The sequence below is a fragment of the Thermogemmatispora tikiterensis genome (genome assembly GCF_003268475.1).
Lineage (GTDB): Bacteria > Chloroflexota > Ktedonobacteria > Ktedonobacterales > Ktedonobacteraceae > Thermogemmatispora > Thermogemmatispora tikiterensis.
Genome location: NZ_MCIF01000002.1, coordinates 4600885 through 4658555, shown reverse-complemented (window position 1 = coordinate 4658555; position 57671 = coordinate 4600885). Strand labels below are relative to the sequence as shown.

42 protein-coding genes (1 of these 42 running past the window's edge) are annotated in these 57671 nt (G+C 63.1%); 8 read left to right on the top strand and 34 right to left on the bottom strand.

The genetic code is table 11. The features are described 5' to 3' along the window. From A4R35_RS18690 to A4R35_RS18680, 3 genes are all read right to left on the bottom strand, one after another. Positions 1–652, bottom strand: the 5' portion of a protein-coding gene (locus A4R35_RS18690) for a phytoene/squalene synthase family protein (protein ID WP_189362028.1). It extends 311 nt beyond the left edge of the window; the window shows 652 of its 963 coding nt (coding positions 1–652); its start codon is at positions 650–652; its stop codon lies beyond the left edge, outside the window. Positions 653–1122: 470 nt separating this feature from the next. Then, complete coding sequence (locus A4R35_RS18685) at positions 1123–2484, bottom strand: PD40 domain-containing protein (RefSeq protein ID WP_112432013.1); 1362 nt, start codon at positions 2482–2484, stop codon at positions 1123–1125. Next, entirely contained in the window at positions 2477–3226 is a 750-nt protein-coding gene (locus tag A4R35_RS18680) for an RNA polymerase sigma factor (RefSeq protein WP_189362026.1), read from the bottom strand. The genes A4R35_RS18685 and A4R35_RS18680 overlap by 8 nt, the downstream gene beginning before the upstream one ends. Positions 3227–3636: 410 nt before the next feature. Here A4R35_RS18680 and A4R35_RS18675 point away from each other — a divergent pair, with 410 nt between their 5' ends. Further along, complete coding sequence (locus A4R35_RS18675) at positions 3637–4485, top strand: DUF4397 domain-containing protein (RefSeq protein WP_112432008.1); 849 nt, start codon at positions 3637–3639, stop codon at positions 4483–4485. Between the two features lie 169 nt (positions 4486–4654). Next, positions 4655–5344: a class F sortase gene (locus tag A4R35_RS18670; protein ID WP_189362024.1), complete on the top strand. Its 690-nt coding sequence runs from the start codon at positions 4655–4657 to the stop codon at positions 5342–5344. Here A4R35_RS18670 and A4R35_RS18665 read toward each other — a convergent pair. The 6 genes from A4R35_RS18665 to A4R35_RS18640 all read right to left on the bottom strand — a co-directional run bounded on the left by A4R35_RS18665 (position 5341) and on the right by A4R35_RS18640 (position 18259). Beyond that, on the bottom strand, positions 5341–7035 hold the full coding sequence (locus tag A4R35_RS18665) for a DHA2 family efflux MFS transporter permease subunit (RefSeq protein ID WP_112432004.1): 1695 nt from the start codon (positions 7033–7035) through the stop codon (positions 5341–5343). The two genes, A4R35_RS18670 and A4R35_RS18665, sit on opposite strands and share 4 nt — an antisense overlap. Before the next feature lie 59 nt (positions 7036–7094). Then, positions 7095–7766, bottom strand: a complete 672-nt coding sequence (locus tag A4R35_RS18660) for a TetR/AcrR family transcriptional regulator (RefSeq protein WP_112432002.1) — start codon at positions 7764–7766, stop codon at positions 7095–7097. Between the two features lie 304 nt (positions 7767–8070). Continuing rightward, positions 8071–8358 carry a hypothetical protein gene (locus tag A4R35_RS18655; RefSeq protein WP_112432000.1) on the bottom strand — a complete coding sequence of 96 codons (288 nt, stop codon included), beginning with the start codon at positions 8356–8358 and terminating at the stop codon, positions 8071–8073. 156 nt (positions 8359–8514) lie between these two features. Next, positions 8515–11223 carry a hypothetical protein gene (locus A4R35_RS18650; RefSeq protein WP_112431998.1) on the bottom strand — a complete coding sequence of 903 codons (2709 nt, stop codon included), beginning with the start codon at positions 11221–11223 and terminating at the stop codon, positions 8515–8517. 137 nt (positions 11224–11360) lie between these two features. Next, positions 11361–12104 carry a hypothetical protein gene (locus A4R35_RS18645; RefSeq protein WP_112431996.1) on the bottom strand — a complete coding sequence of 248 codons (744 nt, stop codon included), beginning with the start codon at positions 12102–12104 and terminating at the stop codon, positions 11361–11363. A 122-nt stretch (positions 12105–12226) separates the two neighbouring features. Further along, entirely contained in the window at positions 12227–18259 is a 6033-nt protein-coding gene (locus A4R35_RS18640; protein WP_146747264.1) for an RHS repeat-associated core domain-containing protein, read from the bottom strand. 804 nt (positions 18260–19063) lie between these two features. Between A4R35_RS18640 and A4R35_RS18630 the strand changes: the two genes are divergently transcribed. Then, the gene (locus A4R35_RS18630; RefSeq protein WP_112431990.1) at positions 19064–20647 is read left to right on the top strand and encodes an acyl--CoA ligase family protein; all 1584 of its coding nucleotides are present in this window, start codon (positions 19064–19066) and stop codon (positions 20645–20647) included. A gap of 234 nt (positions 20648–20881) precedes the next feature. Beyond that, on the top strand, positions 20882–22588 hold the full coding sequence (locus A4R35_RS18625) for a toll/interleukin-1 receptor domain-containing protein (RefSeq protein WP_112431988.1): 1707 nt from the start codon (positions 20882–20884) through the stop codon (positions 22586–22588). Positions 22589–22833: 245 nt separating this feature from the next. Here the strand turns inward: A4R35_RS18625 and A4R35_RS18620 are convergent, their stop codons facing one another. The 5 genes from A4R35_RS18620 to A4R35_RS18595 all read right to left on the bottom strand — a co-directional run bounded on the left by A4R35_RS18620 (position 22834) and on the right by A4R35_RS18595 (position 27293). Continuing rightward, positions 22834–23031 (bottom strand): hypothetical protein, encoded by a 198-nt coding sequence (locus A4R35_RS18620; RefSeq protein WP_112431986.1) that lies wholly within the window; start codon positions 23029–23031, stop codon positions 22834–22836. Positions 23032–23273: 242 nt separating this feature from the next. Continuing rightward, the gene (locus A4R35_RS18615) at positions 23274–24215 is read right to left on the bottom strand and encodes an ROK family protein (protein ID WP_189362022.1); all 942 of its coding nucleotides are present in this window, start codon (positions 24213–24215) and stop codon (positions 23274–23276) included. 58 nt (positions 24216–24273) lie between these two features. Continuing rightward, positions 24274–24582, bottom strand: coding sequence for an RRXRR domain-containing protein (locus tag A4R35_RS25380; RefSeq protein WP_112431983.1), 309 nt, complete (start codon positions 24580–24582; stop codon positions 24274–24276). A 609-nt stretch (positions 24583–25191) separates the two neighbouring features. Next, complete coding sequence (locus A4R35_RS18600) at positions 25192–25626, bottom strand: OsmC family protein (RefSeq protein WP_112431978.1); 435 nt, start codon at positions 25624–25626, stop codon at positions 25192–25194. Positions 25627–25844: 218 nt separating this feature from the next. Beyond that, on the bottom strand, positions 25845–27293 hold the full coding sequence (locus tag A4R35_RS18595; protein WP_112431976.1) for an NADP-dependent isocitrate dehydrogenase: 1449 nt from the start codon (positions 27291–27293) through the stop codon (positions 25845–25847). A 163-nt stretch (positions 27294–27456) separates the two neighbouring features. Here A4R35_RS18595 and lhgO point away from each other — a divergent pair, with 163 nt between their 5' ends. Together lhgO and A4R35_RS18585 are read left to right on the top strand one after the other, a co-directional pair. Beyond that, positions 27457–28725: an L-2-hydroxyglutarate oxidase gene (lhgO, locus tag A4R35_RS18590; protein WP_223258397.1), complete on the top strand. Its 1269-nt coding sequence runs from the start codon at positions 27457–27459 to the stop codon at positions 28723–28725. A gap of 136 nt (positions 28726–28861) precedes the next feature. Next, positions 28862–30076: an AfsR/SARP family transcriptional regulator gene (locus tag A4R35_RS18585; RefSeq protein ID WP_112431974.1), complete on the top strand. Its 1215-nt coding sequence runs from the start codon at positions 28862–28864 to the stop codon at positions 30074–30076. 54 nt (positions 30077–30130) lie between these two features. Here the strand turns inward: A4R35_RS18585 and A4R35_RS18580 are convergent, their stop codons facing one another. The 18 genes from A4R35_RS18580 to A4R35_RS18495 all read right to left on the bottom strand — a co-directional run bounded on the left by A4R35_RS18580 (position 30131) and on the right by A4R35_RS18495 (position 52321). Beyond that, positions 30131–33385, bottom strand: coding sequence for an FHA domain-containing serine/threonine-protein kinase (locus A4R35_RS18580; protein WP_112431972.1), 3255 nt, complete (start codon positions 33383–33385; stop codon positions 30131–30133). Next, positions 33385–34422: a phage tail protein I gene (locus A4R35_RS18575; RefSeq protein WP_112431970.1), complete on the bottom strand. Its 1038-nt coding sequence runs from the start codon at positions 34420–34422 to the stop codon at positions 33385–33387. The genes A4R35_RS18580 and A4R35_RS18575 overlap by 1 nt, the downstream gene beginning before the upstream one ends. Before the next feature lie 5 nt (positions 34423–34427). Beyond that, complete coding sequence (locus tag A4R35_RS18570) at positions 34428–36428, bottom strand: putative baseplate assembly protein (protein ID WP_112431968.1); 2001 nt, start codon at positions 36426–36428, stop codon at positions 34428–34430. A gap of 2 nt (positions 36429–36430) precedes the next feature. Further along, on the bottom strand, positions 36431–36865 hold the full coding sequence (locus A4R35_RS18565; protein ID WP_112431966.1) for a GPW/gp25 family protein: 435 nt from the start codon (positions 36863–36865) through the stop codon (positions 36431–36433). Positions 36866–36986: 121 nt separating this feature from the next. Continuing rightward, the gene (locus tag A4R35_RS18560; RefSeq protein WP_112431964.1) at positions 36987–37379 is read right to left on the bottom strand and encodes a PAAR domain-containing protein; all 393 of its coding nucleotides are present in this window, start codon (positions 37377–37379) and stop codon (positions 36987–36989) included. Between the two features lie 151 nt (positions 37380–37530). Beyond that, entirely contained in the window at positions 37531–39219 is a 1689-nt protein-coding gene (locus tag A4R35_RS18555; protein WP_112431962.1) for a VgrG-related protein, read from the bottom strand. Further along, positions 39206–39916, bottom strand: a complete 711-nt coding sequence (locus tag A4R35_RS18550; protein ID WP_112431960.1) for a CIS tube protein — start codon at positions 39914–39916, stop codon at positions 39206–39208. Before A4R35_RS18550 ends, A4R35_RS18555 begins: the two co-directional genes overlap by 14 nt. Before the next feature lie 34 nt (positions 39917–39950). Continuing rightward, on the bottom strand, positions 39951–41795 hold the full coding sequence (locus A4R35_RS18545; RefSeq protein WP_112431958.1) for an eCIS core domain-containing protein: 1845 nt from the start codon (positions 41793–41795) through the stop codon (positions 39951–39953). 34 nt (positions 41796–41829) lie between these two features. Further along, entirely contained in the window at positions 41830–42252 is a 423-nt protein-coding gene (locus tag A4R35_RS18540) for a phage tail protein (protein ID WP_112431956.1), read from the bottom strand. A gap of 7 nt (positions 42253–42259) precedes the next feature. Next, positions 42260–42457 (bottom strand): hypothetical protein, encoded by a 198-nt coding sequence (locus tag A4R35_RS18535; protein ID WP_146747262.1) that lies wholly within the window; start codon positions 42455–42457, stop codon positions 42260–42262. Continuing rightward, positions 42435–42821 (bottom strand): phage tail assembly protein, encoded by a 387-nt coding sequence (locus A4R35_RS18530; protein ID WP_112431952.1) that lies wholly within the window; start codon positions 42819–42821, stop codon positions 42435–42437. Before A4R35_RS18530 ends, A4R35_RS18535 begins: the two co-directional genes overlap by 23 nt. Positions 42822–42855: 34 nt before the next feature. After that, positions 42856–43296 (bottom strand): phage tail protein, encoded by a 441-nt coding sequence (locus tag A4R35_RS18525; RefSeq protein ID WP_112431950.1) that lies wholly within the window; start codon positions 43294–43296, stop codon positions 42856–42858. 72 nt (positions 43297–43368) lie between these two features. After that, positions 43369–44997, bottom strand: a complete 1629-nt coding sequence (locus tag A4R35_RS18520; protein ID WP_112431948.1) for a phage tail sheath family protein — start codon at positions 44995–44997, stop codon at positions 43369–43371. Between the two features lie 78 nt (positions 44998–45075). Continuing rightward, positions 45076–45951, bottom strand: a complete 876-nt coding sequence (locus A4R35_RS18515) for a Pvc16 family protein (RefSeq protein WP_112431946.1) — start codon at positions 45949–45951, stop codon at positions 45076–45078. Positions 45952–45963: 12 nt separating this feature from the next. Beyond that, a complete protein-coding gene (locus A4R35_RS24780) occupies positions 45964–47274 on the bottom strand; it encodes an eCIS core domain-containing protein (RefSeq protein ID WP_223258396.1) in 1311 nt (436 codons plus the stop codon). 84 nt (positions 47275–47358) lie between these two features. After that, positions 47359–49551 (bottom strand): eCIS core domain-containing protein, encoded by a 2193-nt coding sequence (locus tag A4R35_RS18505; protein WP_112431944.1) that lies wholly within the window; start codon positions 49549–49551, stop codon positions 47359–47361. Further along, positions 49548–51641, bottom strand: a complete 2094-nt coding sequence (locus tag A4R35_RS18500; RefSeq protein ID WP_223258395.1) for an AAA family ATPase — start codon at positions 51639–51641, stop codon at positions 49548–49550. Before A4R35_RS18500 ends, A4R35_RS18505 begins: the two co-directional genes overlap by 4 nt. Next, entirely contained in the window at positions 51638–52321 is a 684-nt protein-coding gene (locus A4R35_RS18495) for a DUF4255 domain-containing protein (protein ID WP_112431940.1), read from the bottom strand. The genes A4R35_RS18500 and A4R35_RS18495 overlap by 4 nt, the downstream gene beginning before the upstream one ends. A gap of 373 nt (positions 52322–52694) precedes the next feature. Here A4R35_RS18495 and A4R35_RS18490 point away from each other — a divergent pair, with 373 nt between their 5' ends. After that, positions 52695–53951 (top strand): mannosyltransferase family protein, encoded by a 1257-nt coding sequence (locus A4R35_RS18490; protein ID WP_112431938.1) that lies wholly within the window; start codon positions 52695–52697, stop codon positions 53949–53951. A 90-nt stretch (positions 53952–54041) separates the two neighbouring features. Then, entirely contained in the window at positions 54042–55739 is a 1698-nt protein-coding gene (gene ilvD / locus A4R35_RS18485; RefSeq protein WP_112431936.1) for a dihydroxy-acid dehydratase, read from the top strand. Positions 55740–55876: 137 nt separating this feature from the next. On the opposite strand, the gene A4R35_RS18480 is transcribed toward ilvD, so the two are convergent. Beyond that, positions 55877–56473, bottom strand: coding sequence for a nucleotidyltransferase family protein (locus A4R35_RS18480; RefSeq protein ID WP_112431934.1), 597 nt, complete (start codon positions 56471–56473; stop codon positions 55877–55879). Between the two features lie 19 nt (positions 56474–56492). Further along, on the bottom strand, positions 56493–57335 hold the full coding sequence (locus A4R35_RS18475; RefSeq protein WP_112431932.1) for a hypothetical protein: 843 nt from the start codon (positions 57333–57335) through the stop codon (positions 56493–56495). Positions 57336–57671: the final 336 nt, after the last annotated feature.

Genomic DNA, 57671 nt, shown 5'->3' with positions numbered 1-57671 from the left:
CTGGCCCCTGACCAGTATCGAGCAGTTGCAGCAAATGAGAGCGAGAGAGACCGAAACGGGCCAGGTCCTCCAGAGGCAGATAGAGGCGTCCTTTGCGCAGGTCCCCCCCGACATCGCGCAGGATATTAGTCAGCTGCATGGCGATCCCGAGGCCCTCCGCCGCCGCCAGCGCCCCCCCGGAAGTCGCGCCGAGCACGTGGGCCAGGGCCAGCCCAACGGTGCCGGCCACGCGATAGCAATAGGCCCGCAAACGGGAGAAGCTGGCGAATTCGCGCGGCCACAGATCCCAGTGCAGCCCCTCCAGAAAATCCAGGAAGAGCGTGCCTGGTACTCCATAGCGCTCTACCACCTGCGTCAGGCGGCTCCCGAGCGGCTCGCGCGGAGCCGTTCCCTGGCGGTCGGCCAGGAACCAGGCCCGCCAGGCACGCAACTCTTCGGCGATGGCGCGCGGCTCCTCCTCTGGCCTACGCTCGTCGACCAGATCGTCGAGCGTGCGGAAAAAGGCATACAGAGTCACAAACGAGGGACGTAACTCCCCAGGCAGGAAGCGAGCCGCGAAATGGAAGGTTCTCCCGTGGTGTGCAAGCAGGGCCTCCTCTTGGGCTTCACTCGCTGCAGCGGCGGGGACAGAACAGAGTGAGGAAGCGCTCACAAGCTCCTCTGGAGGTCCAGCTGAAGCTGAAGATGCCCCCTCTCTCTGAAAGCTCGGTTTAACCACGCGCATAGCGGCTATCTGCTCCTCTCCAGCAGGCCCGCCCTGGCTCAGCCGACAGATGGCAGAGCAGCCGAGGGGCTTCTTTCCAGACCTGTCAGGCAGGGTAGAGATTGGCAGCAGAGAGAGCACAACTCACGCCTGCCCCTGCTCTGTTGGCTACAGCGAGGGAAAAGGCACGATAGCCTGGGGAAGTCCACAACGGCGTCAGGCCAGGCAAGCATCATGGGCATAGCGAGCGACATACGCTCCAGGTCCTTTCCATATGACGCTCCGTCCGGCCTCTTCTAGTAACGGCTCTTTGGCGCAGTGAGCCGGGGTGTACGCCGGAGCCGGCCAGCAGACTGGGCGAGAACGCTCCCCAGAAGAGTGGGAGCAGAGAGCCAGCAGATTTTCCCGGTTCAGCCTCATCAGGCGCTGGGAGAGCGGGGAGCAGCTGGCACCGGCGCTAACAGCTGCAGCGTACGCTGGCCGCTGGCCGCTACGTGGACAATCAGCAGACGCCCATCGCGCAACCAGAACGGGAAGAGCTGGCGAGCACCGGCCTCGGGTTGCGGCAGCACGATAGGCGAACCAGCGAAGATGTGGACGTGGAGACGCCCGTCGTCGCTGTAGACCAGGGCGCGCCCATCGGGCGACCAGCTCCAGCCATCAAGCTCTCCCTGCAGAGGGAGACTGAGCAGCGGGCGCCCGTCGGGGATCGCCAGCGTTGTCAGCAGGGTGTGACCTGCCGCGTCGCGCCGCGCATAGGTGAGCCGCTGGCCATCGGGCGACCAGCCAAAGCTGGTGATGGTGAAGTCGCCGAAGGGTACCAGGACTGTCACCTGGCCACTCACGTGATCCATGAGATAGATGGCGCGGCCTGGGCCATTCAAGCCCTCGTTGCTGACGAGCAAGGCCAGATAGCGCCCATCGGGAGACCAGGCCAGGTGCTGGACAGTCAGGCGCAGGTTCATGGTGGCCAGAAGCTGCGTCGGATGCCCGCCGCGCGTCGTCTGCCAGAGCTGAGTTTGCCCGTTCGCCCCTGTGACATAAGTGATGGTCGTACTGCCCGCACCAGGGGTCCAGGTGGCGGCCAGAGCAGCCTCGCCCAGTGGATACATGTACTGCCCATAGGGCACGAGCGCCAGCAGCGGCTGCGCGGCCCCGGGCGGCGTCACCACGGTGACCAGGGCTGTGCCATCAGGCGACCAGGCGGCGTCGTGGGCCTCGCGCATCGCCAGAAGCTGGCTGCCAACGGGATCGCTCAGGCTGGCAGTATACATCACCCCTGGATCGCGCCCATCCTGGATCACCAGATGGCGCCCCGTGGGATCAACGGCTACCAGGCGCCCGCCCTGGGCTAGCGCTGGTGGCACTGCCAGCACCTGCGCCACCTGGTAACGTACCCCATTGGCCAGCGGCGGCCCCGAAGGCGCCTGCGGCAAGAACAGCAGGAGCAGGAGCACAAGACAGAGGAGCAGCGTCAAGGTCGCTGCCAGGGCCAGAGCCAGGCGCGAGCGGCGGCTGAGCTGGCTGCGGCGCTCAGAAGTACGAGGGGGCAGCCCGCTGAGGATGCGCGCACGGAGCTCGGGAGAGAAGTGAATACGGGCCGCCTGCTCCTGCAGGGCGCGCCGAATGACCTCCTCCAACAAAACATCGTCCACAGGGGCGCGATGGTTGACTTGCTCCCGCTCCTCGGCCCCCTGCCACCCACGGCGCTCTGCCGACCGTGCGGGCTGACCCGTCGGCAGCTCCTCGCTTGGCTGCGGCTCGTGAGGCGCATCACTCATGCTGTTCCTCCCTCCCTGAAGCGATCTGAGACGGGGGCTGATCGGCGCCGGCTGCCTCTTCCTGTGCCGCTGGCCGTTCCTGGGGTCTAATCTGCAGGAGGCGGCGCATCTTCTTGAGCGCCAGCTGCAGGCGCTTGCGCAGGGTGTTCTCGGCTACCCCGAGCATGGCGGCGATCTCCGGCATGGTCAGCCGATGATAGTAGAAGAGGACCAGCACCACCCGCTGTTTGACGGGAAGACGCTGCAAAGCCGCCACCACATCGAGCCAGTCCTCTACCCGCCCCTCGCGCAGCGACGTCTTCGGTAACAATTGCTCTTGTTCTTCGCCTGCGAGCCGCTCGCGCAAGAGGGTAGCCTGCCGGGCAAGCTGGCGCTTGAGGCTGATCGCCTGGTTCACCAGGATCTTGAGCAGCCAGGAGCGCAAAAGCGCCGGGTCGCGCAAGGTTGTCATGTTTTTCCAGGCGAGAAAGAAGGTCTCCTGGACCAGATCCTTTGCCCCTTCCTCATCCTTGATTAACAAATACGCTGTACGCAAAAGCAGTCCCCCATAGGTATCAACGATACGCGCAAAGGCCTCTTCGTCACCAGTCAGGCAGCGCGCAACCAGCTCTTTTTCCCAGGAGGAGTCTCGAGCATTTTCTGTGCTATCTGCCCGATTCGCTCGCTCCGCTTGCGACGGCGCTTCTACTCCTTCCGACCCCGTCTCTCCAGCAGGAGACCTCCATCGGCTGTCTCTTTCCACTCCAGATGGTTCCTGTGACACAATGCGTACCTCTCGTTCCTCACATGGCGGCTCCCCGGCCCCATGCTTGTCTTCCTCTTCGGTGGCTTCTCTGATCCAGGTGTTCCATTCTCAGGACGTGCAGAAGATGGCGAATGGGTAATCAGGCAGAGATGTTAGATACTGGTACCATTTTGATAGAGACCTGACGTCTCCTGGGTTGGATCTTGCAATTCCGGGTACCTCTCTGTTCACGGCCTTCCTGGATCAGGGACGATCGCACATTTGTCCTGTTGTCTCGTCATCCTGCCTTCTCACCAGGATGAGGTGGCCACAGGAGCGGTGGCTCTCGTGACTGGTGCGCGCCGGGCCGCCTTGGCCTTGGCACGTGCCAGTCGCCGCCGGCCTATCTTTAACAAGGAGGATACTTGATGCGTAGCAAAACTCTCTTGGCATTCGTGAAAGCGGTCTCCATCTTTTCAGCCGCGCTGGCGTTGATCCTCTGGCTGCTACCTGTGGGGCAAGCTGCCGCTCAGGGCAACGCTCTCGTACGCGTCGTTCATGCCTCACCGGCAGCCGGCAACGTCGATGTCTTTGTTGACGGTGGCAAGCTCTTGAGCAACTTCGCCTTTGGTACGGTCACTGATTATGTCTCGGTGGCAGCAGGGCCGCACCGTATCCAGGTGGCTCCGGCAGGCAAGGGCATCGATGCAGCGGTCATCAACGAGACCGTCTCGGTTGATGCCGATATGGCCTACACGGTGGCCGCCATCGGCGATAGCGCTGCGAATCTGGGCCTGCAGGCGTTTGTCGATAACAACCAGCTCAGCAGCGGCATGGCCAAGGTACGGGTCTATCATCTCTCGCCCAACGCCGGCCCGGTCGATATCGCTACTGGCGGCAAGACGGTCATTAGTGGGCTGACGTATAAGAACGCCAGCGACTATTTGAGTGTGCCGCCCGGCTCCTATACCTTCAATGTGACGGCCACGCAGGCCAATGCCACCGTGCCGGTCTCAGCAACCTTGCAGAGCGGCATGGTCTATAGCGTTTTCGCCGTTGGTCTCTACAAAGGGACGCCGGAGCTGAAGTTTGTGGTGGCCGCGGTGAGCGGTGTGCCAGGCATGCCCAATACGGGCAGCGATCCCAATGCCATGCCTCAGTCGATGGCCACCCCGACGGCCCAGCTCTGGCTCTTCGGTCTGATTTCCTTGCTGGCCCTGGCTGGTCTGGGCATCGGAGCACGGGAGATCGTTGGTCGCAGGCGTCGCTCAGCGTAGCGGGGCCCCAGGACGTTGGTTTTGGGCAGGGCCAGAACCGGAGAACCACCTGCCCTTAATCAGGCACAAGATACTTCGGCACTCTCTCCCCTCCTCCGACAGCGGGTGCAGCTCAGCGATCCTTCCTCCTGAGCTGCGCCCGCCTCTTCTCTACGAAGGAGCCTGGTCTGTGCAAGGAAAGGCAAAGCCTACACATCACGACCCCGGCCAGCCAGGTTTTGGTAGTGGCGGTGTGCGCCACTGGCTGCTCTTGCTGCTGCCAATCCTGCTGGTCAGCAGTGGGCTGCTAGTGACAGGTTGTGGCGCGGTCAGTCCGCCAGTAGTGGATGGGGGCCAAGGCGTGGAGCGCCAGCCTCCGGCTCCGGTGACGGCGACAGCGACAGCTCCTGCCACGGTGCTCAGCCCGGCACCGCCGACCCAGCTCCTCATTCCAGCGATTGGCGTAGCGGCTCCTGTCGAGCGCGTCGGCCTGGGTGCCGACGGGACGCTGGTCACGCCCCAACGGCATCCCTGGGATGATGTCGGCTGGTATCGCTTCGGGCCTTTGCCAGGGCAGCAAGGAAGCGCAGTGATAGCGGGACATCTCGACCGGCCCGGCGGCTACCCAGCGGTCTTCTGGAACCTGCACCTGCTACGGCCAGGAACGACCCTTACCGTCATTGACGAGCGCGGGCAGCGCTGGCACTTTCGCGTCACTGCCGTCGCCTCTTATCCACCCCAGCGGGCGCCGCTGCTGCAGATTTTCGCTGATCGCTCGGGGCACTATCTGAATCTGATCACCTGCGCCGGCTCCTGGGTTCCCAGCGAGCACCAGACAACGGAGCGCCTGGTTGTCTACAGTGTGCTCCAGGGAAGCTAGCTTCCCTGGGCACCGCTGGCCGGTGCTGCGGCAGGGGCCGAGGCCGAGGCTGGACCGGCCCCTTCCTCAGCAGCAGCCCGGGCCGTGGCCAGACGCGTCCGTCCAGGCAGGGTCAAGGCCAGGACAGCAACCGCCAGCGCCAGCCAGAAGGTCACAATATAGGCGTCGTTGATGCTCTGCATGAACTGCTGTGGCACCAGTGAGCCGAGCAGCTGCCCGGCGGCGGCCTTCTGGGCTGCTGCTGCCGGCAGGCCACGCATTTGCAGCACCTGTACGAGCTGCAGGAAGCGCTGACCCAGGGAAGTGGCCGCGTTATACAAGTCATTGCGGGCTGCATCCTGATAAGCCGTGAGCTGATGGGTAACGATGGTACCCAGCATAGCGATGCCAAAGGACTGAAAGACGTTGCGCGTGGCATTGAGGAGCGAGCTGGCTCGCGGTAGCTGGGCCGGCTTGAGACCAGTCAGGGCCACGGTCAGTGTCGTCTGCAGTGTTAAACCGAGGGCCACGCCGCGAATAGCCACCAGCACCATGATCTCGTTATAGGAGGCAACCAGCGTCAGATGAGCGAAGCCCCAGGTGTTGACCGCCAGAAGCAGGCTGCCGGCCAGGATCAGCCAGCGCGGACCGATGCGGTTGTAGAGCGCGCCGGCCAGGGGGGTGACGATTCCCGAGCTGATGGCCAGCGGCAGGACCAGCAGGCCGGCCTGCAGGGGTGTGCGTCCGCGCAGGCTCTGGAGGTAGATCGGCAGCAGGAACTCGGCGCCGAAGAGGGCGATGGTGCTCACCCAGCCGATGACGCTGGCCACCGTAAAGGTGCGGCGCGTGAAGAGGCGCAGATCGAGCAGGGGATCGCGCCGGAATAGCTCTACGACCACAAAGACGGCGAAGGTCAGCAGACCGACGGAGAGCAGGGTCAGGATACGGGCCGAGGTCCAGCCTTCGCTTGAGCCGCGCTGGATCGCGTAGAGCAGGGTGCCAAAGCTGATCACCGAGAGCAGAATGCCAGGCAGGTCGAGACGGGCGGCGGTGCCGCGCCGGCTTTCGCGCAGCCAGAAGAAGCCGAGCAGCAGGCCGGCCAAGCCGACCGGGATATTGATGAAGAAGATGTAGCGCCAGTCGAGGTACTCCACAAAGTAGCCACCGAGCACGGGACCGCTGGCCGGAGCGACAACCAGCGGGATGCCGTAGAGGCCAAAGGCCAGGCCGCGCTGCTTTTCCGGGAAAGCCCCAAAGAGGAGCGAGATGCCCAGAGGGCCAAGCATGCCACCACCCAGTCCTTGCAGGGCGCGGAAGGCTACCAGCCACGGCAGCGAGGGGGCGAAGGCACAGAGTACCGAGCCGAGCACGAAGAGAAAGAGCGAGATCAGGTACATGCGCTTGATGCCGAAGCGCTCGGCCAGGTAGCCGGCCAAAGGTGTGATGATGCCCAGGGCCAGGACATAGGCCGTAAGGACGCCGTCAACCTGGTCAACGGGCGCCTTAAAGACATGCTGGAGGGTGGGCAGAGCTACATTGACGGCAGTGGCATCCAGAATCACCATGAAGGTGCCGAAGACGACCGAGAAAAGGACTTTCCAGCGATAGTTTGGGTCAGCCGGAGCCACTTCAGCGGGCGCGGCGGGTGCTGTCGATGCCTGCCGCTGCTCTTCTGGCTGTGACTGACCCCCCAGGGTCATATCGGACTCCATTGTGGAGACCTCCTTCTACTTATCAAGTGATAAATTCTTGCGACAAAAAAAGAGGACGCTCAGCGTGCCAGGCCGTAGAGGAGGACGTGCACGAGCAGGGCGGCCTGCTCGCTGGCGAGGGTCTCGCGACGGCTCTCGGCCACGGCGGGCAGGGTTTCGCGTCCCCAGACGACGAAGCGCGACATCAGGCTCATAAAGAGATAGGCGGCCATCTTGGGATCGACGCCGCCTTCGCTGGGCGAGCGCAGCAGGCCCTGCTCCAGACCGTCGCTGAAGACTGTGGCGATGGGTGCGATCAGGCTCTCTTCGAAAAGGGTGTGGAGCTGCGCGCGCACCTCGGCTGAGAGCTCGTAGCGGATATCGTGTAGCATCAGCGCCAGGTCGTGGCGGGTCGTCGTGAGCAGATAGCTGGCGAGGCGGCGCAGGCGCTCGGCTAGAGGCTCGCTGCGGCGAGCGATGCGCTCCAGGACCGCTTTGAGGCGGGCCAGCTCTTCACGAGCCATCGCCAGATAGAGGGCCTCTTTGTCGGCAAAGTAGTGATAGAGAGCTGGCTGCGTCAGGCCGCAGGCATCGGCGATCTGCCGCGTGGTGACGGCCCGATAGCCGTATTCCATAAAGAGCTGTTGGGCGACCTGCAGGATGAGGCGCCGGGTCTCTTCGCTCTCTTCTTCTCTGGCTCTGGCACTGTGCGGCTGCTCTCTGTGGGCGCCGCGCCGCGCTGGCTTTTTCATGCTGGCCCGTTACCTGGCTGTGCCTTTCTCGATGATGTTATTTCCTTATCAACTGATAAGGATTATATCCCGCAAGAGGGAGAAAGTCAAGGGCAGGTCAAGGCAGACAAGGAAAGAGGTCATAGTTCGCTATTGTCCACGCTGATCATCGCGCTATCATGAGGATGGGAAAGCAGCTCCTTCTGTGGCTACGGGGTCAGCGGATGGCTCGATGAGGGATGAGACACCAGTTGCAAGCAAGAGAGGGCGCTGTTTTGCTCGTGCCGCTTTCACCGTCTTCTCTGCCTGCTCTGCTCCACCTTCGTCAGTAGACGGTAAAACTCTCACCTCCAGGGAGTGTGCTCCGCTCAACTGGCGTCTCTGCCTGCCTGTAGCTGCGGCACCTCTCGCCGGTCAGTCTCGCTTCCAGCTCCTCCAGCTCCTCCTCGCTGGCTGGCTCTCCAAAGCGAAAGCCCGCTTCCCAGCGGTAACCCCCTGCCCCTGCTAGGAGTCGCAGCCGCCCTCGCTCGTCCAGGCTCTCCCGCAGCGCTCGCATCAGCTGCCTCGGATCATACCGCTCGCGATACTCCTCAATCCGCTTGCTCGGCTCCATCACTCTCCTCCTGCTGCTTCGCTTCTGATCCGCTCTTCTGCCCCGTAGCTCCCCGGACTCTCCTGACGCAGGCCACCCCTCGGCACTCTCGAAATTCTTTCTTGCCGCCCTCTCCCAAAACGGTTCTGCCTCCCTGATCACCGCTCCTCTACCCCTTCAGCTCCCCAGCTCCCCCAGCTCACTCTGCTCCAGGATCAGTCGATAGCGCCTCAGCTCCTCCTTCGGCAGCCTTCCTAGCAACCGCCGCGCCACTTCTCCCTCTTCCCTCTGCGGGTACCTCCTCACAACCTCCACCAAGCCCGGCGCCATCCACGACTCGACCCCTGCCCGCTCCAGCACCCTCAGCCACAGCACACTCTCTCGCTCCAGTACTGTTCTCGACCACCTCTCCCTTCCCTGCTGCTCCTCCTCCTGCGCCAGCGGGTCCAGCTCCCTCCTCCTCCGCTCTTCCAGCTCCCACGCCAGCAGATAGTACACCACCGCCCTGCATCCCTCCACCACACTGTCCTCCAGCTCCCCTCGCTCCAGCAGCCTCCCTATCTGCTCCCTCCTTCTCTCCTCGCCAGCCCCCTCTGGCTCCAGCAACGCCTCCACCACGTAGGGCACCTGCTCCTCCCCGGCGATCCCCCGCAGCTCCTCCCTCACCTCCTCGCCCTCCTCCTCCACCCCGCTCTCCAGCTTCCACAGCCGCTCAGCCTCCTGCCCTCCTGGCTCCTGCTCCTGCCTCCCGACCAGCTCCCCCAGTCCCGCCCGCCGCAAGAGCAACCCATACGGCCTCAGCTCCTCCTTCGGCAGCCTCCCCAGCAACTGCCGCGCTACCTCCCCCTTCCACGCCTTCGGCCACTGCCTCGCCACCTCCACCAACGCTGGCGCCATCCACGGCTGCACCCCCGCTCTCTCCAGCACCCTCAGCCACCCTTCCACCCCCGCAGACCCGTCCTCCGCCACCCTTTGGTCCTCTCTCTCCACCCGCCTCCTGCGCCACTGCTCCACTTCATAGCTCAACAAGTAGAAGGCCACTGGCCCACATCGCTCCACCAGCTCCCGCTCCGTCTCCGGCTCCCTCAGCCATCCCGCCAGCCCCCCATACACATCCAGCACCCAGTAGTCATAGCTCGACAGCCCACAGCCTGCCGCCTCTCCCACCTCCCGCTCATCTCCCTCCCAATGATACGGGCGCCCCGGCACCAGCAGCGCCGCCAGCAGCTGCGGGAGTAGCTCCTCCACCGGGACCCCCCACAAGAGGGTAAACACGCTACGCTCATGCTCGGGATCTCCCACCAGACGCAGCACCCCCGCCAGCGCCTTCGCATTCCACGGATACCCCAGTTCCTGCAACAGCACCAAGATCGGGGTCATCCTCTCCGTCTGGGTCCGGTCCCCCAGCAATGCCGCCAGCACCTCCACCGCCCGCTCCCCCTCCTCCCGAAGGCGCTCCTTCAGCTCCTGCAACCTCCCCTTCTCCCGCTCACCGCCATGCCACCACCACTCACCATAGGCCTCCACATAGTCTTCCACCAGCGCTCCCAGCTCTCCCCACTCCTCCCCTTTCCTCCTCCTGGCCCTCTCCTCTTCCTGCCTCCGCTCTGCCACCCCTTCCCACCGCCCCCCCGCTGACCAAGGAGCCTCCTCCTCGTCCGCCAGCTCCCCCAGCCCCATCAACCGCAGCACCTCCCGATAGCGCCTCAGCTCCTCCTTCGGCAGCCCTCCCAGCAACCCCCGCGCCAGCTCTCCCTCCTCCCTCTGCCGATACCTCCTCACGACCTCCACCAACGCTGGCGCCATCCACGGCTCCACTCCCACTCGCTCCAGCACCCTCAACCACCCCCCCAGCTCCCGACCCCCTCGCCCCTCCTGCTCCGCCACTGGCTCCCCCTCTCTCATCCTCTCCTCCTCCAACTCCCACACCACCCCGACATACACCAGTCCCGCCCCTCTCTCCCTCCCCACAGCCCCCAGCTCTCTCGCTATCTCCTCCACCTCCCTCTCCTCCCCAGACCCTCTCGGTCCTCGTACCACCTCCTGCAATCTCACCAGCAACTCCTCCTGCCAGTCCCCCCCTTCCGCTCCCTCATTCCCCCCTCGCTCTTCAGAGCTCACCCCGACAAGCTCACCCTCCCCCACCCCTTCGAGCAGCCCTCGATACCCCCTCCGCTCCTCCTTCGGCAGCTCCCTCAACAGCCGTCTCGCTCGCTCCAACTCCTCCGCCCCCGGGTAATGCTTCATCACCCCGATGAGTCCCGGCACCATCCATCCCTGTACCCCCGCCCGCTCCAGCAACCGCAGCTGCGTCTCCAGCCAATACAGCCGCTCCCCCTCCCTCCAGCTCTGCGACCGGCACGTCCGTAGATCATGGCACAGCAGCTGGTAGTAGATCACCTCCACACATCCCCGGACCACCCCCCGATCCGTCCCGGGCAGCCACAGCAGATTGTGTATCCCATAGACATCCCCCTTCCAGGTCGTCTCCCCCGTCGTATATCGCCCGTGATACGGCTCCCACGGCCACAGCAGGGCTGCAATCACGTGCGGCACCACCTCCTCCACTGGCACGCGCTGCAGAAAGGTCGCCGCATCAATCCAGGCCCAACCATTGCGATCGCCCACGTAGTTGAGCGCCACTGGCAGCGCCTCCACCTGCGCCGGCAAGCCCATCTCCTGCAGTAGCTCAAAGGCCACACTCGCTGAGCCCTGCCGTGGTGGCGCGGCCAGCGTCTCCAGCAGCACCGGCAGCAGCTCCTCCTCCTGAGCCAGCAGGCACGCCCGCAGCCTCCTCGCGCGGGCTGCCAGCCGCTCCCTGCCCACCACCAGCTCCTGATGCGACACCAGGTCGTAGCGATCAAAACGCGCTCGTATCGCGCTCATCTCTGCACCTCTCTCAGATTCTAAGCACTTCTCTTGCCTCGCACACCGCACACACCGCCACCACCCCGTCCCCTCTGCCCCGACAGGGTCCCTACTCACGAAGGAGAGCACTGTTCCCTCCAGTCCCCAGCACACACCTAGACCCTGATATAGAGGTCAATTAATCCCTGCAGCGCTTGATAGTACTCTTCCTCCGTCATTGTCTTATTCGCAGGAGCGATCGAAATGTGGTAGGCCCCCCATGAACGCCACGAGTACTTGAAAACCAGGCCAGCTGGCGCTTCAGTGCCCTTCGGAAGCTTATAGTAAGGCCCTTCAAGAAATGAGACTGGGCGATCAAAGTGGGAAAGACCTTCAATTCTTCCCTTGTCGAAATCTCGCGGTTTCAAGGTGAGGCTAAGCTGCTTTGTCTCCTGGTCTACAGCACGGTAAGCGTCTGTTACCAACGTCGTCGTCGTGAACTTTTTTTGCCCCAGGTACGGCTGAGGGGTGGTAGAGCCTTCCTCCCCCCCACCAGCCGGCCCTGCCCGAACCGGCTGATCAGGAGGCAACCCCGGGTCTACTCCTCCACCATCCGCGAAGAAAATGACTCTACCATTATCCCGCTCCTCTGCACTCCCTCCTTCCTTGCCACTCTCACCGCTCTCTCCATCCACGCAGACCATCATCGACGTCGTCATACAGTGCTGGCCAACGATATCCACCGTGCCCGTGATCCCTATGGACCCGCAGCTTATCCCCACATGTATAGAGACGCCAGTCAGCACATCCCCCATAGCCAGCGAGCAACTCAGCGGAAGCTGGCCCCCCACTGCCCCCCTCAGCGAGACCTGACTGATCAGCTTAGTGCAGCCTACCACATCGTTGTAATAGGTCTCCATACATGGGGCTGGCGCTTCCCCCTGGCCACCGCCACCCCCCGTCCGCGGAACCCTGACCGGGACACACCAGAGACAACCGCCTCCACCAGCAGCGACCCCAACCATCCCACCATCCGCATGCCCTACCCCCCCCCCTCCTTCGCTGCACTCGATCCACCTCCACCACACCCCCCTAACCCAGGGCAGACATACATCAGCCCCGAGGGATCGTTGAACGTCTCTGGGTTCCCCGCAACATAGGCGTAGGGGTTCAGCCCCTGCGCATTCCCCTGCACCGGGTCCGCCGACACAAACAGCCCAACCTGCGGGTCATAATAACGCGCCCCATAGTAGTCCAGCCCGCTGACATCATCCCCATACTGGCCCGTGAACCCACGCGCCGTTCCCATATCGCCCGCCCGGTAGCGCTGGTTCCCATACGGCCCATAGCCCTGATTCCCGACCAGGGCCGCCGCCCCATCCGCATTGCTGAAGGTCGCAACCACACTACCCACCTGGTCCGTCAAGAAGAGCTGTGTATTGCCCGGCTGGCTCCCCACACCGCTCAGCTCGCCCAGCAACTGGCCCCCCAGGTCATAGTAGTGCGTCGTGCTCAGCAGGCGCCCATCACCGGTGTAGCAATGCTCCTCCAGGCCGAAGGCATAGACCGTCAGCGTCGTCGACCCCGGCGTCACCGAGCGACGTAGCACCCGCTCGCCAGCAGCATCGTAGACATACCACTCCTCCACCGCAGCCGTCGGATTCTGCCAGTGCACCAGCTCATCCAGGGGATCATAGTCCAGCGTCTGCGATGTCCCGTTGAGACTGCGCGTGGTCATGTTCCCCCAGAGGTCGTAGCTCGCCGCGTAGGACGCCACCACGCCGCCAACGCCTGAACAGGTCGTCCCGGCAGGGTACAGACCCGTCAACTGGTGCGGGTGCGAGCTGTCGCAGTAGAGGTACTGTAAGGCTGGCCCATTGCCATTGAGCGGCCCCTGCCACAGCTGACCAAGATTGGTGTAGCTAAAACTGCTGCTATAGCCCGCCCCGCTGATGGTATTGGAAGGCGTGGCAGTCCCACAGAGACCATTGCCCGCCGCCGGCGGCGTCCCCAGGTTGCCCGCCCAGACAAGGCGCTCCTGCGCGTCATAGCAGAAGACCTGCGTCTCGCTCCCGCCGGAGTTCGCCACACCCGGCACACTGCTCTGCTGCGTGGTCAGGGTGAGCACGTTGCCAGCAGCATCGTAGCTGCGCGTCTGGCTGAAGATGCTACCACTCTGCCCGCTGCCACTGCCCCAGAGCGCCTGCACCGCCACCGGACGCAGGTCAGCATCGTAGCTAAATTGCTCCGTGGCCGCTGGAGCACTGCCACTGGCCGTCTGGATCGTCACCGTGTCTGGCAGAGCGCGCGCGTTGTAAGTCACGCTCGCCAGCAACGGACTGCTCCCCGTCGTGGGACTGAGACCGACCAGCGTACCAGCGGTGGGATCATAGACCTGCGTGAAACTGTAGCCCGGGTCACCAGATACACTGGTGCTGGTCGTGGTGGTCGTGACCTGATCAGCATCGTTGTAGCTGATCTGCTGCTGATAGGTCGGTAGCGGCGTCGTCACGTTCCAGGAGGCCGGCAACCCCAGCGCCAGCGTACTGGTCGTCAGGCGCCCACGCTGATCATACTGGAAGCGCCTAGTGACCGTCGCCGAGCTGCCATCGGGATACCAGGTCGTGGCAACGCTCTGCGTGAGGCGACCAACGGGGAAGTCGCTGTTTCCCTGGCTGCCCAGGGTGCTCGTGTCGTAGGTGTTCTGGACAAAGGGATGGGCCCCACTGCTACAGGCCCCCGCCACGCTCTGAGCTGGGGCCGCGTCTTGCATACAGACCAGCCGCCCCAGCAGGTCATAGATGTAGCCCAGCGTGCGCGAACCGGAGACATCGGTCACCAGGTGCCCATCGGGATCATAGCTGTAGTCGTGGGGACCACGATCGGGATCGAAGAGGTGCACGAGCCGGCCCAGATCATCGTAGCTCATACTCGTGCTGACGCTGGTGATGGTCTGCCCAGCCTGCGGCGCCAGATCGGTCACGGTCACGACGGTCGGCTCATCGAGAGCGTTGTACTGCACCGCCCGCTGAGCGGCTACGTTGCTGCTGATCGCTGAGGCCGATGGGCTGGCCACGCCATTGTAAGTCTGACTGTAACGAGTGCGCCCCAGGGCATCGCTGAAGCCGACCGTCATGTGATTGTCAGCATCGATGCTCTGAACGTAGCTGTAGAGCGTGCTGTCTCCGACCGGGCTCCCCAGGCCGTAGTTGACACAAGCGGTGTAGGTCCCGCTGAGGACTGCCGAGCAGGCAATCCCCGGCTCCTGGCTGGAGCCGTAGTTTGGATCACGCTCAGCAATGACTCGCCCGAGCGCGTCGTAGAAGGTGACAGTACCGCCAGGCGCCTGACCGTTGATGTCAACGGCGCCGTTGGGATCAACCCAGCCGCTGCCGCTCGCAACCTGGAACGGCACGCTCTGGAAAACACTGTTGGTGCTGTCGTCGTAGACCGTGAAGACGATTGTGTCCTGACCCGGCGTGGGACCCGGCGTGCGCGTCTCGACAGCCCGTCCCAGGGCATCGTAGAAGGTGCGACTGACAGCGTTGGGGTAGAGGCTGCTGACCGTGTCAACTTCGTAGCAGGGCAGACTGCTGCTGGCGGTACAAGCCGAGGGATTGACGGTCTCTTGATCCGTGTAGCTGGCCGTCTCCAGCGGCAGCGTGACACTGGTGGTCGTATTGGCGCCATTGTAGCTCACGCTCTGACCGGTAGTCTGGCCATTGGCATCGGTCGTACTACGCAGGAGGCCGCCTTGAGTATAGTCATAGGCCAGGGTCACCGTCTGCCCCAGGGCATTCGTTTCCCTGACGGGACGAGCTTGAAAGCTGTCGTAGGTGGTGCAAGCGGTATAGTGACCAGCGGTCCAGGCAGAGGACATGAAGGAGGGGGCGCTGCTCAGGCTACAGCCCGCATTCGCGTAGAGGCTGGGGGTGGCAGCGCCAACGGCATCCACACTTGCCAGCAGATTACCATCGGCATCGTAACCGTAATAGGTGGTCAGAGCCGTCTGGCTGGGGTTGGTGCAGTCGCTGTAGGTCGTGACAGTGGTGGGCCAGCCGGCAGCCGGGCGCGGCACCCCCGAGGCCGCCCCTTCATCGTAGGTCGTGTCCTGGCAGAGCCAGACATGACCGCTACTGTCGGTGAGCTGGCTATGCACAACCGAGCGCAGATTGTGATAGACCCAGCCGTTGATGGTGGTGTCGGTGGGCCGATAGGTCCAGCTGCGCGTGATGGTGGGAGCGTTTGAGGCCGTGATCTGCTGCGAAAGCAGGTTCTGATACTGGCTCTGATCGATGCCATTGGTGGAACTGTAGCCCGCGTAGGTATTGCTGACCTGGACCCAGGGGGCATTACTGTTGCCCGTCCCCTCGTAGAAGGTGGTCTTGCTGGTCAGCAAGAGCACAGCACAAGGGACGTAGGTGAGATCGTAGCGCCCATCGCAGGCGTTGTGCATGCCGTTGCCGGCGTAGACATTCCTGGTCTGCTTGAGCAGCGGGCTGCTGGTGCTGTTGCCTTGATAGATGTCCTCCTCATAGAGGCTGCCCGCCGTGTAGTTGCCACTGTCGCCAGCCTGCGAACCCCAGCCGTTGGTTGTGGCATAGGCTCGCGCAATCAGGTTGCCAGCAGGGGTCGTAATGTAGACCCATTGGAAGCCGCGAAACTCCTGATGGTAGAAATCCATCCAGTCGCCTTCACTGGGGGGAGCCCAGCTATCAGCCATACAGTCGCTGTCGCCCTGGGAGTCTTGAGGGCAGCCGGTGCCTACAACCTTAAGCCGATAGTGGAAAACGTAGGTGGCTTCGGGAATGGCCGAGGCACTGCTATCTGTGCCCAGAGCGGTGATACGGGTGACGACCTGGACACCCCACTGCTTATCATCGGGATGAGCAAAGGTCCCCGTGCAGTCGCTGTGTGTACTGCAATAGAGCGGATCGTGGCGATCATCACCGGTGGAGCTGTCATAGGGCGTGCCGTGAGCGTTCGCCGTGGCTGTGGCATAACTGATGCTGGCCCCCTCACCGGTCTGCTCATCAACTACCCGGGTCAGGTAGCGCCAGTAGGTGATCTGGGTGTAGTGCTGCTGGCCATTCTGAATGGAATGACTCAGATCAATATAGCCATCAGCCAGCCCATCCGAGGTATAGGTTAAGATCAGCGGCTTTAGATCATGCGGAGCACCATTCTGGTAGACCGTCGGCGTAACCTGGGTGAGCAGGTGATTGCCCGTGTGATAGATCTGGATCTGGGTATAGTCGTCCCAGGCCTGGACAAAAGGATCATCATGGTAGGTGAATTGATAGCTGTAGGCTTTATGGGAGGCGCTGCTGTCGTCACCAATGTAGCTGACAATCTGCTGCAGGCTGAAGGTGCTCATCACGAGCGGGGCTGGCAGACCATTGGGGTGATCCAGGGGATCATCGCAGCGCAGCGTGGTATTGACGGGCGGTGCCTGGCTGCAGTTGTAGTTTGTTCCGTAGCTGGTGACATAGGGCGCGCTGCTGAAGGGAGCACGGTAGTAGAAGTCAATCGTGCCGGCAACACCAGAGGCATCGCCATAGACAATCTGGCGCGGTGCGGTACTACGCACCCCCTGCGAGGTCTTGTCTTGAAAGTAGGTGATGTTGATGTAACGCCCCGAGGTCCCCGGCCCTTCGTTGGCCAGGGTGACTCGATTCAGGTCCCACTCATAGTTCTTGCGCGTCCCATCGCTCTCAATGACATATTGCAATGAGTCGCTGGTACAGCCGAAGGTGTAGTCATTTCCAACATCGTCCCACACCTGGAAACAGGGCGTGCTGGTATTGGCATTCATCATCTGAATGCGGTAGCCATTAAGGTGCTGTGGAACGAAGCTCGTGGTGCTTCCGGGATCAGGAACAAGGCGATCGCTGGCACCGGCGCCATCGAGGAAGTACCAGGTACCCGCTTTGGCGCTGCCACTGGGATAGTCATCAGCAGTGATCGCTCCCAGACCGGAGAGGGACCAGCCTTCTCCCAACATGCCACTGGGAGCCGAGGCATTGTGATGCTCGTTAGTGCTCTCGCTGGAGTAGACCAGGGCCAGGGCCGGCGTCGTGCCCGGCGGGCCAGCAACGACCGAGAGCGGGTAGCTATAGGAGAACTGCCCTGAGTTGCCTTGCACAGCATCTAGCAGAGGAGTAGGTGGTACACCACTCTGGGAGGGGCCACTCACCGCCATGGTGCCGCTAGCCAGGGCAGTCAGTTGAGCAGAGAGGGTGTGCGTCTGGGGGTCGTTCTGGAGAGGAGCCTGATACTGGGAGAAGGGTTGTCCGGCAGCACGCGCTGCGGCGATGGCATCCGGCCAGGTGAGCCACAGCGTACCTGGGTCGAGATCCAGGCGGGCTAAATCATCCGGTTGGTAGTGATAGAGCACCGTGACGGGCTGTTGCAGGCGAATGCCGCTCACTGCCCGCCCCTGGCTGTCAGTCACCTGAACCTGGTACATCCCCAGCACACTGACCGCACCAGGGAAGAGGCCGTGGAGCTGGGTCACATTCAATGAGAATGGAGGCGTCGGTGTGCCCGTCGGTGGTGGCGTGGGTGAGGGAGTGGGTATCGGCGACGCCGCAGGTGAGGGAGTAGGCGTCGGAGAGGTTACAGGAATGGGAGTAAGCTGCGGGGAGGGAGAGCTAACGCTTGCGCTGGAAGCGCTAGTGTTGACAACCTGCGCCTGCGAAAAGTCAAGTGATCCTGCAGGAATCTGGATCTCCAGACGTCCATCGCTTCCCTGGAGGTCAAGGGCGCTGCCACCTGCCGAGCCGCTCAACAAGGCCGGACTCAGGCTCTGTGCAAGAGGCTTCATGGTCGCCGGCTGAGCGCTGGGGAGCGTGGCCAGCTGGGTCGGCTCGCTATCGACAGGCAGAGCAGGCACCTTCGCCGGGAAGCTGAACGAGTCCAGGTTATTGGCCGGCTGACGCTGCTGCAGAAACTGGGCAAAGGTCAGCTGCGCTGGCGCCAAGGCCGGCGGCAATGATTGAGCATGCGCTACCGGCGCGATAAGTGTCCACTCCTGCCCCAGCAGATACCATATGAGCAGACATATGCCAGCCAAAAATAAAAACGGGTTTTTCCCGTTCCTACGATAAGAAATATTTTTAACTGTATGATGAAAAAGATGGTCCGAGTCATTATGAGGAGCATCCGAAGGCATAAAAATACCCTCCTGATAATGTGGACCACTATAAGAGTAGGCTGCAGCTAGACAGTACGTGTATATGAGAAGGGATCGGGACAGATCAGAGTTTGATCCGAAGAATGCTTCTCCTATATATACTGTCTTGTATATGATATAACCTAATCAATGATGATTGTCAATATATGGACGCTTCACTTGATTGAATTTACGAACATGGCTCTTGAGTGAGAAACGGGCCAGACCATCTGCTTTCCGATCTCTGAGGCTTCTCCGGCCTGAGAAGCCGATGGTAAGGTGACAGAGCCTCACCTATACGTAGTAGGGGCAGCAGCGGAGTCCAGGACAGCCTGCGATGATGTATACTAAACCAACAATAGATAGACCAGCATAACTGGCCTGCCGCCTGCCCACTGCATTCGCTGCCGCAGCGGTAGCGCTCAGCCTGGGCCCAGCAAGAGCGAGGAAGGCGCCTGGCTCTCTTTTAAGCCTGGGCTGGGACAGCCCAGTTGTCAGGCGTCCGACTAATACAACAGGCAGCGTCACACATGGAGCGGGATCGCCAGCCAGGGCGCCCACTCCTACCAAGCAGGCAGTGATGCTGGTTCTCGCCGGTTGCCTATTTGGATCAGCTAAATCACTGGAGAAGGCTCTGTCTGCAAAGCAGGAGTTCTGTTTCCCTCCCAGCACGCGAGAGGGGGAGCAGAAAGGAGGAGAGCTTGTATGGCCGCCCATGCCAGGGTCTATCGTACTGAGCTGACGCCGGTCAGCTTTTTGGAGCGCAGCGCCCTCGTCTTCCCCAATAAGGTGGCTGTTGTCCACGGCGAACGCCGCTATACCTACCGCCAGTTTGCCGAGCGCGTCTGGCGCCTGGCCAACCAGCTGCGTAGCACCGGCCTGCGCAAACACGATCGCGTCGCCTTCCTCAGTCCCAACACACCGGCTCTGCTGGAGGCCCACTTTGGTGTACCCGCCGCCGGCGGCATCCTGGTGGCCATTAATACGCGCCTGACCAGCAAGGAGATCGACTATATTTTGAAGCATTCCGGCTCGCGCTTCCTCTTCGTCGATGCCGAGCTGCTGCCACTGGTGGCGTCCTTAGAGCTGCCCGGCGTCGAGATAGTGCGCATCGACGATACGGGGCAGCCAGACGATCCCTACGAGCAGTTTCTGGCCGCCGGTTCGCCCGAGCCACCCGAGAGCTGGCTTGAGGACGAAGAGGAGACGATTTCGATCAATTATACGTCGGGAACGACGGGCAACCCGAAAGGTGTGATGTACACCTACCGCGGCGCTTACCTGAATGCCCTGGGCGAGGTCATCGAGACGGGCATGAGCAGTAGCAGCGTCTATCTATGGACGCTGCCGATGTTCCACTGCAACGGCTGGTGTTTCCCCTGGGCAGTGACCGCCGTGGGAGCGCGCCATGTCTGCCTGCGCAAGGTCGATCCTGGCCTGGTCTGGGAGCTGCTGGAGCAGGAAGGGGTGACGCACTACAACGGAGCGCCGACGGTGCACATCTTTATTGTGAACCATCCGCAGGCTCACCGCATCGAGCGCGGGGTAACGGTGACGGTGGCCGGGGCCCCGCCTTCGCCAACGCTGCTGGCCCAGATGCGCCGCTTGAATATGCGCCCGATCCACGTCTACGGGTTGACCGAGACCTACGGACCATATACGGTCTGCGAGTGGCACGAGGAATGGAGCGCGCTGCCCGAAGAGGAGCAGGCCCGCTTGCTGGCACGCCAGGGCCAGGGCTACGTTGTCGCCGAGCGGGCGCGTGTGGTTGACAGCGAGATGCATGATGTGCCTTGGGATGGGCAGACGATGGGCGAGGTGCTGATGCGGGGCAATAATGTGGCTAAGGGCTATTATGAGAACCCCGAGGCGACGGACAGGGCTTTTGCCGGTGGCTGGTTCCATTCGGGCGATATCGCGGTCTGGCACCCCGATGGCTATATCGAGCTGCGCGATCGCGCCAAGGATATCATTATCTCAGGCGGCGAGAATATCTCGACAATCGAGGTGGAGCAGGTGGTGGCACGCCATCCTGCGGTGCTGGAGTGCGCAGTGATCGGCATCCCCGACCCAACCTGGGGCGAGCGCCCAAAGGCCTTTGTGACGCTCAAGCCGGGCCACAGTGCGTCAGCGCAGGAGATCATCGAGTTCTGCCGCCAGCACCTGGCCCATTTCAAGTGCCCGGTGGCGGTCACATTCGGCAACCTGCCGAAGACGTCAACAGGCAAGATTCAGAAGTTTGTGCTCCGTGAACGCGAGTGGGCTGGCCGCGAGAAGCGCATTAACTAGGGTGATGGCTGGCAACCACGCTTTGCACGGGCGCCCCAGGCTCTTCCGCCAGGGGCGCTCTTCTTTGCCCGGCTGATGCCAACGGCACAACTCGAGCAGTAGACGCTATCTTATGCCTTCGCTGTTCCTCTTGCTTTTTTCTGCACTTTCCCATATACTGGTTGGCAGCTGGAGGCTTTGTGAGATTGCCCAGTGCTGCGCTCTGAGGTCGCAGCACCAGCAGGAGGGCCAACGATGGAGATAGGCCACCCGGTCAGTATTTTCTGCTCCTGGTCCGGGACTGGGACCGATGCACCCTGGCGCGAGCGCGTGCTGACGGCGCTGAGACCACTGGCCGCCCAGGGATTGATCGCGCTTCGGGATGATGGCCCCCTCTCTATAGAGGGTGCCGTCGAGCAAGAGCCAGTACGTGGTCCCTCCGGTGCCGCTCTTTTCCTGGCCCTGCTCAGTCCCGATTATCTGCTCTCGTCAGCGTGCCTCGCCGAGCTAGAGCGGGGCCGACGGCGCCATGATGCCGGTGAGGTGCTGCTCATTCCGCTTGTGCTGCGAGCCTGCGCCTGGCAACAGAGCGCGGTCGGCGATCTGCAGCCCTGGCCTTCCGATGGGCTGGCGCTTGCCAGTCGCGACGATCCCGAGGAGGGGCTGCGCCAGGTTGAGCAGGGCCTACAGCAGGTTCTGGGCCGCTTGCTCTTTGAGGGGGTTCGCCAGCGCGACGCCTCCGCTGCTGAGCTGCTGTGCTTCTGCGCTTGCCTGGCGCCCGCCCCCATTCCAGAAGCGCTGGTGACGCAGGGACTGGCCCGGCTACCGCATTCGCTGGCTGTGACTGCTGCTGATCCGTCCACTTTGACCGCTGTCCAGGCAACGCTGGAGGCTGAGGCTCTCTTGATCCGTGATCCGAAGAGCGGCGGTCTGCAGGTTCATGAGCTGCTGCGGGCGGCGCTGCCTGAGCAATTGCCCGCAGAGGAGCAGGCGCTCTGGAAGCGGCTGGCGCTGGAGGCCCTGGCGACACTGGCAATCGCTTACCCTGCCGGGGAGCCGGAACACTGGCCCCTCTATGAGGGTCTGCTGCCGCACACGCTGCACTGCGCCGCCTGGATCAGGATGGAGCCAGCTCTGCAGACGGCGCCCACCGCCAGGCTGCTGGAGCAAGTCAGCCTTTATCGCCGACTACATGGGAGCTATCAGGAGGCCGCTTCCTTAAGCGAGTGGGCACTGGCTATCCGCGAGCAGGTGCTTGGTCCCGATCACCTTGAGACGGCTGCCTCTCTTCACGATCTGGCTTTCCTGTATCACTTTCTGGGCCGCTCTGTTGAGGCGCTGCCTTTGCTTGAGCGTGCGCTAGCCATCCGTGAGCAGGCGCTCGGCCCCGCTCACTCTCTTACTGTTTCTACACTTGAGTACCTGGCTTTCCTCTCTCTGAGCATGAGCCGTTTCAATGAAGCTTTTCCTCTCTTCGAGCGTCTGGCTCCGCTTGCGGAGGAGATTTTCGGTCCCCATTCCCCTAAGACGATTTCTGCTTTGAACATGCTGGCGCTCTGCTACCAGCGCCAGGGCCGTGTTGCAGAGGCGTGCACACTCTTCGAGCGCGCTCTGCTGTTCAGCGAGCAGGCTCCTCATTCGGTCCCGAACCTTACTGGCGCTATTCTGCAGAATCTGGCACTCCTCTATCGCTCTCTGGGGCGCCGCGCTGAGGCCCTTGCGCTGCTCGAGCGCTCTCTTGCGATCGGCGAGCAGACCTTTGGTCCGACTCACCGTCGTGTTGCCATCACGCTCTATCATCTGGCCCTTCTCTATAGGGATCTGGGTCGCCCACAGGAGGCCCTGCCACTGCTTGAGCGCGCGCTGGCGATTTGCCAGCGCGCAGTCGGCCCCGACCATCCTCTCACTCGCCGGCTACGCGAGACCCACCGCCACTTCCAGCAGGCTCACGCTGAACAGTGATAGCCCCTTTCCTGTCGCTCGATCCTTCCGACCACTCAAACCATCCGCGACCACCACGAGCAGCGACTACGCCTACTCCCGCCTGAAGCAGACCGACTGACCATCCCTCACTCTCACTCACTTAGCAGCCTTCCCTTGCCACAAGCAAGCGGACCGGCACCGCAGTGCTCACGCTGCAACACCGGTCCACCTCTCGCCTGCTTTCTTCCCGCCTCCCCACCTTCCCATCTCCCTCCTCCACTAAGCTATAAGAAAGCCCCACGCGCCTCCTCATTTCCCAGATGAAAGTAGATACAAGCAATCGCCAGGAAAAAGAGGCTTGTAATCAGCAGTGCATTGCGAATAGCCACCTCGAACTGCCAGCCCAGCCAGACCACCAACAGCGTCACCACCAGGCACAGCACCCCCAATGCGCGATAGAGTCCCACACTGCGGTAGACCATCAGATCAGACTCCCCCCTTTCTGAGGACGCTTCTCTCAATTCTGGCTTACAGTCTGCCATGCCCGTCTGCCTGCCACAACAGAGAGAGGGATCAAGCCCGGACGCGGACGGCCAGCAAGGCGGACAGGCAGCCAGCAATCGCATTCCTCTCTATAGCACGAGCGCCGCCGAAAGGCAAGAGGTCCTACCCGCTCGCCAACAGACCCCACCCACCCACCTACCCACATCTCGCCCCAGTCGCATCAGACCCACATCGACTGTAAAAGCATCGCCGCCCGCAAGGCCCCATAGACCGGCGCATCGCTTCCAAGCTGCGAGGCCACCAACGGCGTCTGCCGTACGCTTGGCGACCCGTAGCGCTGCAATCCCTCGCGCAAGACCGGCGCAAACAGATCGAACGCTCCCGTCAACGCCCCCCCAAAGATCAGCACCTCGGGATCAAAAACGCTGGCCAGGCCCGCCAGAGCAATACTCAGCATCGCCGCACAATCGTTCACCAGCTTCACACAGGCCGCCTGCCCCTCGCGCGCCCTGGCAATGATCTCCTCCGGCGACAGCGGTGGATCAAGCAAGCGCCCTTGCGAGGCCAGCATCGAGAGCGAGGCATAACGATCAAGATAGCCATGCTCAGAATCAAGCGCCGGCTGCCGATCCAACACCAGCCAGCCCAGGGCGCCAGCACTCCCATGCGCCCCATGCACAATGCGCCCCCCAAGCATCAGCGCCCCACTGACACCCACTCCCACACTCATCAGCGCCGCACTCTGCCGATCGCGCGCCGCCCCGCGCCAGACCTCCCCCAGCAAGGCTAACTGTGCATCGCTCGCCAACATCACCGAGACGCCAAGCCGTGCCCGCAGGTCATCCGCCAGATCACGCCCATTCAGATAAGGCAACGACGGCACCCAGATCACCCGCCGCTCAGTACAGTTGCCTGGAATGCCCACCCCCACGCGCCGAATGGCCTCACCAAGGCGCGAAACCTCCTGCACCTGCTGCACCAGCGCCTCCAGCAACTCCTCATAGCTGGCCGGCACCGCCACCGACGGCGTCAGCACAACCTCCTTCTGCTGAAAGTAGGCTCCACGAAGGGTCTCTTCTCCAATATCGATGCCGAGATACATAGCTTCATTCACCCCCTGTCGTCGCCTGGCTGCCGCTCGCCGGCGCAGAGCAAACGCCACGCGGGGCGACGCTCCTTTCATTTCCGCTCAACCACCCTCCCACCGCCCTCGTCACTGTTCACCAAATCATGCGACGCCGGAAGCCCCGGCGTTTACGCCTGGGAAGGAGGCGTCGCGCCCCCCTTTCGTATACCCGTATCCATCTGCCCGCTGAAGCATGATCCAAAGGACCATCCGCCCTCTCTTCCCGGCGCCCAACCGCCACCCCAGTGACCTTGCTCCCTGGATCGAACTTCAGCCCGTCGGGCTGCAGCACCCTCCCCTCAAGGAGCCGGTCTTTGAGCCTCATCGTGAACGGATGGAGCCGGTGGACGACAGCGCGTCCGCGTTCCAGTAACAATCGTGCTCGCTTCTCCGAGCAAGGCATGAGCGGCTTCCTCGCCTTGTCCTTCGGCTCAACCGCCTGGGCTGGTCATAGACGGGCTGGTCGGGTCATCCCCGCAAGCCCCCACCTAAAGGCGGGGGGCTATGACTGTAATCTTACCGCATCAACCCACCAGCGGCACAGACACCAACAGCGAAGCCCCCCTACCACTTCTATAACGCAGCAACCCCAGCCGATCGCTCCAGCCAACAGCAAACCCAGCCTGCATCTCACGCCCCACTCACCACCCAACCAGTCACAGCAGCCGGCGACAGCCACAGCCGCCAGCCAGCAGAGAGAACGCCAACAGTACAGCATAAACACGGGGGGAGAAGCCAGAGAAGTAGGTAGGTAGGTAGGTAGGTAGGTAGGTAGGTAGGTAGGTAGGTAGGTAGGTAGGTAGGTAGGTAGGTAGGTAGGTAGGTAGGTAGGCAGGCAGGCAGGCAGGCAGGCAGGCAGGCAGGCAGGCAGGCAGGCAGCGGCTGCCAACGGGCAGGCGGCTCGCACCGCACGGCCCACGACAGCCCGCTACCCTCACTGCGCCGGGAATAGATACAATCAGACAAGCAAGAAAGAAAGAAGGAGGGAAGTAGTCAGGCGCCAGGCCAAGCCCTACTGCTTGACCAGCTTCGCCTGCAGACGAATCTCCGTGGCAGCCAGCGCCTTCGAGACCGGACAATTCTGCTTGGCGTCGTTCGCCAGCTCCTGGAACCTGGCTTCATCGATCCCAGGCACCACCGCCGTGGTCTCCAGCTCGATCGGGCCAATGGCATACCCCTGACCCGTGGCATTGAAGTGCACACGCGCATTCGTCTTGACGCTCGTCGGCGTAAAGCCGGCGCGCGCCAGCCCCGCCGAGAGAGCCATCGAGAAGCAGGCCGCATGCGCTGCCGCAATCAGCTCCTCGGGATTGGTCCCCGACGTATCATCACCCATGCGCGTCTTAAACGAATACTGACCCTCAAAGGCGCCCGTGCCCAGCTTCAGCTGACCCTGGCCGCTCTGCAGATCACCTTTCCATTCCGCCTCAGCGGTGCGAACTGGCATATCGCTATCCTCCTCAAGTCAAGTACAACAGCTGCTTGCTGTCACTCCTGAGACTCAGCCATAAACAGGCAACAGAGCCTCTCTCAAGATAATAGCACACAGGGAGCAACGCGCCGGAAGAGACTCAGGTCACACTTCCCCCGTCTCCGCGGCGCCTGCCCCCACAGGTCTGCTCTGCATACCAGCCCGCAGCCCCCTCGGACTGCGCCACTCAGTCCCTACTCGCCCGAAGCGGTCGAGAAGGCCGGACGCCCATCAAAGGTATAGAGATGCTCCGTCTGAATGAAGTCGAAACCAGCCTCGGCCAGGCGATGCAACAGGGCAATAACCTGCTGCGGACGCAAAGCCTGCCCATTGCTGGCCAGGAAACGACAGCGCCAGTGATCGGTACAGAAGGTTTCCGGCAGGCCATTAGGCCAGACCTTGGCCCCCCGATTGGTAATCATCGTCAGCTGCAGTCCATCGCCTTCCAGACGCTTGATGGCCTCCCCCAGCTGATCAGGGCCGCCATCGCGCCACTCCAGAAAGACATCCACCCCCACCAGTTCCTTCGTCTCCAACGGCTCCTGAAGGGCACGCTGAACGCTGGCCAGCTTCGGCGCCGATGTATAGTTCACCGGCTTGAGCGTCTGCGGCATCTGACCGAGGCGCTCAATGATCGCCTGCGCAAACTCCTTCGTCCCAACCTTCTGCTTGCTGACCTTCTCGCTGTAGATGTCATAGGTATGGATGCCGTCCTCCAGGGTGCGCAGCCAGGCATTGTGTACGCGCGTCGCTACCTCCGGCTGCCCAATATGGACAAGCATCAGCACAGCTCCCAGCAACAGCCCCGAGGGATTGGCCACGTTCTGACCAGCACGCCGCGGCGCCGAGCCATGAATGGCCTCAAACATGGCACACTGGTCACCGATGTTGGCCGAGCCGGCCATGCCGACCGAACCTGCAATCTGGGCCGCCACATCCGAGAGAATGTCGCCGTAGAGGTTGGGCAGCACCACGACATCAAAAGCCTCGGGCGTGTCCGCCAGCTTGGCCGAGCCAATGTCGACAATCCAGGTCTCGTTCTGAATGTCGGGATACTCGGCAGCCACCCGCTCAAAGATCTTGTGGAAGAGGCCGTCCGTCTGCTTCATGATGTTGTCTTTGACGAAGCAGGTGACTTTCTTGCGGTTATAAGCCCGCGCATACTCGAAGGCGTAGCGAATGATCTTCTCGCTACCCGGACGGCTGATGAGCTTGAGGCTCTGCACCATGTCGTGCGTCTGCCGGTACTCGATGCCGGTGTAGAGGTCCTCCTCGTTCTCGCGGATGATGACGACATCCATCCCCGGATACTTGGTATCCACGAAAGGATAGTAGGCAACACAGGGGCGGACATTGGCGTAGAGGCCGAACATCGTGCGAATGGTGACGTTCAGGCTCTTGTAGCCCCCTCCTTGTGGCGTGGTAATGGGCGCTTTGAGAAAGACCTTGGTACGCCGCAGCGACTCCCAGGCGCTCGGCTCAATGCCCGAGGGCACACCGCGCAAGTAGACTTTCTCCCCGACCTCGATCTCTTCAACGTCGATCCGCGCCCCAGCGGCCTTGATCACTTCCAGGGTGGCCGCCATAATCTCCGGGCCAATGCCATCCCCATACGCAACGGTAATGGGCGTATTCTGTGACATGGATCTTTGTACCTCTGTTGCGTCACTAGTGGTGACTTGCGTTCTCTGGCTAACGAACCAGTGGGTTCTCAGTGGAGATTGCCACTTAAGTATAGCACACGACTAGCTCAACAGGAGCAGCCTCTCCCCCAAGCCGGTCCTGCCGCTGGGAATAAAGCAGTGGATGTTGCTGGTTGTCATTAAACAAATGCAGCACTATGACCTGGTCATTGTTGGCGCTGGCCTGGTGGGACTGGCAACGGCGCGCGAGTATCTGCGGCGTCGACCGGGCCTGCGCCTGCTCGTGGTGGAGAAAGAGCCGCGCATCGCCGCCCATCAATCGGGACACAACAGCGGCGTGCTGCACACGGGCATCTACTATACCCCCGGCTCGCTGAAGGCTCGCGCCTGCGTGACTGGCCACCGGGCCATGCTGGCCTTCTGTCGCGAGCACGGCATTCCCTTCCAGCTCTGCGGCAAGGTGATCGTGGCCCTGACTGAGGAGGAGCTTCCGCGCCTGCAGGCCCTCTACGAGCGCGGTCAGCGCAACGGCGTCCAGGGGCTGGAGTTGATCGGTCCCGAGCGCCTGCGCGAGATCGAGCCGGCGGCAGCGGGACGACGGGCCATTTACTCGCCCAATACAGGGATCGTCGATTTTACGCGCGTGGCCGCCGCCCTGGCCGAAGAGATCACCGCCCACGGCGCGGATCTGCGCCTGAGCTGCCAGGTGGTAGGTCTCTTGCCACGCGCCGCTGAGATAGTGGTCCAGATGCGCTCTCACCCTCCCACGGCAGCAAGCCAGAGCGGCAGTTGCGAGGAAGAGCTGACGGCGCGAGCGGTCATCACCTGCGCTGGCCTCTATTCCGATCGCCTGGCGCGTCTGACCGGCGACGACGGCGGGCTGCGCATCGTGCCGTTCCGCGGCGACTACTACGTGCTGCGCCCCGAAAAGCGTCAGCTGGTGCGCGGCCTGATCTATCCTGTCCCCGATCCGCGCTTTCCTTTCCTGGGGGTTCATCTGACGCTGCGACCCAACGGCGAGGTCTGGGTCGGACCAAATGCTGTGCTGGCTCTGGCGCGCGAGGGCTATGGCCGCTGGCAGCTTCACCCGCGAGAGCTATGGGAAACCCTCAGCTACGGCGGCTTTTGGCGCCTGGCGCGGCGCTACTGGCGCATGGGCCTGGCCGAACTCTATCGTGACTACGTGAAGCGCGCCTATGTGCGTCAGGTGCAGCGCTACGTACCAGCTCTGGAAGCTGAGGATCTGCTCCCGGGTCCCAGCGGCGTCCGCGCCCAGGCACTGGCCCCCGATGGTAGCCTGGTTGATGACTTTGTGATTCGCCGCGGGCAGCGTGTACTGCATGTGCAGAACGCGCCGTCGCCAGCGGCCACCTCCTCGCTGGTCATTGCCCAGATGATCGTCGACGAGGCCCAGGCGCAGTTTGCACTCTAGCGCTCTCCCACGTCATCCGCAGTCTACCTCAACAGCAAGGGCTGCCAATTGAGGTGGCATTGATGCTTGAAAAGATCCCCTGGTTCACGTTCTCCTGTAGAGATATCGAGCAGCGAACAGACGCAGGAGGATCGCGATGGTCACCCTCAATTCCCCAGAGTCGGCCTCGACTTTCAGCGAACAGATCCAGAGTGCTACAGATCAAGCGCTTGCCGACCAGCAAGCAGCAGCCTGTAAGGGCATGCTGGCAGCACTCCAGGAGATAGAAAGCCAGCTTCTCCATGTCGAACAGCTCCTGCGCGCAGTCAAGGGGCAGCTTGCAGAGGCACAGGCCGCCTGGCAGGGAGAGCTGGCAGATCTGGAAAGCAGGCTCCATCCCTTCAGCGAAGGAGGAGGAGCCGAGCACCTCCATGCGGTCGGCCCTTTAGCACGCATCGCTGATCCCCAGCCTGGTGCCAGCACCCGGGGAGCTGCACCGCCGGAGCTGGCCATTATTCCCTTGCAAACCCATCCTCGCTATCTTCCGTCCGCCGAGGCCGGCACAACAACCACCCTTCTCCCACTCTACATCACCTGCTTCGGACGCTTCACCGTTCGACGCCTCCACGCCGAAGGACCACTGATCCGGCTCTGCCGCAACAGTAAGGGGCAGGCTATTCTGCGTTATCTCCTGGCCCAACCCCAGCAACAGGCCAGCATCGATATGCTAATGGCTGATCTCTGGTCGGATGAAGAACGGGAGACCAGTCGCCACAAGCTGCAGATCGCCGTCAGTGCTCTGCGCGCCTCCCTCAACAGTGAGCAGGTCCAGCCCCAGCCTGGTGGCAGCTATATCCTCTACAAAGAGCAAACCTATCTGCTCAATCCTGTCGCCAGTTTCACCACCGACGTTACAGAGTTTCGACGCCTCTTTGCCACCGGCAGCCAGGCCAACGACAGCGACGTCACCGCCCACTGCTATGAGCAGGCGTGCAAACTCTATACCGGCCCTTTCCTCGTTGAGGACCTCTACGCCGAATGGTCATTTCTGCAGCGCGAGGAACTGGCCCGGCTTCACCATCGTATGAGTACCTGGCTGGCCGAGTACGCCCTCCAACGCGGCGAAGCAGAGGTCGCCCTGACCTGGGCGAACCTCCTGCTGAAACTGGACCGTTACGATGAAGAGGCTTACCGCAAGGCGATGCGCGCCCATAGTCTCAGCGGCAGACGCAACGAGGTGCTCCGCTGCTACCAGCAGTGCTGCCGGACCCTGGGGGAAGAGCTGGGCATCGAGCCGCTCCCCGAGACACGGCGGCTCTTTGAGCAATTGATGGGGTTCCATACCTCTCCCTCCCTGCCACAGCAGCGGTAATCACCCCATTTCTCAGCGAGCCGGACCCGCATTCCATCTGCTCGCGCCCTCCGTCTAGTTCAAGCGCTGGATCTCATTGGCCGCGGCAGCACAGACGAACATCGGGAAAAAGTGGCCCGGCTGCTGCGTCCCCACGACAACGTCAGAAGGAGCCGCCCCCACATGGGCCACCGAATGAAGGAGCGTCGGATTGTCAACCAGGCTGATATACCAGACTTCATTAGTAGGGGAGCGCTCTGGAACGAGGATGGCCGTCTGCAGGCTATTGGCCCAGTGCAGGAAGAAGAAAGGCGCTCCCTGGCTATGGGCAAGCTGCGTACGCGTGCCTATCGTCAGGTTGAACCTGCTCAGAGTGCTGCTGCCGTCCGGCTGCTGCTCGGTCACGTAGAGTGTCTGGTGATCAGAAGCCATCAGGACCCCGATGGGATGCTCCAGATTGGAGAGCACCGTCGTGACTGTCCCGCTGCTGAGGTCAACTTTGACCACGCTGCCCAGCGGCCCACTGTCGTTGAAGAGGGCTATGTAGGCCACGGAGCCATCCAGAGCGATTTGCTGCGGCGCCGCCAGCCCGGAGGCCACCACAGTCGCCTGACTGCGATTCGCTCCCACTGCCAGGTCCACGCGGTAGAGCGTCCCTCCACGCTCGGTCAGGTAGAGTGTCTGTCCATCAGGAGCAACGGCAACGTCCTCCAGCTGGCTGTAGCCAGTGCCTAGTACCGAGTACGCAGGACTGCTCCCCGAGGCGTTAGCCAGCAGCGAGACCTTACCCCCATACTCGACGAAGAAGAGTCGATCACCTGCACTGACATATTGGGCCCCAATGGGAGCGGATAGACCCGTGACCAGTGTCGTGGCTGCTTGCGCCTGCGGTGGCGGAGGATTGGCCAGAGCAGTGGCCGTGGCATTGGCCTGGGCCGTCGCGGTGGCATTGGCCTGCGTCGCCGCCGTCGCCTGGTTGCTATTCTGCGCCGCTGCGGTGGCATTGGCCTGCGCCGTCGCCGTCGCCTGGCTGCTCACTGCGGCCACCGTGGCTGTGCTGGCTCCTGTCTGTACCAGGGCCGTCAGGGTAGCTGCCACATTGGGAGCGGGAGTAGAGGCCACCGCCCCCGGCTTGCCCGGCAGCGGCACCAGCCCCCGAGCCAGGGCCAGCGCCCCCCCAGCGATCAGGACCACAGCCAGCAGGGCCGGAACAATCCAGGGCGGCAGTAGCGCCTTGTTGATAAACTCGCCCGCGGTACTCTGACTACGCTGCTCCCCCAATGCTTTCAGATGCACCTGGAAAGGAATGCGCTCCTCGCGCCCTATCAGGCGTCGCCGCTCCTGCACGGTTAGTCCGACTCGCGCTTCTCGTCCAGTATCCAGCTCCAGCGGGTTCACCCGGAACAGATAGCGCAGCCGCTGCTCATCGTCCTCTCCCTCCAGTTGATAGCGGGCCGCTGCATTGCCAGCGTTGGTCACCGCCAGGGTGTAGGAGGCCCGACCACGGCCACCGGCGCGCCGCGGCTCCAGCCGCAGCGTCTCCTCACTGAAGGGCTGTACAGTCCACAAACAGGTCGTCTGGCTATATTCTTGAGGCTGCTCGCGCGAGCGCGCGCGAATCAAGACATGGTACTGACCAGCCCGGTGCGAGGGACGACGCGCTACATTGATGGTCAGCATGACCGTCTCTTGCATGCCAGGATTGAGCTGCACTTCCTGCCCGGCACCATGCAACCATTCGGCAGGCACCCCCTCAACTGTTGGGGTGAACCAGTCAACGATGCTCCCCATGTTGGTCAGGGTGAGCTGCACGGTGGCCGCCTGACCGGGCACCAGCGCCAGCGTTTTGGGCGAGACCGCCAGGCCAATGCGCTCCGAGGCCAGCGAGGTCGGCCCCTGGCTGCTTGCAACGGTGGGCGCGGCATAATTGGCATAGGTGCTGCTTCCCATCCCCACAGGCCGCGCAGCCCCAGAAGGAGGGGCCGGCCCCACGTTCGAACGGACAACGGTTACTGGCGAACTGGAACCTTCGAGACGCAGCCAGAAGGGGCCAAGACGCACCATCTGCCGCTCCTGCCAGACCTGGCTGACCTGCGGCATGAGGCGCACCCCCTCCAGCAGAGTGCCATTGCTCGATCCCAGATCCAGGACCCGCACCTCTTTGCCATCCCAGGTGATGCGCAGGTGCTGGCGCGAGACCTGCTTCGAGAGCAGGACTATGTCGCTTCCTTCCTGCCGGCCTACGATGATGCCCGCTGGCTTGACTTCAACAATCTGTAGCGTACGCCCGCTTTCATCGATGACGCGCACCCGCGGCACATCACTGTAGCCCGGCATGGTGGAGACCGTGGGAGGCGCCGGCAACGCCGTCGGGGAGGCTGGCGCCTCCAGGGTGGTGCGCGTCTGTAAGCTCGCCTGCTGCAGCCCCGGCCCCGAGGCTGATACTGGGACCGCGGCCCCCTCACCACTCCCCCCTAGCACGTTTTGCAGGGCATTCGCCAGCGCTTGCCCATTGGCAAAACGCTCCTCCGGCTTCTTGGCCAGGCAGCACATGACGATCTCTTCAAGGATAGAGGGAAGCTCAGGCCGCAGCTCGCGCGGACGCGGTGGCATGACATTGACGTGCTTGTAGATGGCGTCGGCTACACCGCTGATCTGAAAAGGTAGGGAGCCGGTGAGTATCTCGTATAAGACGACTCCCAGTGCATAGAGATCGCTGCGCCCATCGATAGTCTTGGCACCAAGGCATTGCTCAGGCGACATGTAGGCCAGTGTCCCCATTGGCGTGCCAGTGACTGTCTCAACCCCTCCTTCTACCAGACGCGCTAGCCCGAAATCGCTGATCTTGACCAGATAGTGCTCACGCCCCGGCTCCGAGCCGGCCAGATGCCGCAACAGGAGATTGGCCGGCTTGATGTCACGGTGCACCATCTGGAGCGCATGGGCCGCGGCCAATCCCTGCGCCACCTGGATGCCCAGCATGAGCACTTGCGGCAGCGGTAAACGCTTCGTGGCCTGCCGCTTGAGCAGAGTGCTGAGCGCACCGTCCTCCATGTATTCCATCACCATGTAAAGCAGGCCATTCTCATCACCATAGTCGTAGACCTCGACGATGTTGGGATGATGCAGAGCCGCCACCGCTTTGGCCTCCTGCAGAAAGCGCGCACGAAAGTCCGGACGCGCGGCAAAGCTGGGTAGCATAACCTTGATGGCCGCCGGACGCTCCAGGAGCTGATGCACACCACGAAAAACCTGGCCCATGCCACCTGCTCCCAGCACCGCTTCAATCCGATACTGCCCGACGATCCGGCCTATGTACTCTTCGTTCATCACGGGATGACCTCCAGTATGTACCCGGCATGCGCTGGCTTGTGTAACTGAATCAGCTCTTCAAGAAAGGCGCGATCAACCACCTCACCGTCTGCCGCCGGGTCCAACCTGACACGCACATGAAAGATAAATGGCTCTTCCGGCTTCTCAAAGATGTCAGGCTGTAAGCCAGTGCAGATCTCGATCATACGCTTGAGCCCATACAGCGTACCTCGCCAGCTATAGAGTTCCCAGGCTTCAGCCAGCAGACGCCGCTGGCGTGCTTCTGGCCAGTGCGGATTAAGCGGGATATCCAGCCAGCTCGCCAGCCAGGGCAGGAAGCGCGTCGGACAGGTACGTGGATCAAAGTACATCTCGATATGATCCTGGCGCTGCTCCAAAGGCTCCCAGATGTCTTCAAAAATGTGAAGGAAACGCTGTAGAAAGTCGCTTTCCTGATAAATGTCAGGGAGATAGCGCAGATAGAGACCGCCGATACTCGGCCCCGCTGGAGAGCTTACCGGCGTGGCAGGACGCACTGGCCTGGCAGCGGCAGGCGCGGCAGGCACACGCGGCCTCTCCCCAACCAGTCTCGCGGGAGGGGTCGCAGCTCGCTCCGGCACTGGCCCCTTCTCTCCCCCGCCCGGCCTGGGAGTAACAGGGGCCGCGAGTCGCTCCTCCTCCGCTCGCTTCGCCCCCTCATCTGGCCCCACACTGGTGGTCTGGGCCTGAGCCGGCAGGCGCGCCGCCGTTCCCGCCTCCGCTTCATAGGTGATCAGATAGGGGCCAATCTGAAAACTTGCCCCATCGCGCAGCAGATAAGGCTGATGCGGCAACAAGCGCTGCTGACCCACAAGCGTCCCGTTCGAGCTGCCCAGGTCCGTCAGAATGCAACCCTGGGGCGTCAGGCGCAGCTCAGCATGATGGCGCGAAATGATCTGATGATCAAGCATCAGGTCGCTCTCTGGCCCTCGCCCGATGCGCAACACCGGGGCTGTCAGCGACACTGTCTTGATAACCTCGCCCTGCAGGCGGACAACGATCTGTGGTGTGGCCATCTCTTTCAGCGTACCTTTATTTGATGCTGGCCAGAACAGATGAGACCGTGACGGGGAATCTGCACCGTCTGCTGATTCGCCGGCAGGGGCTTCTCCGCTCCCGTCGCCTCACCGACGCTGATGACCAGATTCTCCACATACTCCACATGCTCAATACGCTGCAAAAGACCATATAGCTCAGAGCGGTTGAGCGCGCGCCCAAAGGGCCAGCCGTTAGCGCGCGGCCCTCCAATATAGGGATTGAGATAGCGACGTAGAGCCTCCAGGGCCTCTTGCTGGACCGCCTCGATGAGGGCCGGGTCGCTGTGCTCTGGGACGCGCAGCTCGGCCTGCACTGAGACGCTGACATACTGGGGCTGATGAACCTCCAGCGCGGTACCGAGCAAGCGCCGAGGCTGCAGGTAGGAGAGGACCGCACTGCGCAGCTCGGCGGAGAGCGCCAGCTGTTCTGGCGCTAGCTTCCCCTCGGGATCATCGACCTGGGGCAGGACAATGACAAAGACCTGGCCTGGACGTGGATCGCCGCGCCCGCCGGGCTGGGCACCTGGGGCCAGGCAGCGCGCGCGGGCCACCCCGGGCACCTGGCAGGCCAGAAACTCGTAATCATCGGCGGTCACGGCCCGCGTACGCGCGCGTAACTTCTGGGGTGCACGCAACCTGGCCTCTTCCAGGCTCTGGGCGTCACGCCCTCCGACGGCGGCCTCGCGATTGGTAACGTGAGCTACATAGGGGATCGCCGACTTGAGAACCGTCAGGGTCCCACGGGCAACATTGCCGACGACCCCTCCTCCGTAGCGATAGCGCTTGAAGACCAGCAGGCTCCCCTTCTCCGGCACACTGCCAAAGCGGTAGACGGTGCCGTCAGGCTGCAGGAGGGCCGGCCCAAATGTCAGCGTGCCGTCGAGCTTATCAAGGGTGAAATGACGATCTTGCGGCCCCGATTCGGCAAAGTCTTCGACCGCTTGCCAGCTCTGGGGCTTGCCGCCCGGTGCTTCGCTGACCAGGTACTCTTGTTGCGGATCAAGGGCCAGGATGGGGGTATGCTGCAACCGGAACACCTGGCCCGGGGTGCCGTCGCTGACGCCAAGTACCTCGTCTTTGACCGTAATGGCATGGCGCGCGCTGACAGTCCCCCCACGGGCCTCGACGCGCAGACGGCGCAAGACCGGAGACACCTGGTAGGAACCAGGCCCGGTCTGGGCCTCGGTCAGCCGGCAGCGCAGCCAGTAGCCGGTCACGCCCACGAATTCGGACCGGACCATCTCCGGTAGATGGAGGATGATCTCACCGGCTTCGTTGAAGCCACCCGTGCCGTCATATTCCAGCTCGCAGTTCACCCAACGCGCGGCCCGCCCCTGCCAGACCTGCCAGATCAGGGGCGGCTTCGTCGGATCAACACCCGCCCCCCCGGCGCGCTCGCAGTCTACTATCAGGGCCAGCAGGTGATTGCTCAGGTCGTTCTCAAAAGCAAGCAAAAAGGCGTCACCCGGGGCCGGCTTCTGAGGAAAGAGGGCAACGCGCTTCTCTCGTCCGCGCGCTCCCTCCGGCGGTAGGTTATGGCGCAGCCAGTTGCTCCCCTGGCTGGCATTGCGGGTAAAGGTGTCGATCAGGCGTGGTGGCTGAATGGTCAGGGGCTGCTCTGTAGTAAAGATGATGGCCGGGCTGCTCTCAGTACGCACGGTGGCCACTTCGGTGTCGGCGGGAATGGTGACCGCCGTCGGCTGTGCAGCGGAAAGGTAAAATGTAATGGGGGCCGTCGCCGCTCTCGGTGGTTCCAGCTGCATACCAATCAGTTCGAGGAATTTAATGTAGTTCTTGTCCGGTACCTGGTTGACTCGATAGAGCAGCATATCGGTCATCCAGGCAAAAAGCTCGATGAGGGTCACGCCTGGATCACTGACGTTGTGATCGGTCCACTCGCGGCAATAGTGGGGAATGAGCAGTTTGGCCTGATCGACGATGTCTTGAAAGCGGCGATCGTCCAGCTTCGGCGCAGGCAGTGACATGGCTAGCTCCCCCTCCGGCCAGGTGCCTCCGCCGACTCGCCCTCTCCCTCACCAGGAATACGGTAGAAGGGGAAGACCAGCGAGCGGCGGTCATGGGTGGCCTTGATTTCGTATTCGATGTCGATGAGCAGGCGCCCCGCCTCCACAGGATCGGGACGCGCCTCCACGCTGATGAGGCGAATGCGTGGCTCCCACATGCCCAGAGCTTCCTCTACATAGTAGGCAGCCAGACCACAGGTGGTGGCGTTGTTGGGCGCAAACAGCAGCTCATGAATCTGACAGCCAAACTCAGGCCGCATGACGCGCTGCCCTTTGGGGGTCAGCAGAATAATGCGTATGGCCTCCTCGATATCGCGCTCCTGACGCGCCAGCGCGATGCGCCCGTGGGCATCGATGTGAATCGGGAACGCCCAGCCGCTTCCGAGAAAATCGCGCATAGTGCTTTTTCCTCTCTTTTAATGTCAATCTGCTCTGCTCTGTTGTGTTCGCTCTTCTGGCGCCGGCGGAGCAGCATGGGTTGCCGCCTCCGCTGATCTGGCTGGCCCCGACCCTGGTCTCCTAGCCGATAAGCACGGTACCAACGGCCACCACGGTCCCCACTGGCAGGTCAGCCGGGTCGTTGCAGGTCATGGCGCTGTCGCCGTTGCGCGCTGCCGGTTTGCCATTGATCAGGACAGAGGCGCTGCCGGTGATAATCAGGCCCCGGTTGCTCGGAGGGCGCTGAAAGGGGCCGCCCTGGGGAATGTGAGGCGGCAGATTGTCGGCGGTACTCCCCTGGGTGGCTGCTGGCAGGCCCATGATCATGACGTTCGGGCTGAGATTGCCATTGATGGTACCCGTAAAGGGATGCGGCAAGGGCGTTGGCACCGCTCCCCCGGGCGAGGGGATCAGGACGATGTGCGTGTCAACGGCGGTGATCTGGTCGCCCTGTTTCGCTGCCGGCTGCCCCATGCTGGTCGCTCCTCCTCTTTATTTGCTCTCTTCTCTGTTCCTGGCTTGCGCTGTCTTCAGGAAAACGCGCCACTGCTTCACAATTTCGGCATGCTTTTGCTGGGGACAGGCTGCACTACAAACGCGCGCCTTCCCGCTCGCTGCTCTTCGCTCAGTTCAGATTAATCGTTGTGCCTTTGATGGTGACGACGCCGGCGCCTCCATCGATGGTGACGCCCTGCCCTTTGACCTGGACCTGCCCCTGAGCCTCCAGAGATAGGGACCCCCGAGCCTTCAGGCTGATGTTGCCCTGGACGCTGATCTGCAGGCCATTGGAGGCGGTGTCGATCTTGATGCTGTTCCCCGCGCTGTCGGCGATGGTGATACCGCCGCCGCCCTCGCTGTCGTCGAGGGTGATGAGGTGCCCGCTGCGTGAGCGCAGGAGGCGCTTTGTGACCCGGCCCCCACTGCTGGCCTGCGGCTCCGGCGGCTTGTCCTGGCCATTCCACAGGCCGCCCAGGATGTAGGGGTGTTGGATATCGCCCTCCAGGAAGCCAACCAGGACTTCATCGTTGATCTCGGGCAGGAACTGGATGCCACGCTGCGCACCGCCGCCCGGCACAACGACGCGCGCCCAGCCGCTGGCATGCTCTTCGGAGAGGGCTGGATATTTGACTTTCACTCGCCCCCAGCCGGCAGGATCATCGTTGTCGGTGACGATGCCGATGACCAGGCCCAGGCCCGAGGAGAGGAGGCCAGCGGGCGTGGCTGCCGGCAAAGCCTGGCGCTGATCTCCGCTGAGCAGATTGAGCAGCGTTGCGGGCTGATAGCCACTGACGCTGAAACGGGTGGTGTAGCCGCGGCGGGCGCTGTAGCTATGGAGGGTGCTGGTGACGAAGTAGGTGCCGCTGAAGCGGGTGCCCACGGCTTTGATCTTTACGCTCACCCCCGCGACCAGGGCGGGCAGGCCGCTGCAGGCCCCCTCGGCTTCGATAAAGCGCCCGGCGGCGCGGTCGGCCACCGCCTGCGCCAGACGCTCCGCCTCAGCCTGGGTGCGCACCGACCCCGCGGCGACGAGCGCTTCCGCTGTCAGCTGGAAGGCCTGCTGAAGAAGATCGCCTCCGCTCTGCTCTTGTCCAACCTGCGGCGCCCCCTTGCCGTTCTGCGTCTGGCTGACGACTGCGCGCCGCTGCCCCGGGTCCCAGCCACGCACGGTGACCTTGCTGAGCTGGCCCAGAGTGGTCAGGCGCGGCGCAAATTCGTGCAGGTTGACACCCCATTCAAGTTCAAGCTGGCTTCCGCCACTCTTGAGCGGCTCCATATGCAACGTCTTCCCCTGGACGAAGAGCAGGCAGCCCAGGGCCGCCGCTCTGCGTTGCAGGAACTCCAGGTTGCTCTCGTTGTTTTGAAAGATGTGCTCATGGATCTGCCCGCTGATCCCTATCTGGACCTCCAGCCCGGCCTCGGCGGCCAGCTTCTTGATCAGGTCTTCGTCGCTGACGTTGACAAAGGAGCGCACCCGGCTGCCCCGCCCGAGACGGTGCAGACGATCGAAGGCGCGAATGACCAGTTGCTGGTTGCTGGCGTCAAAGGATGGCTCGATTTCGACAATCTCACCATCGAAGAGCAGCTTCGTTTGCCGCCCGCTGTGCGCTTCGATCTGCACGCTCTTGCCCGGCAGGAGGCTATTGTCATCGATCCAGTGCAGCCGCGTGTCGTGCAGGACGATGGTGGCGACGTCTGGCAGGTGGAGGCTGTTTTCAATGGTGACCTCCAGCAGGTCGCTCATGAAGTCCGGCGAGACGTCGGCGCCTCCAATCTTGATGGAGAGCAGGCTGAGCAGGTTTTCATTCTGTGGCATTGGGGATCTCCAGCAGCAGGCCCGGCGTGAGCTGCCGCACACGGGTCAGGCGGTTGGCTTCGGCGACCAGGCGCCAGAGGTTGGGGTCGCCGTACTCTTTGTAGGCAATCCAGGCCAGGGTGTCGCCTTCGCAAACGCGCCAGACGCGCTCTCCCCCGACACCGCCCGACGTGGGGTTGGTCGCCGGGTAGTCGTCTTTGTCCTGCACTTGCTGAAAGGTGACGTCCAGGGTGGAGCGCACCGGCGTGCCATCAGGCAGGAAGAGGGTGAAGCGCTCGCGGATGTTGGTGATGACGGCTTTGAAGCTCCAGACGGCCCCCCACTGGAAGCTGACAACCGGAGGCCGCCCTTTCTTGTGTTTGGCGCCTCCTCCTCGGCCTCCCAGCGGCCCAAGCGCCGGATCAACTTTCATCATGTTCCAGATTTTTTCGGTGTACGCTTTGCGTACGTCTTTGGAACCACTCCCCTGACCGTTGCTTTTGATGTTGGTGTAGGTGTCAAAGAAGAGCTGCATCTGCAGCGTGGTGGGCTGGCCGCTACCAAATTCCAGGCGGGCGATGTTAGTACCCTTGCTCTCTTTGGCGGTCCAGGAGTTCTGTTTGCTAAAGGTGTATTCCTTGGGATTAAACATGCATTCGACGCTGCTGCCGTGGTCGTGATCGACAATGGTGGCCAGCGCCAGCGGACTGCTTTGCATAGGCTGCTCTCCTTCCCTCTCTGGCTGCTTGCGTTTATGAGAGCAGACGACGCTGCTCGGCGCTCAGACGACGCTTGAGGAGGGTATAGACCTGACGCGCCAGGGCATCCAGATCCGCCTCCGGGGCACGGACCTCAGAGGTGGCCGGCGGCGCCTGGCCTTCGTCACTCACTGGCGTGGCCAGGTTGCGCTCAACCCCGGCGCGCCTGCTGCCACTCTGCTCCCCCGGGAGAGTGCTCCCGTTGGCTGAGACAGGGAGCGGCTGGCCGGGCGTGATCGCCGGGGGCGACGGCGCGAGCGGTGCCGAAGAAAGGCTTGCACCAGACGCGATCTCGCTCGCGGGTAGGCCGCTGGAAGAAGCCGGCGCGGTCAGCCAGGCGGGCAGCGGCTCCCAGGGTGCTGGTAGCTTGCCCCAGATGCCTCGCTCGCTCTGGTGGCCAGGCCCGGCCTCGGGCGCCTGGCCCACGCTGGCAGTGGGCGGCTCGTTCGCGGCCACGGGCGCAGCCGCTTCCGGCGCTGGCAGGACTGCCTGTTCTGGTTGAGTCACCGGAGCGGTCGCCGCGAAGGCTACCCGCGCTTGTTGGCGGACCTGGCGTTCGACGCTGATGGCGAGCTGCTCCTCATCGCCCTGCGCCGCTAGTTCGGTCTCTTCCCCCACATTGGACAGAGAGACCGGGCGCACAATCGGCGGCAGAAAGCGCGGCTGGCGGTGACGCATGGCGTGTGTCAGCTCATGGGCCAGCAGGCCCAGGCCCTCTGGCGAGGCTTGTTCCTGCTGAGGAGCCAGCTCGATGGTCGCGGCATCGCTGAGCGCCGCCGCGGCGCGGGCCTCCGTGGCGCGAGCGGCCTGAGCATCCTGGTAGAGCGTCATCCCAGTCAGGTCGACGCCCAGCAGCGGCTTGAGGAAGCGGCGGGCGGTAAGGCTGGGCGGCTCTGGGCTGCGCGCAGCAGCAGCAGCAGCGGCAGACGCGCTATCTCCTGCGTCCGCTGCCTGGTCCCGCTCTGCCACGAGCAGCGGTGACACCGGCCTCAGAGCGGGCGTACTGCCGCTCTCCCTCCCTCTACGCACCCTGTCCGCTGCCGTTTGAGGCGCTGGCTCCTGCTCACTGGCTCCGCCTGGTATGCTCTCCGGGAAACCTGGAGAGCCTGAGACTGGCGCTGGCCTGGCTATCGACGGCCCCTGCTCGCGCCGGGCCTGCTCCACCAGGCGCCTGAACCAGCTCTGTGGCGAGCGTTCAGCCTCGTCTTGATGCGGCCTGAATAGCCGCGCCGCCTCATTGGGCACTTCCGGCGCTGCAGCCACCTCGGAGACAGAGGCTGACTCAGGGGACGCTGGCAGCCTCTGGCTGATCCCGGCGAGGTCACTTTCGGGTGCATCCAGGGCAATAGTATCATACGGTGTACTTGCGACACCCAGCTCGATCACGCGCGCGTGGCCTGGCCGAGACACCGTCGGCGGCGGCGGCGAGGCGACAGGCCCGGCTTGCGATCGCTCGCCCTCCGGGCTGGTCATCGCCTTCTGCTGTTCTTGGTCGGCGGCCTCAGTCTCCCAGCGCAGGTCTTCGTCTCGGCCCCGCTCGGCTTCTACCGGTGTTGACGGTTCCTCAGCGGGGGCTGGCGGCTCTGGACGGGTTACCCATAGCGCCAGTTCTTCAGCGATGGGTTGCGGGACAGCGGGCAGCTGCGGACGCCGCAGCGGCTGCGCTGTCGGCAGCGGGTACGAGTACGGATGGCTGTCGCCGCTGGCCGGGCGCGCCAGGCCGAGGGCGGCAGCCAGGGTATGACGCCGCGCCAGGGAGCGCAGGAGTGGCGAGGCCGGCACGAAACTGAGCAGCCGCTGTCGGCGGTGGTGATAGGTCAGCAGCAGATGTCGACGCACAATAGTCCCTCCTCCCTCTCTCCCAGTTGCCTGCTCAGCCGAGGGTCACGCCCTCGTGAGCCAGCTCCAGGGTTTCGATAGCCGCCGTATTGTCCGGCGCGCGCAACTGGGGGCCGACCCACTTCACCGGGTAGGCATTGAGAAAGTTCCAGCGCATCAGCTCTTTGCCCGCTACGTCGTACATGACAACCGAGATATGGCGACGCTTGAGGCGCCCACTGGCCACATCGGCTAGCCAGCGATAAAACTCGTTGGAGGTTGTCAGACCGCGCTTGAGCGTCAGATTGCTCACCTTGGTGAAGCCAGGCAGGCGATAGACAAAGCCATTGTTGCCGCCTTCCTGGTACTCCAGGACATCCATTTCGACTTGCAGGCCGCTGACCTCGGTAAAGACCCCCTGGGCCTGGCCCTCAAAGAGGACATAGAAACGGCAGCCCGGATAGGCTTCGGTGGCCATCGGCTCTTCACCTCCCGCGTCTTAGAGGACGCCCCGTCCCTCGTTGCCCACGGGCCACGGAGAGGCGTACCTCCTGACACAGCAATTGATAGACCTTCTCCGCCAGTTGCTCAACGTCAATGGCAGCGCCAGCGCTCCCGCCCCCAGGCCGGTCAGCAGCGCTGGCGCTGGCAGCCTGCTGATCAGAGGCCGGCTGATGCATCATTAATGTCACCACCTTCTGTCAGGTCGAGTGAGAAGCGCAGGCCGCAGCGGGGACACTGCGTCTCGAACAGGGTTGTGCCGACCTCGTTGATCTGCACATAGAGCCGCTGCAGATAGGCGAGATCGGCAGAAAAGAGTCCTTCGATCACACGCACATCGACGGGATGCAGGTCCCCCAGGCGCGTCACAACGCGGCTGAGCACCAGGATCGTCAGGTACGCTTCGTTGGCACGCACTCGCGCATCTTGCAGCGGCTCGATCTCGTCGAGGGCGGTCGCCAGGCGCATGGTTCCCTGCCGGTGGAGATTGCCGCGCGCGTCGACGTAGCCGCAGGGTAAGGTAAAGGGAAACTCGGTCTGCAACATCGTCGTCTCAGCTCCCCAAGCCTCCTACGGGGCCTTAGCTCACACGCTCGTAGCCCTCGTGGGTAATCTCCAGCTCTTCGATGGCTACCTCATTATTGTTGGCGTTGGCGCTGGGGCCGGTCAGTTTGCTCGGCCAGGCATTGATGAAGTTCCAGCGCGCCACCGGCTCGCCCTGCTGATTGTACATGGTAATGGTTCCGTTCTTGCGCGCCTCATCGATCTTGCCTTGCTCGACAAGCTTACGCCACTGCCACATGTCCATCGAGTCGGTGATGCCGCGCTTGAGGGTGATGTTGTTCCACTTGAGACGGCCCGGTACTTTTTTGATGACAAACTCGCCACGTGGCCCGCTGGCTTTGTACTCGACGACCTCGTTTTCGCTGCCCAGGCCGGTGCACTCGCGAAAGGCGCCCACAACCTGGCCCTGAAACTCGACGCCAAACCATGATGAGACCAATGGATCTTTCTCTGCCATGCGTTCCTCCTTCTGCCCTCATGCATGTCACATGAGATGCGAATTCGATCACTTGACGAACGGATAGCTTGATCAGGCACCGCCGCCAGCCCATTGGCGCAGGCGGAAGACGACGAACTCGGCAGGCTTGACGGGTGCCAGGCCGATATCGATGAAGAGCATCCCGCGATCGCGTACATCAGGCGGGTTGATCTCCTCGTCGCATTTGACAAAGAAAGCCTCTTCGGGCGAGCGACCGAAGAGCATGCCGTCGCGCCAGACCCCCGTGAGGAAGGCCGTGATGTCGCGCTTGACGCGTGCCCAGAGGTCGACATCGTTGGGTTCGAAGACCACCCATTGGGTGCCACGCTCGATCGATTTTTCGATATAGTTGAAGAGGCGGCGCACGTTGACGTAGCGCCAGGCCGAGTCACTGCTGAGGGTGCGTGCTCCCCAGACGCGCAGGCCGCGCCCGGTAAAGGAGCGGATGCAGTTGATGCCGCTTGGATTGAGAGTATCCTGCTCGCCTTTGGTGACCTGGATGACGCCCTCCAGAGCGCCGCGGACGACCTCGTTAGCGGGGGCCTTGTGGACGCCGCGCTCGTTATCGCTGCGGGCATAGATGCCAGCGATGTGGCCGGAGGGCGGCACGGCCAGAGGGCGGCCATCGGGGCCGGAGACCTTGATCCAGGGATAGTAGAGGGCGGCAAATTTGGAGTCGTAGGCGGTCTCGGCCTCGCGCCAGATCTTGACCTGCTGCGGCGCGAGGTCCGGCAGGGGGTCCAGAATGGCGAGGCGGTCGCCCATGCCCTCGCAGTGGGCAATCATGGCGAGCTGAACAGCTTTAACGCCCTCGCGGCTGATCAAGCCAGCCTGGTAAGCGGCCATCAGGTCGGGGCAGCAGACCATTGTGACGTCCTCAGCGACCTCCAGCCCTTCGAAGCCGCTGCGCTCGGCGGCGCTGCCGGCGAAGTGGTCGGGCTGGACCTGAGGCAGGGCCAGCTGTGCCGGCGCTCTGAGGACGTAAGTACCCGGCTCGGGCGCGCGTTCGACGGCGCTGCCGCTGGTCTTCGGCTCGACCAGACGGATGAGCTGGCTGAGCTGGTTGACTGTCTCAACGGCGGATTTGACCCCGGCTCCACTGCTGCCAACGCTCAGGTTTTCAAAGTATTCTTCTTCGTCGCCCATGCTCACTTTGAGGGTGAAGAGACCGCGGTTGCCTGCTGTCGCGGGAGGTGTGGCCTCGGCCTCCTTTTGCTCGCCTTCGCTTGAGGCGGGCGCCGGCGGGGGCGGCAGGGTCTTGCTGGGCGGCAAGACTTCGATCTGAATGTCCTGCTCAGGCACGTTTTTGGGATGGATGATCAGTGAGGGTACGGCTTTGGAGGCCCGACTTGGCAGGAGCAGCGGCGCGGGCTTGTCTTTCTTCGTCCCGCTGCTGACGAGGCGGGTGACGTAGCAGCGCCCGCCTCCGTTGAGGAAGTAGCCATAGACGGCGTGGGAGAGGTAGGAGCCGGGCAGGTGGGGGTTACGGACGCCGCCCTCTTCCAGGCTGCCGAAGGTGGTGACATACTGCGACCAGTTAGTGATGAGCACCGGTCGATTGGCCGGCCCGGCTGGGGCAAAGCCCACAAAGGCGGCGGTGGCAGTCCCGACGCCTTCAATGGGCCGCGGTCCGCTGTCGACTTCTTGAATGTAGACGCCAGGTGAGAGATATTCGGGCATGGTCCCTGGTCCTCCTTCTTAACTTCTTCATGTCAGGATAGTCGTCAGACTGGCTCATGCTCAGCATGGCCGTGCAGGTCAGGTCTCTGGCGCAGGTAGGGTCTCCAGGATGATTTCATAGGAGAGGGAACCGTGTGCGCCCGGCTGGTCGGCAGCCGGGTCGTCACCGTAGTTGAGGATCAGGCGCCGGGTCGGTCCCGCAGGTGGCGTGAGGCGCAGAACGGCTCGTCGCGGCGGCAGCTGGTTCAGGACGAAGCGACCGCTTTCGTCAGTGATGCTCTCTTGGCCCCGTCCCTCCAGAGCAACGCGCACGCCAGCGAGAGCTTCGCCTTGCTGGTTGCGTACCACGCCTCCGAGAAGCAGGCTGCTTTCGCTGATGAGCGCCTCTCTCGGCGCCAGGCGGCGATAGCGGACGGTGCGCTGCAGGACCAGCGGAGCCTCACCAACGGGCGCCAGCTCCACGGGTACAGTGATGGTGTAGGCCAGGGCGGGCCGCGGTGGACCGCCCAGACTACTCCAGAGCGAGAGCAGGGCAGGCTGCTCTTCTTCGCGGCCTACGTGCGCTACCAGGGGAATGCCCAGGGAGCGCACTTCTTCCGGGATCAGGGCCTCTGGCAACTGTGGATGGCGCACCAGGGTGGTGAGGACACGCCAGAGTAGTTGCTGCTCGTCTTCGATCTGGCTGCTGATGGCACTGACCATGTAGCGCAGGTCGAAGCGCCGTGGCAGGGGCCGGCGCTCGGCGCGTCCGTTAGCGGCGACGGTCTGATAGCTGCTCTGACGAAGCTCGACGTTCTCCTGAATGGCGTAGAGGAAGAGGCTGATCGTCGGCTGCCAGAGGCCCTCGATGCGCTCAAGCGTCGGCGCCTCAAAGATGATGTCGACTTCGCGCTCGTTGATCTGGCCGCGTTCATAGAGCAGACGGAGCAAGATGTGCTGCATGGTCAGTAACATGGCTCTTTACCCTCACTTCAAGGCGGCGCCAAGCAAGGAGCCGCCCACGAGGCCACCGAGGCCTCCGAAGAAGGCGCCCACTGGGCCGCCGACCAGAAAGCCACCGACTGCGCCCCCGATTCCTCCCAGCCAGGCCCCAAGCATTCCGTGTGGCGCCCCCTCGCCGCGGCGCACCCTGTCAATATAGGGCTGCAGCGTGGAGAGGTCCTTATAGTCCTGAGCAGTGGCCGTGCCGTCCCGGGTGCGCCGCAAGGCGCGGTTATAGTCTTCGATCGCCTCGGCCTGCTGCTCGGGATTCCACTCTTCCCAGGGCGTCCCGGCCTGAATCGCCGCGCGCCAGTCATAGGCAGCGTTGCGGCTCCCGCCTCCTACGGCGCCCCGGATCTGGGCGATCAGGCTCTCCGGGATGTAGGCCAGGCCGCCGTGTTGGTATTGCCAGACGTGCCCCATCTCATGGATAAGGATCAGTCTGCCTTCCGGGGTCAAATTGAGCGTATCGCCGTCGTAGTAGACATCCTCAAGATTGATGGTGTTGCCGACCGTACGGGAGGCGCCCGAGGAGAGGATGCTATGCTTCGTGATCGTGATCGCCGAGTAGTCGAGGCTATCGGCGTAGATTTCGCGAGCGTAGGCGATCTCATCGGGCGTGAGTGAGCGGCGCTGCTGCGAGAGCCGGTCACCTGCGGCAGCCCCACCTAGCAGGCCGGCAACGCCGCCGATCACTGCCCCAGCCGGGCCGCCCACGAAGAAGCCGCCGACCGCCCCCACGACAGCCCCCCCGATTCCTCCGAGCACACTCCCCAGCCAGGAGCGCCGAATGACCTGCGCTGGGGCCGCGGAGAGGCCGCCGGCTACCTCTGTCGCCGTGGGAGCCGCCATGACCCGGGCTGCCACCTGCTCGGCTTCGCGCTCATAGTGATCGTCAACGGGTCCGACAACCAGGGGAGTTCCAGGCGCGATCTCGCCTGGCTGCTGCACCACGTGGCTCAATTCGTGAGCCAGCAAGCGCCGCCCTTCGTCCGTCTGCGGCGTGTAGGCCCCCGGGCCGAAAAAGATGTTCTGGCCAACGGTGTAGGCCCGCGCGTTGAGGGCCTGCGCCGTCTGGGCTGCCCCAGCATCGGCGTAGATACGTACTTGACTGAAGTCGTGGCCGAAACGCGGCTCCATGTAGGCCCGTACCGCCTCTGGCAGTGGCTCCCCCGCCACAGCACTCGCCGTCGGATTCGTAGCGGTGAGCTGCTCTGGCATAGGTGCCAGGCGACTGGTCTCGCTCTCTAGCGCGGCGTTCGCCGGCAGAGCCTGCCGCTTTCGCTCTCTGTTCACAGTCATCATGTTCCTCCCTCTAACAGAGGAGACAGGCGAGGCAGTGACGTCTTCCTCCAACGCTACTTGCTCTGCCTCAGGGGACTAGCGCAGCGTCAGCACGACCTGGCCATTCAGCAAGACCTCCACCTTGCGCCAGGCCTGGTCTTCGCGCTGATCGGGCGAGCCGGCTTGCAGGGCGGCTGTCTTTCCATGACCAATCACGCTGATCTGGCGGTCGGGAAGAGCCAGCGCTGGACCGAGCACATCGCGAATGGCCTGCAGCGTGTTCTGTGCGCGCAGCTCGGAGAGGCGCTGATTGCGCGCCACCGTTCCGGTGGTGCTGGTATAGCCGTCGATGCTCAGGCGACTCTCGGGATTCATGAGGGCCGCCCGCTGCTCGGCACACATCTGGCGAATGGCCTGCCAGCCCTCGTCGGTCAGGCTGGGATCGTCGACCGCAAAGTGTACCGTCGCCTCGCTCTGATAGCCGGCCTGCGCCGTGAGCGCATGCTGCTCCCGAGCGGCGCGGATGGCCTCCTCGCGTCCGCCAAACATATAGCCTGCATACATCGAGACAGTTGCTCCCGCAGAGAGGCCATAGACGGCGGCCAAGCCGCTGGCATCGCCCGTCAGCACTGGAAAGGTGCCATCGCCATAGAAGTTGATAAAGGCCGCTGGCGTATAGCTGAGGCCGACCACTGCCGTGCCGCCAGCTGAGCCCCCCGTGACCAGATAGGGGCCGCGGAAGTTGCCGCTGGTCCAGGCAAAAGGCGTCTGTATCTCGCTCCAGGCTGTAGTTTGACCGACAGTGGTACCCGCAGAGAAGCCCCCAGCAGCCGTGCCCATCAGGGTGAAGTATTGGGCCGTCCAGGTATCGGGTGCCAGCTTCTCGACGATGAAGACACCGAGAAAGCCGCCCAGTCCAACCCCCAGGTCGACATCAGCACCTACCACACTGAAGCGCCAGCGATACTTATGCTGAGGAGCATTGGGGTCCGACGGCCCGTGAGGCGAGATTTCCAGCAACCGCTGAATATCTGTGGTGTAGCTCGGCTCGGCGGAGACGATGATCTGCAGCCAATCCCAGTAGGGGCGGGTGGTCTCTCCGCTCTGCAGAGTAGGATTGACCAGATATTCGCGCAGGCGGCGAATGACGAGCGGCATCTGCTGAGGGGCATAATAGCCCATGAGTGTTCTGATGTAGTCGTTCAGCACAGCGGCTCTGGCCGAACGCACCACACTCTCGCGCGTTGCGTCCAGATACTGGCGAATGAGTGACTGGATCTGGGTCCCCCCATCCGCGAGGCGCTGCTCTTCGGCGCGGTCCAGCGGCGCATTCTCGGTCGCCTGGACCAGGGCGCGTGTCTCCTGGGGGAAGGCCTGAATGGCCTGGTCGGAGAGATGCACCCCCGTTGCGGTGCGCTCAAACTGATGCGACCAGCCGCCGAGCACGAGATTGCCCTGCTCATCACGCTCAATGGTGTCGCCGCCCTCGTGCATCCACATACGTACAGAGGGGCCGCTCCGACTCACGGTCAGGGTGCCCGCATAGGCCGTCCCGCCAGAGGAGATGCGCCGATAAGCGAAAGTGACGTGATCGCCGCCGTCTTCCGTCAGATCGCCCGAGAGGCGCATGGCTGTCAGATGGGCGCCGCTGCTGCTCCTGTAGCTCCGCAACTGCCACCAGCCCTCAATATGGCGACCGGCCTGATTCAACTCCACGGTGATGCGGTTGGCCCCCCCTGGATCGAGTGCCTCATAGCTGCCGGTCACATCGAGGGCTGTCATCTCAGGCCGGGGAGCGTCAGGCTGGGTGGCATGCGCCTCGCGCTGGACGAGCGGCGCCCCTAGGCGGCTCACCGCTCGCGGCGCTCCCACCGGCCCACCCGCCACTATCACCTCCTGCGCCACCCGCCGCGCCTCCTGCTCGCTGCTCTCCCATCGCTCGCTCACTCCCTGCACGCCCCCGCTCGTCCCCTGCTGCTGCAGCGTATGCGTCAGCTCGTGCGCCAGCAAGTGCCGCCCTTCGTCCGTCTGCGGCGCGTAGGCTCCCGGGCCGAAAAAGATATCCTGGCCGACGGTGTAGGCCCGCGCGTTGAGGGCCTGCGCTGCCTCAGCTGCCTCCTCATCGGTATGAATGCGCACCTGACTAAAGTCGTGGCCGAAACGCGGCTCCATAAAGGCGCGCGTGGCCGCATCCAGGCTCTCCTCGGTGCTGGTGGCAGTCTGGATCTCCTGCTCAGGCAGCGCCTGCCTCGGTCGACAGTCCGCATAGCGGTCAGTAAGCTTTCTCATGGCCAGCCTCCGATCTCCGCCTCGGTCAGCGGCTTCTCCAGCTTGGCATACTCAACGGCGGCGGCGCGCAAGAGATGGCTCATGTGCAGCGACTCGCCAGCTTCCGCCGCCAGGAAGGCCCCGTAGAGGGCGATATTGCGGATGTTGCCACCGGCCACGTGCAAGCGGGCCAGCTTCTCCAGGTCGAGATTCTCGCGTGGCAGGTCCGGCGGAAAGATGCGCCGCCAGATCTCCAGGCGCATGGCTACATCTGGAAAGGGGAAGTGGACGATGAAGCGCAGGCGACGCAGAAAGGCCGGGTCGAGGGCATGCTTGAGGTTAGTGGTGAGGATGGCCAGGCCACGGTAGGTCTCCATGCGCTGCAATAGATAGCCAACTTCAATGTTGGCGTAGCGGTCGTGGCTATCTTTGACTTCGCTGCGCTTGCCAAAGAGGGCGTCGGCTTCGTCGAAGAGCAGGACGGCGCCACCCGCTTCGGCGGCATCGAAGATGCGGCGCAGGTTCTTTTCGGTTTCGCCAATGTATTTGCTGACGACGGCGGAGAGGTCGATGCGATAGAGGTCGAGCTGTAGCTCGTGGGCGATGATTTCGGCTGCCAGGGTCTTGCCAGTGCCGCTGCTGCCGGCAAAGAGGGCGCTGATGCCCAGGCCACGCGCTCCCTGACGCCCGAAGCCCCAGCGTTCGTAGACGGTTGCCCGCTGACGCACATGGGCGACGATCTCATGCAGTAGACGCTGCTGCTCGTCGGGCAAGACAAGCTGTTCCCAATCCGCGGTTGGGGTGAGACGCTGGGCCAGATCGTCCAGGGCCGGGCGAGCCTGCAGGCGGCAGACATGCCAGAGCCGCTGCGCTACCTCGTCGGCGGACAATTCCAGGGGCGCGGGTTCGGGCAGGAGCTGGGCGCAGACGCGCTCGATGGCAGCCTCTCCAAGGGGGAATTGCATGGCCAGCGAGTCGATATGACCGTTGAGGTCGACGGCCACTGACAGGGCGCTCAGGGCGCGTCGCCAGAGCTGCTCTTGCTCTGCCAGGGGTAGCGGCTCTAGCTCAATGCTGACCAGAGAGGTCGGCGCCAGGGCGAGTCGGAGGGTGGCGGCCTCGCGACAGCTCAGGATCAGCGGCGTCTGCAGGAGGCGGGCCAGATGCCCAATCGCTTGCCGGGTGGAACGATCTTCGGCTGTGAGCCGGTTGCAGTCGAGCAGCAGGGCGCTGCCGGTCAGCATGGCCTGGCGCTCCCAGAGACGCGCCCACTGCTCCAGTTCGCTCAGGGTCCCAGGGAGGTCCGTAGCCGTCAGAGCGGAGAGGCGCAGGCCCAGTTCCTGGCAGGCTCGCGCCGCCAGCCGTAGCCCATCCTGCTCTTGGGGGACGGCCAGGATGATGAGCGGCCAGCGCTGCTGCCCGGGTCCAGACCAGGGGGAGGAGGATGCACGTTGCTCGCTCCAGGCGGCGCGCAGACGGACGCAGGCCCGCTGCTGCGAGGGGAGCAGCTCACCTGCCACGGGGACCACAGGCGTCAGCAGACTCAGGCGCGGGTCATGGTAGGGGAGGCCGATCAGGTAATGGAGGATTGGCTCATCGATGCGCAAGGGAGTCATGGTGAGGATGGGGCCGCCGCCGAGGACAAGCAGTTGCCAACGGCGTAGGGGTGCCTCGGGCGTGATGGCGTCCCAGTGGGCGTCTGGGAGAGCGGCCAGCGCCAGGCTGAAGGTGGGCAGCGCCGCTTGACTGCGGTCGCTCGCGGGTTGCCCCATTGCCTGGGCGCAGAGACCGGCGAAGCTGCTGTCTAGCTCGACTCCGGCGCAGAGGAGCAGCAGGTCGCGCTCAAAAGACGAGAGGCCGAAGGCCGAACAGAGTCGCTGCAGCGGGGCTGGTCCTGGCAGGGCAGAGGCCGCGGCGGTCAGAGATTGCTCCAGGCGCGAGGGATCGCTCTCCTGCTGCTGCAAGGCTGGCTCTTCTTCTCCGCGGCAGCGTGCGCAGTGACGCACGAGGGCCTGACGCACGAGGGCCAGCGCGGCCAGGAGGTGACGGTGCTCGGCGGCTGCTCTTTGGCTGGCTGAAGCAAATGCTGATTCCTGGCTCATTCCTGTCATGATGGCTGCCCCGGGTTATGCTTGTCCCCGGCAGACATGCGCCGGCCTGGCCCGGCTTTGGCGGTCGGCGCTGCTTCCTTGAGCAGGGCCGTGACTTCATAGGTCATGGCCAGACGGGCGTGGGCTTGCCAGGCGCTCCAGAGCCTGGTCTGCTCTTCCATGCCGAGAAATTCGGGTCGAATGCGCAGCTCCTGCAGCGGTGCCGCGCTCACGAGGCGGGCCAGAACGTTGGCGCGCGCTCGCCCGGAGCCATCGGCACTCAGGGCCTGCAGCAGCGCCTGCAGTCGCTCGCCGGCGAGCAGAGCCGCTTGTTGCAGGCAATCGATGGCCAGTCCAAGGAGCAGCTCGCCCTGTCCGTCGCGTTCTCCGTAGGAGCTGAGCAGGTAGTGGAATTTGAGTGCAAGCGGCTGCCAGCCGGCTTCCCCAGGTTCGGAGTCTGCTGAGCCGGCTCTTGCCGGGGCCGGGGCCGGGCTTTGGCGCCAGCTTGAGTCGGGAGTCAGGCGATAGAGATAGAGGTTGAGCTGAGGCCGCTCCTCAGTTCCCAGGGCGATACGATCCGGCGGTAGGGCGGTGACAAGTACTTCTCCCAGACCCGCCGGCCCCGCCTGCTCGATCAGGGTGTTCTCCAGCAGCCTTTTGAGAATGAAGGTGACTGCCGCCATGCTCCAGGCACTGCGCATGCTGTTCTCCCCTGCACTCGGCTAGCTCGCTGCAGTTCGCTCTCTCCCGGCCTGCCGCCTTCGGGCGCTGCTCCTTTCCAGCACCGGGGCAAGCCTGGCTGTCTCCGGCTGAAATGGATCTCAACCGTGAGACTCGCTTAACGTTAGCATAAGGCGCTCTTTTTTCGCTCTATTTGTGCTCTACACCGACACTGACTCAGCCGCCAGGGTCAAATAGGGAAACTGCAGCCCCCCTCAGCTTCCTCGCTTGCTGGCCTGGCAATAGAGCCTTGCTCTCCTCTGACTCAGCTCTGTTACGTTGTCTGCTTCGCTTCGTTTCTACCTGTTGGTAATCCTCTCCTGCGATCAGGTCGTTAGATCCCGGAGGAACAGTATGCACCAATTGTCTTCCTCAGACGAATCTTCTGCGACCAACGTAGCTGTGCCTTCCCCCGCACGAGCACTGTCGCCCAGGGCGACGGAGCTGCAGCTCTGGCTGACCGCGCTGCGAGCAGCTTTGCCTGCTTACCTGCTGAGCCACACCCTCTTCGCTCTGCTGACCTATCTGGCTCCGCTCTTCATGTTGCCGAATTTCAGTCCGCTGGTTCTGCCCCTCAGCAGCCTGGTTCATAACTGGCATCACTGGGACGCTGCTCACTATACAACGATCGCTCAGACAGGCTATACGCAATGGTGGCAGACGGCCTTTTTCCCGCTCTTTCCTCTGCTAGAACATCTCGGCGCGCCAGCAGCGCTCGGCAGCCCTCATGTGGCCGGCCTGGTGATTGCTAATCTGGCCGGCCTGACCATGTTGACTGTCTTCTATCGCTTACTGGCCGAGGATTTCTCGGCGGCTCTGGCTCGCAGGGTGCTGCTCTACTTTGCGCTTTTTCCCAGCGCCTTTTTCCTGGCCGCCGCTTATCCTGAGTCGCTCTTTCTCTTGTGGTCTTTGCTGTGCTTCTATGGCCTGCGCCATCAGCGCTGGTGGCTGGCCGGCCTCTGTGGTCTGCTGGCCGCTCTGACACGCCCCGCCGGCCTCTTGCTGGTGGTGCTCTTCGTCTACGAGTATGGCAGCCGCTGCGGCTGGCAGTTGCTGCGGCTGCGCCTGAGTGCACTGGCCGCCGGCCTGATCCCGCTGGGAACAGGACTCTTCGCGCTTTACTGCCTGCTGCGCTTCGGTGATCCTCTGGCCTTCTCGCACGCGCAGGCACGCTGGAATCGCTATCTGGAGCTGCCCGGCTTGAGCGTCTTGAAAACTATTCTATCGTTTTTCAAGTTTCACTTTGTTTCTTTTGATGCCATTCACAATGCTTTCGATCTGGTCTGCGTCCTGTTTATCGTCCTACTGGTGATACTCTGCTGGGTCGGCCCCTGGCGCTTGCCGGCAGAGCGACGCGGCTATGCGCTCTATGCGTTGCTCTTTTGTCTCTTCGGCCTGCTCTGGCCGACGCGCAGTGGTGCGCCGCTCAATGCTTTTCCGCGCTATCTGCTGGAGGCGGCGCCGGCGTTCGTGGTGCTGGGGCTGCTGATGGAGGATACAAGCGGGCGCTGGTCTCGTCTGCGCTCGGTGTTGGGCTACTATCCGATCTACGCGACGGCCCTCCTGAGCTTCGCGCTGCTGCAGTTTCTGACGGGGCGATGGATGGTCTAGCGCGCTGTGGCACGTAGGGGACGGCGCAACGTTGAGTTATGGGTTACATCAGGAGTATAATACAGGCAGTACATTAAGGGAGGCTGCTCTATGGCTTTTGATCCCCGGCACCGCAGTCGAGTGCTGATCGATGGGCGCGAGCGGGCCGCGGCTCGTGCCATGCTGAAGGCTATCGGTTTCCGCGATGAGGATCTGCAGCGGCCCTTGATCGGCGTGGCAAATACGTGGATCGAGACGATGCCTTGTAATTTCCACCTGCGCCGCCTGGCTGAACACGTCAAGGCGGGCATCCGCGCCGCTGGCGGAACACCGATGGAGTTCAATACGATCGCAGTCAGCGATGGTATTTCTATGGGCACTGAGGGCATGAAGGCCTCGCTGATTAGCCGCGAGGTGATCGCCGATTCGATCGAGCTGGTCAGTCAGGGCCAGATGTTTGATGCGGTGATCGCGCTGGCCGCCTGCGATAAGACGCTGCCCGGGACGGCAATGGCGCTGATCCGCTTGAATGTGCCCGGCCTGGTGCTCTATGGCGGCTCGATCGCTCCCGGCAAGTTCCGCGGCCAGGATGTGACGATCCTGGATGTCTTCGAGGCTATCGGGGCGACCGCCGCCGGTCGGATGAGCGAGACGGATCTGCACGAGCTGGAGAACGTGGCCTGCCCCGGCCCTGGCGCCTGCGGCGGCCAGTATACGGCCAATACGATGGCGATGGCGCTGGAATTTCTGGGCCTCTCGCCGCTGGGGACGGCCAGTGTGGGGGCGACCGATCCGCGTAAGGAGCAGGTGGCCGAGCGCTGTGGTCGCCTGGTCGTGGAGATGCTCCATCGCGGTCTGACGCCTCGCGATATTTTGACGCGCAAGTCGTTCGAGAATGCGATCGCCGGCGTGGCCGCCTCGGGTGGCTCGACCAATGCCGTGCTGCATCTGCTGGCGCTGGCGCGCGAGGCCGGTATTGCGCTGACGATCGATGATTTCGATGAGATCAGTCGCCGTACGCCGCTGATCGCCAGTCTGAAGCCGGGCGGGCGCTATGTGGCGCTGGATCTGGATCGCGCCGGCGGGACGCCGCTGCTGGCCAGGCGTCTGATCGAGGCCGGCCTGATGCACGGCGATCAATTGACGCCGACAGGCCGGACGATCGGTGAGGAGGCGGCTCAGGCTCAGGAGACCCCCGGTCAGGAGGTGGTGCGTACGGTGGAGAATCCGATTAAGCCGAATGGGGGCCTGGTCATTCTGAAGGGAAACCTGGCGCCGGAGGGCTGCGTGGTGAAGATCGCCGGCCATGAGCGCCTCTATCATCGCGGTCCGGCTCGCGTCTTCAATCGCGAGGAGGATGCGATGCAGGCGGTGATCGGGCGCCAGATTCAGCCGGGCGATGTGGTGGTGATCCGCTATGAGGGGCCGCGCGGCGGTCCGGGGATGCGCGAGATGCTCGGGGTGACGAGCGCCATCGTGGGCGAGGGCCTGGGGGAGACGGTGGCCCTGCTGACCGATGGGCGCTTTAGTGGGGCGACGCGCGGGTTGATGGTCGGCCATATCGCTCCCGAGGCGGCGGTTGGTGGTCCGCTGGCCGCGCTGCGCGATGGCGATACGATTGTGATCGATATTGAGAAGCGCACGGTGAGTGTGGAGCTGCCGGAGGAGGAGCTAAAGGCTCGCCTGGCGAGCTGGCAGCCGCCGGCTCCACGCTATACGAGTGGGGTCTTTGCGAAGTACGCGGCACTGGTCTCGTCGGCTGCGGAAGGGGCCATTACGCGCCCGCCGCAGACGGCTCCTTCGGCCTGAGTGCGCAAGGTTCGCATCCCGGTGCGGCGAGTCGGGGGAGATCCTCCCACGGCTCGCTTCTTTTTTTATTGCTCTCGCATCAGAGGTCCAGGCCACTACGCTCAAGGGCCTCCTCTAGCTGGGGCAGGCCATCTTTGCTACAGAAGACCAGCCTCTTGTAATGCTTGCTCCAGCAGGTCCCCTACCTGGAGCGCGATGGCCTGCGCTCTTAGATAGGCCAGGTCTAGCTGAGACCCCTGGGTCCGCAAGATCCCAAGAATGTCATTCCACTGCCTGACGGAACTACGCCCCCCCAGGACATACCACTCGAGTTTCTGCAGGACGATGACCTCGGGCGGGGCGATAGGGAAAAGACGCTCTCCCCCGTGCTCCAGGGGCCGATAGCGAGCCAGGGCGAAGGCATCGCGGTCGAGGGCGCGGTGCTGGGGGAAAAAGATGTCAACTTTGGTGTATGTTTTGAGCGAGATAATGCTGAAACTTCTTCTATAGCGAAAAGCCTGCCGAAAAGCGTCTTCGTCGATATAGTAGAAAGGGGCAACTTGCCTGACAAGGGCTTTGATCTGCTGGGGGTCAAGTAGCTCAATGACTATGTCCAAGTCGGCTGTTTGGCGTGGTTCGCCATAAAGCGAGCTGGCGACAGAACCGCCTACTACGTAGCGAATACCGAGCGCATCCAGAGCCTCGGCCAGCGGTAATAAGGTCTCTTCGAGCGGAGGAGGAGGAGAAGAAGACACCCACTGACTCCTTCCTTGTTCAGAACTCCAAACCAGTCCGAGCAAGGGCCTCCTCTAGCTGGGGCAGGCACTGCAAGTCCCTGGCCAGCGTCCTGAGCAGCTCCAGGTTCAGCCCAGACGGCTGCTGCATTTTCAGGATGCCCAGGAAATCATACCAGCGCTCATCACTGGTCGCGCTCTGCTCACCCTGCCAGGCAAGCAGATAGAGAAGGAGAGGCTCGGGAGCGGGTACAGCGCAAGGTGGAGCATTTTCCAGCAGCGGCGCCTCGCGGCGGCTGTCAAGCAGGCGCTGCAGGAGGGGGGCATTTTTTCCGCGGTCGGCGGGCCAGAGCCAGACAGGCAGCAGGCTTTGCAGCTCGATCAGGCGCAGACCCGGCCCGTCCTCGCTCGTTTCGTCGAGCCAGAAACGCGCTGGCAACCGCTGCTGCAGGGCCTGGCGCGCTGGCAGGCGCTCAACGGCCAGGGAGATGTCGCCCAGGGACCGGTGGACCCCATAGAAGGGGATCGCCAGCGAGAGGGGGACCGCAGTGATCTGCAGCGCCTCCAGCGCGGAGAGGAGCGGCCAGAGGACCTCTGGCAGCGAGGGGAAGCGATTCGCTTCCACCTCCGATAGACGGCGGCGGCGTTCCTCAGCGAGGTGCACAATGGCGGCCCCGTAACGGAAGCGTGCACGGCTCAGGGCGGCCTCATGGGCATCGAGGTCGGGTCTCTCGCTCATTACGGCCAGGCGTCCGATGTTGATCGCAGAGCCTGTCAGGTCCCAGGCCATCGCGACCCGCCTGGCGGGTGGCAATGTACGCAGCATGCCCAGCCAGATTTTCTCAACCTTTAGCGATGTATCGGCGGAAAGCAGGGCTTCCACGTTTGCGCTCCCTCCCTCTTGTTCCTCTTTCGTCCTTCAATCCCTTTCAATCCCAAACGGGCTTTTCCTCTCTTTCTGAGGATGGCAGGACGCGCTCCGGCACGCGGATTGCATTGGTTTCAATCCCAAACGGGCTTTTCCTCTCTTTCTGAGTGAGCCATCGTTATCCCCTCGGCTATGGTTGGGGGGAGTTTCAATCCCAAACGGGCTTTTCCTCTCTTTCAGAGGCAGGCGCAGACTCTTGCGCCGCTCGTAGCGCGAGACGTTTCAATCCCAAACGGGCTTTTCCTCTCTTTCAGAGGCAAAGGGAAACCTTCTCTCGGCCCCTTAATCTGG

Bases quoted from the DNA above. Each gene is read 5' to 3' on its own strand.
- A4R35_RS18570 (WP_112431968.1), bottom strand. From the start codon at position 36,428: ATGTCACTGCCTGCGCCGAAGCTGGACGATCGCCGCTTTCAAGACATC.
- ilvD (WP_112431936.1), top strand. From the start codon at position 54,042: ATGGCTTTTGATCCCCGGCACCGCAGTCGAGTGCTGATCGATGGGCGC.
- A4R35_RS18525 (WP_112431950.1), bottom strand. From the start codon at position 43,296: ATGGCAGAGAAAGATCCATTGGTCTCATCATGGTTTGGCGTCGAGTTT.
- A4R35_RS18490 (WP_112431938.1), top strand. From the start codon at position 52,695: ATGCACCAATTGTCTTCCTCAGACGAATCTTCTGCGACCAACGTAGCT.
- A4R35_RS18620 (WP_112431986.1), bottom strand. From the start codon at position 23,031: ATGGTCTACCGCAGTGTGGGACTCTATCGCGCATTGGGGGTGCTGTGC.
- A4R35_RS18515 (WP_112431946.1), bottom strand. From the start codon at position 45,951: ATGTTACTGACCATGCAGCACATCTTGCTCCGTCTGCTCTATGAACGC.
- A4R35_RS18595 (WP_112431976.1), bottom strand. From the start codon at position 27,293: ATGTCACAGAATACGCCCATTACCGTTGCGTATGGGGATGGCATTGGC.
- A4R35_RS18650 (WP_112431998.1), bottom strand. From the start codon at position 11,223: ATGAGCGCGATACGAGCGCGTTTTGATCGCTACGACCTGGTGTCGCAT.
- A4R35_RS18505 (WP_112431944.1), bottom strand. From the start codon at position 49,551: ATGAGAAAGCTTACTGACCGCTATGCGGACTGTCGACCGAGGCAGGCG.
- A4R35_RS18630 (WP_112431990.1), top strand. From the start codon at position 19,064: ATGGCCGCCCATGCCAGGGTCTATCGTACTGAGCTGACGCCGGTCAGC.
- A4R35_RS18580 (WP_112431972.1), bottom strand. From the start codon at position 33,385: ATGAACGAAGAGTACATAGGCCGGATCGTCGGGCAGTATCGGATTGAA.
- A4R35_RS18495 (WP_112431940.1), bottom strand. From the start codon at position 52,321: ATGCGCAGTGCCTGGAGCATGGCGGCAGTCACCTTCATTCTCAAAAGG.
- A4R35_RS18665 (WP_112432004.1), bottom strand. From the start codon at position 7,035: ATGGAGTCCGATATGACCCTGGGGGGTCAGTCACAGCCAGAAGAGCAG.
- A4R35_RS18585 (WP_112431974.1), top strand. From the start codon at position 28,862: ATGGTCACCCTCAATTCCCCAGAGTCGGCCTCGACTTTCAGCGAACAG.
- A4R35_RS18575 (WP_112431970.1), bottom strand. From the start codon at position 34,422: ATGGCCACACCACAGATCGTTGTCCGCCTGCAGGGCGAGGTTATCAAG.
- A4R35_RS18540 (WP_112431956.1), bottom strand. From the start codon at position 42,252: ATGGCCACCGAAGCCTATCCGGGCTGCCGTTTCTATGTCCTCTTTGAG.
- A4R35_RS25380 (WP_112431983.1), bottom strand. From the start codon at position 24,582: ATGCCTTGCTCGGAGAAGCGAGCACGATTGTTACTGGAACGCGGACGC.
- A4R35_RS18555 (WP_112431962.1), bottom strand. From the start codon at position 39,219: ATGCCACAGAATGAAAACCTGCTCAGCCTGCTCTCCATCAAGATTGGA.
- A4R35_RS18530 (WP_112431952.1), bottom strand. From the start codon at position 42,821: ATGTTGCAGACCGAGTTTCCCTTTACCTTACCCTGCGGCTACGTCGAC.
- A4R35_RS18535 (WP_146747262.1), bottom strand. From the start codon at position 42,457: ATGATGCATCAGCCGGCCTCTGATCAGCAGGCTGCCAGCGCCAGCGCT.
- A4R35_RS18550 (WP_112431960.1), bottom strand. From the start codon at position 39,916: ATGCAAAGCAGTCCGCTGGCGCTGGCCACCATTGTCGATCACGACCAC.
- lhgO (WP_223258397.1), top strand. From the start codon at position 27,457: ATGTTGCTGGTTGTCATTAAACAAATGCAGCACTATGACCTGGTCATT.
- A4R35_RS18600 (WP_112431978.1), bottom strand. From the start codon at position 25,626: ATGCCAGTTCGCACCGCTGAGGCGGAATGGAAAGGTGATCTGCAGAGC.
- A4R35_RS18520 (WP_112431948.1), bottom strand. From the start codon at position 44,997: ATGCCCGAATATCTCTCACCTGGCGTCTACATTCAAGAAGTCGACAGC.
- A4R35_RS18675 (WP_112432008.1), top strand. From the start codon at position 3,637: ATGCGTAGCAAAACTCTCTTGGCATTCGTGAAAGCGGTCTCCATCTTT.
- A4R35_RS18685 (WP_112432013.1), bottom strand. From the start codon at position 2,484: ATGAGTGATGCGCCTCACGAGCCGCAGCCAAGCGAGGAGCTGCCGACG.
- A4R35_RS18560 (WP_112431964.1), bottom strand. From the start codon at position 37,379: ATGGGGCAGCCGGCAGCGAAACAGGGCGACCAGATCACCGCCGTTGAC.
- A4R35_RS18625 (WP_112431988.1), top strand. From the start codon at position 20,882: ATGGAGATAGGCCACCCGGTCAGTATTTTCTGCTCCTGGTCCGGGACT.
- A4R35_RS18655 (WP_112432000.1), bottom strand. From the start codon at position 8,358: ATGGAGCCGAGCAAGCGGATTGAGGAGTATCGCGAGCGGTATGATCCG.
- A4R35_RS18645 (WP_112431996.1), bottom strand. From the start codon at position 12,104: ATGGAGACCTATTACAACGATGTGGTAGGCTGCACTAAGCTGATCAGT.
- A4R35_RS18660 (WP_112432002.1), bottom strand. From the start codon at position 7,766: ATGAAAAAGCCAGCGCGGCGCGGCGCCCACAGAGAGCAGCCGCACAGT.
- A4R35_RS18500 (WP_223258395.1), bottom strand. From the start codon at position 51,641: ATGACAGGAATGAGCCAGGAATCAGCATTTGCTTCAGCCAGCCAAAGA.
- A4R35_RS18565 (WP_112431966.1), bottom strand. From the start codon at position 36,865: ATGCGCGATTTTCTCGGAAGCGGCTGGGCGTTCCCGATTCACATCGAT.